This is a genomic window from Pseudoalteromonas sp. APAL1, from assembly GCF_021532475.1.
Lineage (GTDB): Bacteria > Pseudomonadota > Gammaproteobacteria > Enterobacterales > Alteromonadaceae > Pseudoalteromonas > Pseudoalteromonas lipolytica_C.
Map to the genome: position 1 here is coordinate 1 of NZ_JAKGAW010000014.1, position 57,671 is coordinate 57,671.

46 protein-coding genes and 1 pseudogene (1 of these 47 running past the window's edge) are annotated in these 57,671 nt (G+C 42.6%); 22 read left to right on the plus strand and 25 right to left on the minus strand.

Going from position 1 to position 57,671, the window contains the following annotated elements:
* On the plus strand, positions 1 to 728 hold a 728-nt coding region (locus L1264_RS08945; RefSeq protein ID WP_442960442.1), incomplete at its 5' end, for a tetratricopeptide repeat protein.
* 1 nt (position 729) lies between these two features.
* Here the strand turns inward: L1264_RS08945 and L1264_RS08950 are convergent.
* The 5 genes from L1264_RS08950 to L1264_RS08970 all read right to left on the minus strand — a co-directional run bounded on the left by L1264_RS08950 (position 730) and on the right by L1264_RS08970 (position 6,921).
* Positions 730 to 3,552: a TolB family protein gene (locus tag L1264_RS08950; protein WP_199527194.1), complete on the minus strand. Its 2,823-nt coding sequence runs from the start codon at positions 3,550 to 3,552 to the stop codon at positions 730 to 732.
* An 85-nt stretch (positions 3,553 to 3,637) separates the two neighbouring features.
* The gene (locus L1264_RS08955) at positions 3,638 to 3,880 is read right to left on the minus strand and encodes a hypothetical protein (protein WP_135923016.1); all 243 of its coding nucleotides are present in this window, start codon (positions 3,878 to 3,880) and stop codon (positions 3,638 to 3,640) included.
* A 78-nt stretch (positions 3,881 to 3,958) separates the two neighbouring features.
* Positions 3,959 to 5,491, minus strand: coding sequence for a PH domain-containing protein (locus L1264_RS08960; RefSeq protein WP_235403883.1), 1,533 nt, complete (start codon positions 5,489 to 5,491; stop codon positions 3,959 to 3,961).
* Entirely contained in the window at positions 5,484 to 6,017 is a 534-nt protein-coding gene (locus L1264_RS08965; RefSeq protein ID WP_135923018.1) for a PH domain-containing protein, read from the minus strand. The genes L1264_RS08960 and L1264_RS08965 overlap by 8 nt, the downstream gene beginning before the upstream one ends.
* Before the next feature lie 52 nt (positions 6,018 to 6,069).
* Positions 6,070 to 6,921: a D-hexose-6-phosphate mutarotase gene (locus L1264_RS08970; RefSeq protein WP_135923019.1), complete on the minus strand. Its 852-nt coding sequence runs from the start codon at positions 6,919 to 6,921 to the stop codon at positions 6,070 to 6,072.
* Between the two features lie 327 nt (positions 6,922 to 7,248).
* Here L1264_RS08970 and L1264_RS08975 point away from each other — a divergent pair, with 327 nt between their 5' ends.
* The 7 genes and pseudogenes from L1264_RS08975 (at position 7,249) to L1264_RS09005 (ending at position 12,659) form a co-directional block, all read left to right on the plus strand.
* On the plus strand, positions 7,249 to 7,731 hold the full coding sequence (locus L1264_RS08975) for a MarR family winged helix-turn-helix transcriptional regulator (RefSeq protein ID WP_135923020.1): 483 nt from the start codon (positions 7,249 to 7,251) through the stop codon (positions 7,729 to 7,731).
* 108 nt (positions 7,732 to 7,839) lie between these two features.
* Positions 7,840 to 9,159, plus strand: coding sequence for a porin (locus L1264_RS08980; RefSeq protein WP_135923021.1), 1,320 nt, complete (start codon positions 7,840 to 7,842; stop codon positions 9,157 to 9,159).
* A gap of 351 nt (positions 9,160 to 9,510) precedes the next feature.
* Positions 9,511 to 10,089 carry a biliverdin-producing heme oxygenase gene (locus L1264_RS08985; RefSeq protein ID WP_199527193.1) on the plus strand — a complete coding sequence of 193 codons (579 nt, stop codon included), beginning with the start codon at positions 9,511 to 9,513 and terminating at the stop codon, positions 10,087 to 10,089.
* A pseudogene (locus L1264_RS08990) lies at positions 10,089 to 10,478 on the plus strand (YbaN family protein); the annotation flags it as partial. The gene L1264_RS08985 and the pseudogene L1264_RS08990, both read left to right, overlap by 1 nt.
* A 196-nt stretch (positions 10,479 to 10,674) precedes the next feature.
* The gene (locus L1264_RS08995) at positions 10,675 to 11,307 is read left to right on the plus strand and encodes a PepSY-associated TM helix domain-containing protein (protein ID WP_199527192.1); all 633 of its coding nucleotides are present in this window, start codon (positions 10,675 to 10,677) and stop codon (positions 11,305 to 11,307) included.
* Positions 11,307 to 11,807, plus strand: a complete 501-nt coding sequence (locus L1264_RS09000; protein ID WP_199527191.1) for a DUF2271 domain-containing protein — start codon at positions 11,307 to 11,309, stop codon at positions 11,805 to 11,807. Before L1264_RS08995 ends, L1264_RS09000 begins: the two co-directional genes overlap by 1 nt.
* Positions 11,808 to 11,816: 9 nt before the next feature.
* Entirely contained in the window at positions 11,817 to 12,659 is an 843-nt protein-coding gene (locus L1264_RS09005; protein ID WP_199527190.1) for a DUF4198 domain-containing protein, read from the plus strand.
* Between the two features lie 26 nt (positions 12,660 to 12,685).
* Here L1264_RS09005 and L1264_RS09010 read toward each other — a convergent pair whose 3' ends face one another.
* Positions 12,686 to 13,222 (minus strand): hypothetical protein, encoded by a 537-nt coding sequence (locus tag L1264_RS09010; protein WP_199527189.1) that lies wholly within the window; start codon positions 13,220 to 13,222, stop codon positions 12,686 to 12,688.
* 128 nt (positions 13,223 to 13,350) lie between these two features.
* Here L1264_RS09010 and L1264_RS09015 point away from each other — a divergent pair, with 128 nt between their 5' ends.
* The 3 genes from L1264_RS09015 to L1264_RS09025 are packed head-to-tail and all read left to right on the plus strand — an operon-like array spanning position 13,351 to position 15,644.
* Entirely contained in the window at positions 13,351 to 13,776 is a 426-nt protein-coding gene (locus tag L1264_RS09015) for a DoxX family protein (protein WP_199527188.1), read from the plus strand.
* Positions 13,777 to 13,835: 59 nt separating this feature from the next.
* Positions 13,836 to 14,702 (plus strand): pirin family protein, encoded by an 867-nt coding sequence (locus L1264_RS09020; RefSeq protein ID WP_199527187.1) that lies wholly within the window; start codon positions 13,836 to 13,838, stop codon positions 14,700 to 14,702.
* Positions 14,703 to 14,756: 54 nt separating this feature from the next.
* Positions 14,757 to 15,644 (plus strand): LysR family transcriptional regulator, encoded by an 888-nt coding sequence (locus L1264_RS09025; protein WP_135923029.1) that lies wholly within the window; start codon positions 14,757 to 14,759, stop codon positions 15,642 to 15,644.
* Here the strand turns inward: L1264_RS09025 and L1264_RS09030 are convergent.
* From L1264_RS09030 to L1264_RS09045, 4 genes are all read right to left on the minus strand, one after another.
* Positions 15,639 to 16,523 carry an SMP-30/gluconolactonase/LRE family protein gene (locus L1264_RS09030; protein ID WP_235403884.1) on the minus strand — a complete coding sequence of 295 codons (885 nt, stop codon included), beginning with the start codon at positions 16,521 to 16,523 and terminating at the stop codon, positions 15,639 to 15,641. The genes L1264_RS09025 and L1264_RS09030 overlap by 6 nt on opposite strands.
* A gap of 27 nt (positions 16,524 to 16,550) precedes the next feature.
* Entirely contained in the window at positions 16,551 to 17,258 is a 708-nt protein-coding gene (locus L1264_RS09035) for a sulfite exporter TauE/SafE family protein (protein ID WP_135923030.1), read from the minus strand.
* A gap of 124 nt (positions 17,259 to 17,382) precedes the next feature.
* Positions 17,383 to 18,162: an SDR family NAD(P)-dependent oxidoreductase gene (locus L1264_RS09040; protein WP_135923031.1), complete on the minus strand. Its 780-nt coding sequence runs from the start codon at positions 18,160 to 18,162 to the stop codon at positions 17,383 to 17,385.
* Between the two features lie 45 nt (positions 18,163 to 18,207).
* Complete coding sequence (locus L1264_RS09045; RefSeq protein ID WP_199527186.1) at positions 18,208 to 18,930, minus strand: FadR/GntR family transcriptional regulator; 723 nt, start codon at positions 18,928 to 18,930, stop codon at positions 18,208 to 18,210.
* Between the two features lie 262 nt (positions 18,931 to 19,192).
* Between L1264_RS09045 and L1264_RS09050 the strand changes: the two genes are divergently transcribed.
* Complete coding sequence (locus L1264_RS09050) at positions 19,193 to 20,821, plus strand: sodium:solute symporter (RefSeq protein ID WP_199527185.1); 1,629 nt, start codon at positions 19,193 to 19,195, stop codon at positions 20,819 to 20,821.
* Between the two features lie 43 nt (positions 20,822 to 20,864).
* Here the strand turns inward: L1264_RS09050 and L1264_RS09055 are convergent, their stop codons facing one another.
* Positions 20,865 to 21,893: a glycoside hydrolase family 43 protein gene (locus tag L1264_RS09055; protein ID WP_199527184.1), complete on the minus strand. Its 1,029-nt coding sequence runs from the start codon at positions 21,891 to 21,893 to the stop codon at positions 20,865 to 20,867.
* A gap of 133 nt (positions 21,894 to 22,026) precedes the next feature.
* Here L1264_RS09055 and L1264_RS09060 point away from each other — a divergent pair, with 133 nt between their 5' ends.
* Positions 22,027 to 23,001: an arabinan endo-1,5-alpha-L-arabinosidase gene (locus tag L1264_RS09060; protein WP_235403885.1), complete on the plus strand. Its 975-nt coding sequence runs from the start codon at positions 22,027 to 22,029 to the stop codon at positions 22,999 to 23,001.
* Between the two features lie 632 nt (positions 23,002 to 23,633).
* Positions 23,634 to 24,083 carry an REP-associated tyrosine transposase gene (locus tag L1264_RS09065; protein WP_199527182.1) on the plus strand — a complete coding sequence of 150 codons (450 nt, stop codon included), beginning with the start codon at positions 23,634 to 23,636 and terminating at the stop codon, positions 24,081 to 24,083.
* Between the two features lie 8 nt (positions 24,084 to 24,091).
* On the opposite strand, the gene L1264_RS09070 is transcribed toward L1264_RS09065, so the two are convergent.
* From L1264_RS09070 to L1264_RS09085, 4 genes are all read right to left on the minus strand, one after another.
* The gene (locus L1264_RS09070; protein WP_199527181.1) at positions 24,092 to 24,517 is read right to left on the minus strand and encodes an FKBP-type peptidyl-prolyl cis-trans isomerase; all 426 of its coding nucleotides are present in this window, start codon (positions 24,515 to 24,517) and stop codon (positions 24,092 to 24,094) included.
* A gap of 10 nt (positions 24,518 to 24,527) precedes the next feature.
* Positions 24,528 to 26,972, minus strand: a complete 2,445-nt coding sequence (locus L1264_RS09075; protein WP_199527180.1) for a glycoside hydrolase family 127 protein — start codon at positions 26,970 to 26,972, stop codon at positions 24,528 to 24,530.
* An 80-nt stretch (positions 26,973 to 27,052) separates the two neighbouring features.
* Complete coding sequence (locus L1264_RS09080) at positions 27,053 to 28,390, minus strand: MFS transporter (protein WP_054552279.1); 1,338 nt, start codon at positions 28,388 to 28,390, stop codon at positions 27,053 to 27,055.
* Between the two features lie 271 nt (positions 28,391 to 28,661).
* Positions 28,662 to 31,478: a TonB-dependent receptor gene (locus tag L1264_RS09085; RefSeq protein ID WP_199527179.1), complete on the minus strand. Its 2,817-nt coding sequence runs from the start codon at positions 31,476 to 31,478 to the stop codon at positions 28,662 to 28,664.
* Between the two features lie 599 nt (positions 31,479 to 32,077).
* Between L1264_RS09085 and L1264_RS09090 the strand changes: the two genes are divergently transcribed.
* From L1264_RS09090 to L1264_RS09100, 3 genes are all read left to right on the plus strand, one after another.
* Positions 32,078 to 33,040, plus strand: coding sequence for a glycoside hydrolase family 43 protein (locus L1264_RS09090; RefSeq protein ID WP_054562986.1), 963 nt, complete (start codon positions 32,078 to 32,080; stop codon positions 33,038 to 33,040).
* Between the two features lie 354 nt (positions 33,041 to 33,394).
* Entirely contained in the window at positions 33,395 to 36,814 is a 3,420-nt protein-coding gene (locus L1264_RS09095; RefSeq protein ID WP_235403886.1) for a LamG-like jellyroll fold domain-containing protein, read from the plus strand.
* 131 nt (positions 36,815 to 36,945) lie between these two features.
* Positions 36,946 to 37,365, plus strand: a complete 420-nt coding sequence (locus L1264_RS09100) for a hypothetical protein (RefSeq protein WP_199527177.1) — start codon at positions 36,946 to 36,948, stop codon at positions 37,363 to 37,365.
* A 3-nt stretch (positions 37,366 to 37,368) separates the two neighbouring features.
* On the opposite strand, the gene L1264_RS09105 is transcribed toward L1264_RS09100, so the two are convergent.
* Positions 37,369 to 38,319 (minus strand): GGDEF domain-containing response regulator, encoded by a 951-nt coding sequence (locus L1264_RS09105; protein WP_199527176.1) that lies wholly within the window; start codon positions 38,317 to 38,319, stop codon positions 37,369 to 37,371.
* A gap of 494 nt (positions 38,320 to 38,813) precedes the next feature.
* On the opposite strand from L1264_RS09105, the gene L1264_RS09110 reads away from it, so the two are divergent.
* Complete coding sequence (locus L1264_RS09110; RefSeq protein WP_135923044.1) at positions 38,814 to 39,248, plus strand: DUF4019 domain-containing protein; 435 nt, start codon at positions 38,814 to 38,816, stop codon at positions 39,246 to 39,248.
* Between the two features lie 214 nt (positions 39,249 to 39,462).
* On the opposite strand, the gene L1264_RS09115 is transcribed toward L1264_RS09110, so the two are convergent.
* From L1264_RS09115 to L1264_RS09140, 6 genes are all read right to left on the minus strand, one after another.
* A complete protein-coding gene (locus L1264_RS09115) occupies positions 39,463 to 41,409 on the minus strand; it encodes an RICIN domain-containing protein (RefSeq protein ID WP_235403887.1) in 1,947 nt (648 codons plus the stop codon).
* Positions 41,410 to 41,421: 12 nt separating this feature from the next.
* A complete protein-coding gene (locus L1264_RS09120; protein WP_199527175.1) occupies positions 41,422 to 42,633 on the minus strand; it encodes an aldose epimerase family protein in 1,212 nt (403 codons plus the stop codon).
* Between the two features lie 71 nt (positions 42,634 to 42,704).
* Positions 42,705 to 43,289: an HAD family hydrolase gene (locus tag L1264_RS09125; RefSeq protein WP_199527174.1), complete on the minus strand. Its 585-nt coding sequence runs from the start codon at positions 43,287 to 43,289 to the stop codon at positions 42,705 to 42,707.
* A 130-nt stretch (positions 43,290 to 43,419) separates the two neighbouring features.
* Positions 43,420 to 44,919: an L-arabinose isomerase gene (gene araA / locus L1264_RS09130; RefSeq protein ID WP_235403888.1), complete on the minus strand. Its 1,500-nt coding sequence runs from the start codon at positions 44,917 to 44,919 to the stop codon at positions 43,420 to 43,422.
* Positions 44,920 to 44,942: 23 nt separating this feature from the next.
* Positions 44,943 to 45,638 (minus strand): L-ribulose-5-phosphate 4-epimerase, encoded by a 696-nt coding sequence (locus L1264_RS09135; RefSeq protein ID WP_063528078.1) that lies wholly within the window; start codon positions 45,636 to 45,638, stop codon positions 44,943 to 44,945.
* Complete coding sequence (locus L1264_RS09140) at positions 45,635 to 47,287, minus strand: ribulokinase (protein WP_199527172.1); 1,653 nt, start codon at positions 47,285 to 47,287, stop codon at positions 45,635 to 45,637. Before L1264_RS09140 ends, L1264_RS09135 begins: the two co-directional genes overlap by 4 nt.
* A 231-nt stretch (positions 47,288 to 47,518) precedes the next feature.
* Here L1264_RS09140 and tal point away from each other — a divergent pair, with 231 nt between their 5' ends.
* Positions 47,519 to 48,472 carry a transaldolase gene (tal, locus tag L1264_RS09145; protein WP_062566356.1) on the plus strand — a complete coding sequence of 318 codons (954 nt, stop codon included), beginning with the start codon at positions 47,519 to 47,521 and terminating at the stop codon, positions 48,470 to 48,472.
* Positions 48,473 to 48,591: 119 nt separating this feature from the next.
* Here tal and tkt read toward each other — a convergent pair whose 3' ends face one another.
* The 3 genes from tkt to L1264_RS09160 form a co-directional block, all read right to left on the minus strand.
* On the minus strand, positions 48,592 to 50,592 hold the full coding sequence (tkt, locus tag L1264_RS09150; RefSeq protein ID WP_199527171.1) for a transketolase: 2,001 nt from the start codon (positions 50,590 to 50,592) through the stop codon (positions 48,592 to 48,594).
* A gap of 119 nt (positions 50,593 to 50,711) precedes the next feature.
* Positions 50,712 to 51,857 (minus strand): DUF1624 domain-containing protein, encoded by a 1,146-nt coding sequence (locus L1264_RS09155; protein ID WP_199527170.1) that lies wholly within the window; start codon positions 51,855 to 51,857, stop codon positions 50,712 to 50,714.
* A complete protein-coding gene (locus L1264_RS09160; RefSeq protein ID WP_199527169.1) occupies positions 51,847 to 53,931 on the minus strand; it encodes a TonB-dependent siderophore receptor in 2,085 nt (694 codons plus the stop codon). The genes L1264_RS09155 and L1264_RS09160 overlap by 11 nt, the downstream gene beginning before the upstream one ends.
* A gap of 180 nt (positions 53,932 to 54,111) precedes the next feature.
* Between L1264_RS09160 and L1264_RS09165 the strand changes: the two genes are divergently transcribed.
* The 3 genes from L1264_RS09165 to L1264_RS09175 all read left to right on the plus strand — a co-directional run.
* Complete coding sequence (locus L1264_RS09165; RefSeq protein ID WP_199527168.1) at positions 54,112 to 54,576, plus strand: energy transducer TonB family protein; 465 nt, start codon at positions 54,112 to 54,114, stop codon at positions 54,574 to 54,576.
* Positions 54,577 to 54,661: 85 nt separating this feature from the next.
* Positions 54,662 to 54,907, plus strand: coding sequence for a DUF3297 family protein (locus tag L1264_RS09170; RefSeq protein WP_171040424.1), 246 nt, complete (start codon positions 54,662 to 54,664; stop codon positions 54,905 to 54,907).
* Positions 54,908 to 55,075: 168 nt separating this feature from the next.
* Positions 55,076 to 57,671 carry the 5' portion of a S41 family peptidase gene (locus L1264_RS09175; protein ID WP_199527167.1) on the plus strand. Its footprint extends 620 nt past the window's final position, so 2,596 of the gene's 3,216 nt are visible here — the first part of the coding sequence; it begins with the start codon at positions 55,076 to 55,078; its stop codon lies beyond the right edge, outside the window.

The following is a 57,671-nucleotide window of genomic DNA, read 5'->3' on the forward strand; positions in this document are numbered from 1 at the left end:
ACAGTAAACAAAGCAACATAGTGTATATATCGGGCCATTTTCGAACAAAAGTTTACGCACCACTAAATGAGGACGAGCATTACTTAGTAAAACCAGGCACTGTCATCGATTACTTTCCAGCGCGTGGTAGCTTTTACTCAGGCCGTGCCGATTTAAAAGACTTAATTAGCCGTTATTATAGTAACTTAGCAAGCGAGGCCTTGGCTAAAAAGCAATTCAATTTAAGTTACAGCTATATTTTAAAAGCTAACGAATACACACCACATGCCCCCTCACTTTATAATTTAGCCGCAGTTTTACATCGCCAATCGGGTGATTTAGCGGGCGCAAAGCGAATTTACCAAACAGCTATACACTATGACCTTGATGATACTAATTTACTGCACAACTACGCAGTACTTGCCAAGCAACTTAATGATCCTGAACTAGTTGAGCAAATCAACTCACAACTGGCTTTGCTTGAGCAAGATCCGTTTGAATTGCTAGCAACCGCGATTAACGCTCGCAACAATGGTAAATATTACAAAGCAAAGCAACAGATTGAAAATGCTATTGCGTTAGCCCCGTACTTATCTGAACCCTATATTGAATTAGCAATTATTAGTTATCAGCAAGGCAATGAACAACGCAGTAAAGAGTGGCTAGAAAAAGCCATAGAGATAGAAAATAAAGACGAAAAACTGGCGCTTTATCACGCCAAGCTTTTCGCTTTATCTGAAAAACACTAAGTTATAACGAGTAATAAAAACTTAGCCATGCTCGTAAATCATTTTCAAAGTCGTCGCCTTCTACTCGGGCGACGCCAAAGTCAATATTTACATCATTCAAGCCCGCAGGCCCCATACCAAAACTAAAATCTCCCTGCCATTTAAGCCCGTAACTTTGCGCATAGACTCGGTTATCAACCTGATGCTGTTGGTAGTAAAGCCAAGGCAGTGAATCTTTGTAACTTATGCCCCCGCCATAACCTTTATAGCGCTCACCTAGCTGGCTAATAAACGGCAGTTCTGGAGCAACAATAAAGCCACTTTGCGTTTCTTGATTAATTAAATTTGACTCATAACCACCTAAAGCAAGTGCGCTGTCATCGCGATATTGCTGAGCGAAATTAACATAAACGGGAATATCAAAGGCATAACCGCTCAATACGGTGGCAAAGTTATAGCCCTGCCAGTTGTTTGAGTCAGTATCACCGGACAACCACTGGGCACTCACAGACTGAGCAAAACCATAACGCTGCCTATCATGTTGCCATTTTTGCTTAAGACCAACTGTTAACCATTGATCATCTCCTTCACTAAAATCACTGTAGTTATAGCTTAGGCTCGGTGTGATACTAAGTTGTTGAAACTGCATTGGGTAACTCATGGCAAAATGTGCCCCAGTGTTACTTAAGTCCAGCGACATTTGAGAATGGTATTGCCTTGCTGTTTCAAGGTCGTAATCAAATAACAACGCTTTAAATTTTAAATCAAATTTCGAGTACTTAACCGCCGCGAACACCCCTTCCAATGCTTTATCATGTAAATCAGCACTATAGCCTGCTTGTAAATCAAGCTGCTTTAAAAAGTCACTACTTTTGACCCCAAGGGTAAGAAGTGAAGATGAAGCTGAATAATATTGAGATGCCAGCGAAAAAGTCGGCTTTTGCTGCCATACATCATAATTGGCTGGCTCAGTTGGACTTTGCGGGTAAATCTTCGCCTCAGGTAATACTTCGCTCGTTACATCTCCTCGCGGCGGAGCTGCGCTTTTAGCAAACTCAACAACCTCTAATCCGTGTGGTTGCTCAGCAAAATGCTTAATGTTCGGGCCTTCAGCAGTGATCGATAAATACAAAAGTTCACCATTGTTCATTGCCATTGGGTGTGCGACAGCTTCTTGTCCTTGTGTTAATTGGCTTAGTGAATTACTTTGAAGATCATAATGATACAAATCGAGAGCTTTATTTTTACCCGCTACAAAATAAAGTCCTTTGCCATCAGCTTGCCAGTTGGGCTGTGACACATACTGATAGCCTTCAGGCATAGGCACTGCATGTGACTGCTGACCATCCAACTCTTGTATATACAACTGCCAATTAGCATTCAATGTCGCTTTTAAATAAGCAAGCTGAGTTTTATTAGGGCTTAATAATGGATAGTCATAAACCGTTTCTAGGCTTTTCTCAAATAAAGGTGTTGCGACACCCGTATTGAGATCAAAACGCACCAGCTCCGAGAAGCCATGCTTAGCTTGCTCAGCGTAAACCGTTTGTCCGTTATCACTAATTGTAAAACGGCGCAGCCCTGCATGATGCGTCAATGCACTGACCTCTCCGGTCTCAATATCATAACGGTATAAGTCAGAAATACCCTGAATTGCGCCTTTAGCAACGGTTGTTGTGGCGGTGAAGAACAGGGTATTTTCGTCTAACCACTGTGGGTTTTTTATGCCCTGTCTATTAATTTGATGAAGCACATGTTTTTGTTTACGTTTAAAAACACGCGGTGCTTTATCAGCAATATCAGCAGGGTCATCATCGAGTAGCGCTTGCTGTTCTTTCGCAAAGTCATCTGCTGCCTGTTGATTATCATCAGTGCTGTAAATAACTAAACGCGTTTCGTCATCTTTGTTTCGCTCAACAATAGCAAGTTTACTGTTATCTAAACTTAAAACAGGGTTCGAGGCGTATAAATCAAGTTCTAACCAAAGCTTACTTGTAAGTGCTTGCTCACTTACTTCTTTAGCCATAGCTTTGTAGGTATATTCGGCAATAAAACGACGATAGAGTCGCTCTGGTGAGTCGCCAAATACGCCGCTAAAGGCCTCATCAAAATCACGCGATTTAACCGCTTGCATGCGCGTCCAAACTGCATCAAGAGTTTGCGCTGAATAGTTCTCTTCAAGCCATGCAAGAAAGCGAGACCCCATTAAATACGCCATAGAACCAGCTAAAAAGCCCCCTTCGGTGCTGCTTAGCTGACTATACCGAGGCAGCGCACCTTGTTGTGCAAATTCAACCAGTATCGCCTCTGAAAGATTATCGTATAGACGCCCGCGACCAGTCATTTTCGACTCAAGTAAGGTTGCATACCCTTCGGCGGCCCAGCGCGGCATTTCACCATCAACTAAATCGTAAATATCCCAACTATTGCGAATAGCTTGGCGTAAATCGCTTCGTGTAGGCTGAGCAAGGTGCACTAAATGAATATATTCGTGCAAAATCAATAGTTGCTGCCAACCATCAGTATTAGAAATCACGGTGTCAGATTGCGGTGGTGTAGTAAACAAGGCCATTAAAGGCTTGTTTGTCACCGGTAGAGCAAAGCCATTCGAGGCGTTGAATGGGTCGAAAACCAACACATCGACGACTTCATCAAGGGCACGGTTTTGCTGTTTTAATACCTTATCGCGGACAATTTCAAGTTCGGTTGCCGCGGAGCGGGCCCATTGCTGGTTCTGCGTACTAAAATGCACGTTAAAGTGTTCGGTATGAATAGTTTGCCAAGTCTCTTGACTTGAAGCATGGCCAGCGGCAAGTAGCGCCACCGTTAATAGGGCTTTTTTCATCACAATCCTTGATTAGCAAGTTGCTTAGTTCAAGGATTAGTATGCGTACATTTTTTCAGTGATTGTAGTAAAAAAATGTAAGAAATTAATCTATTTTAATTGGCCTAACTAAACCGAGCAGTTGATAGATTATAAAAATAGTCGCAGCAAACATTAAACTACTTCTTAGCGCACCTAAGCCAGCCAGCATCATGGTCATTGTTAACAACAAAGCGATGCCTGTCACAGCAAAACTAACACACAACCCGGTGCACTCTTTTTTAGAATGAACAAAGTACAATAAAGCGACAACACCGAAGATAGCTAGAGTAGGTAAAAAATAAATCATTATGAGCCCAGTTACTTAACACTGCGCTATCATACCTAAAATCAACACAAAAATAAAGTTATTGAGAATTATTTTCATTTAAAACCAATTCCGCTCAACGCCTTCTATTTCATATAGGGCGAAATCAGCAAACTGCTCAGCCAGCTCTGCTTTTAAGTAAGGCATTGATACAGAACCAGAAGCTAGTTGTATATACAAGCTTTTAAGCTCTGATCGGCGCATTAAATAAGTGCTTATTGTGGTGACGCTTTGCGCTTTGTAAATTTCAAAAACACGATATTGAATACCTAACATGCCTGTTTTAAATACAGCAAAGAAACGGCCATCATGTTCATACATCGCCATACCTGTTTTTTGATAACTTAAAAACACACCAACCATCAACAACAGAGCCACTAAAATGCTCCAAAGCATCATAGTAGCATTAAATAAAGCATTGAAAATTAAAGCAGAAACTATAGTTGGCAGTAGCACGTATAAAAGTGTGTTTTTATAAAGTAACGCCCGCTCTGGCTTTATAAAGTGAAGCTCTGTTAAATCAACAAACCAAGGAAATAACCAACGACACACAGTTTGCACTTGCTCTTTAGTTAAGACTGGCATCACAAAAGTTTGTTTATTTTTATGTGCCGCGACCCCAGCGGCTATACCGCCACTACTTACTTGTGGGCAAATCAAGGTAAAGCGATTCAGCAAACGCGCAATAATATTCTGTTTGATTTGCACACTTTGAATTTTCAAAACACTAATCGATAGTTGCTGACGCTCAAATAAACCTGCCACACGCTTAAACTTATCGTCCTGAAAATAAAGCTTAAAATTAAAAAATCGCACTAAAGCCATCACTACAGACAGTAAAATGGCACATAAAACAATCGCAATAACCATGATTAACACTGCTATTGCAGCGGCGCTGCCAACAAAAGCAGCTTGCTCATTAAGCATGGCCTCAAGGCGGTTTATGATATTTTTTTCGAGGTACTCAAGAATCACATTCATAAATGGAGCCAGTGCGGCTAAGGCCAAAATCGCCATGTTCGACATCAAACCAAATTTAGCAATTTCAGCATTGCTAATCGTTAAGGTGTGCGACTTGTCAACGGCTTCGCTTTGCTCAATAGGCGGCTGTTCTTGTTGTTCTAACTGAGCCTTAAACGCCATCACTTGTTCGCGTACATGCTCGGCATAGCTAAGCTTTACTCCCGGGATCACAGCTTCTTGAGCGCTACTTCCGGCAGCATCAAATATACAATTAACTAAATTAACCGGCTGAAAATAAAAAGGTTCGGCAATATTTACGTTTTGTACTCGAGCAAATTTTAGGGTTAGCCGCTCTTTTTTAAATACCCCTTTATTGAGCAGTATTTCGTTACCATCCGTTATGCGATATTTAAAATTACGATAATAAGCAAAGGCATATAACATTAAAAATATTGAAGCGACTGAAGCGGCTACCTGCCCCCAAAACATTTTTTGCTCTACTTGAGTGACAAATAGCACCAAAATTGGCAATAAGTTCAAAAGGCCATCTTTTATAAAGCGCAGTGCAAAATGAACAATAAAGTACAATATTGCCCATGGCGAGACACGTTGCCATTGCTGATCATTCATCGGCAAACTCATTATCTTGAGCTGATGTGATATCACCATAACCCTGCACAAACTGACGGACATCATTGCACTGCTCGTCAGTTAAACCGCTAATATGCAGATCAGCACTCATGCCACCCGCACTGTAAAGCCTGAGTGTTGCTAAGCCTAATTTTCGCTCAATTGGGCCGCGATGAATTTCGGTGTGCTGCACGCGAGAAATAGGCAATAGGGTAACTTGTTGCCAAATTAAGCCTCGTTTAAATGCAATATCATGTTCGCGTACAGCCACGCCTTTGGCGCGCACACTAAAATAGTTATAGCTCAGGGAGATTACGACAAGGACAGGTAAAATAGCTAACCAAGGTGCTGCAACTGCCTCGGTCAAACCTTGATTTAAGTGCCTAACCACAATAATTGTGAGCATCAATGGGATGTAAAATAATAGCCAATTTATTTGTACTTGCCAGATAGCATTTTCTGCAAGTGGCTGAAATTGAATCGTTTGATGCTTTGGAAGGGTTTCTATTTGTTGATTACTAAACACGGTAATTCCTTGTAAAGGCCAGCTGTGCCGGCCTAACGTGCTAACAGGTAAATTATACCCAGCGTAGTTTTGTTGCAAGTGTATGGCTTGCACCGGGTGCAAGCTCTACTGCATCGTCAAGTACATTAGCGGCTTCTAGGCACAACATCACGTGATATTCGTCATCAGCAAAATTTGATAACCGTTTTGATTTCTCGATCCATGGGTTCCAAAGTACACACGATGTTGAATTTTCGCGGCCTACTTCAATAATGCCATCTGGCGTGATGATACGCTGCGTATCTTTCGCTTCGGTGTAAACCATGTCTGTTTCACGTGCAAACGATACGAGTTCATTTTGCTCAAATGGTCCTTCTGCAAATTCGATGTATTTCGCACCTTGCAGACCATCTACTTTTGTTTCTTCGATTGCAGGCGTTGGGAAATATGTGTGCAGTGCTTGAGTAAACTGTACGGTTTGGTTATCTAAGTTAGTGGTTGTTAAACGCAGCTCTAAACTAGAGGTTAAAATAAACTCGGCTAATAGCTTAGTTTTATAAGGCCAATACTTTTCATCAATTTGCGTCATAGGCAATGACAAGCTGATATAAATAGAATCGTCTTGTTCTTTTACTTCTTCAGCACGCCATAAACTTGTGCGAGCAACACCATGCGCAGGCCAGCCTTCATGTTGGCTAACACCAAACCATGGCCAACAAATCGGAATACCACCTCGCACACCTTTACCTTCTTGGTAATCTTCTAATTCAGAGACCCATAATAGTGGCTTTTTATCGGTTGGCGTGAACTCAGTAATTTGTGCACCTTGTAAAAAAATCGTCGCTGTACAAAACTCGCTTGCAACCTTAATAAACTCAAGTCCGCTTTCACTTTGCTCAATCGTAACTGATGGCGATAACTTCATAACTCGTCCCATTTGATGAAAGAAAAACCAACCTTACCCAATGCAACCGTCATTAGTAAATAATATTTAGTTATTTACATAAATTGTTTTACTACAAAAAGGTAAGTCACTTTATAAGTGCATGTTAAGTGCTAAGAACATTTACTAAAGTTAATTGACTAAATTTAAATTTTTATTCTTACTCTAAACAAATAATCCACCTCAAAACCAGCGATATTAAACAGTATTTATAGCTTAGATAGCCATTATTTATTTGAACTCAATTTATTAGACATGTAATATTTCGCGATTGCGGCTGTGAGCGTCGCCAATTTAAGAGACAGAAACATGCAAAAGTATGACGAGCTATTAGTGTCGTTACGTAAGGTGATTAGAGCTATCGACCTACACTCTAAACAACTCAATAAAACATCAGGGTTGACCGGCCCACAACTACTCATTATGAACGAAGTTGCACAAACCGATGGCATTACGGCAAGTCGCATTGCCCAGAATGTGAACTTAAGCCCTGCAACCGTGACAAATATTTTAGACCGCATTGAGAGCCGAGAGCTCATTACGCGCGTGCGCAGTCAACTTGATAAACGTCGTGTCAGTTTGTATTTAACCGAGCGCGGAAAACAGCTGCTTAATCAGGCTCCGCAGCCCTTACAAGAACACTTCATAGAGAAATTCACCGCCCTTGAAGAGTGGGAGCAAAGCTTACTACTTTCATCTATGCAACGAGTCGCTGCTATGATGGATGCTGATCAGCTCGATGCTTCACCACTTCTAGAAGTTGGCGCAATCACAAAGACGTTTGAACCATAAAGAAAATTTAAACTAGTTGATTAATATTAATTTTATGTGGCTAGTCTTGGGTTCATCACAAATATCATCTATGCTTTATAGTACCGATTCCAATACTAGCGATTATTCATGCTTAAACTTTCAAAGTTAGCCCTTGCTATTGCTTTGGGCACTACTTCTAGTCTTAGTCAGGCATCTGAAATCGATGACCTTCAAAAACAGTTACAGCTTCTTCAGCAACAAATGCAACAACTTCAGCAAAAGCTAGATGCAGCAGAAGAAAAGTCAAAACAGCAAGCTGAAAAGCAAGAGCAAATTGATGCACAAGTAGCAAAGCAACAAAAGCAACTTGAGCAGCAAACAGCTGCTGTAGCAACACCTGAGAAAAAATCAGGTATTAAAGTGGGTGGCGCTGTACGTACCAACTTTAGTCATACATCTTACAATGACGGTAATAAAAATCGTGGTGGCGACTTCGACTTTGATATTTTCAGGCTTAATTTTGCAGGTGATGTTGGTGATGTGCAGCTAAACGCTGAGATCCGTTTTTTCGATTACATGACCGCTGTTAAGTATGCCTACGCAGCCTATGACTTTGCCGAAGATTGGCAGGTGCAGGCAGGTATTACCAAAGTCCCTTTTGGTAACTGGCCGTATAATTCACATAACTACTTTTTTGGTACCACTTACTATGTTGGTTTAGAAGATGACCACGACTTAGGTGTACTATTTAAACGTAAACTGGCCGATAACTGGCAAATTGATCTTGGCTTTTTCAAAAATGATGAGTTAGGTGGCGTTGACGGTTATGTAAGCGACAGAAGTGACCGCTACTCTTACGATGTAGTTGGTTTTCGCTCAGCCGAAGAAGGTGTATACGCTGAACCAGGCAATGCTATTGGTGAATACAACACTTTCTCTGGCCGATATGGCTATCACTTTGAACATGACGGTGGCACAACAGAGCTTGGTGTCTCAGCTCTTTCTGGCGGACTACATGATGGTGAAGATAAAGCCGGCGATTACTATGCCTGGGCTGTGCACTTAAACAGCACAATTGGTCCATGGAATTTCCAACTACAGCATGGTGAGTATAACTACGATATTGATAACGTAAACCGCATGGCCGTGGGTGCTTATGCCTTTTACGATAGTATCGCCGCAGAAGCGACCATGACCAATGCCAATATCGCTTATAGCCTTCCAGTAGAATGGGGTCCGGTAACGAACCTGCAGTTTTATAATGACTACGGCATTATTTACGACAAGTCAGACAACAGCGAAGATACATGGATGAACGTAACCGGTGTATCTGTCGCTGCAGGTGGTTTATTCACTTACTTTGATTTTGTACAAGCGAAAAACCAACCATTTGTTGGTGGTTCAATTGCTGGCGACAGCGACGAGACTGAAACCCGCTTCAATATCAATATAGGTTATTATTTCTAACACCAATACGCATAAGCAAGGAGCTAGTCTCCTTGCTTTATCTTTACTCGAAAACACACAACAATTCTACGCTACTTTTAGCGCTCTGTAGTTACTAGCAAACTTCTTACCTCACGACCCAAGTGCTGACAGTTCTATTGATGCAGGTCCGATCTGTACCTCTAGCAAAAACATTTTCTAGCTATACAAATGAAAATCATTATTATATGGCACCATTCTGAGCTAAATTTATTGATAAAAGCTGTATAGTAGCTATATCAAATTAGCTCTTAGAAATTATGGGTATAGACCCTATGACAACATCAACTACCCCGTGCATTTACTTTGAAGACGTTGCAGAGGAACATATTCATGTCAATACTCGAGCTACTTTCTCGAGCTGAAAAGCTAAAACAAGCGATAAACACCATCACGGATGATATTGACCATCATCTATTAGCACTAGCGCCTAGTGCTGATTTAGATAACTATAAAAAGTTTTTAACCTTACAGTATGCCTTTCAATCAGAATTAAAAGGTCTATACGAACATGCTGGTTTACATCAGTATATAGATAACTTGCATGATCGTACGCGATTATCTTTAATCGAGCAGGATTTAAACGATTTAAAACACCCGTTACCAAATCATAAATATCAACCCTGTCGCTTTCAAAATGCCGACTTTGCCTATGTACTTGGTTGGCTGTATGTAGTTGAAGGGTCGCAATTTTCTGCAACTACATTAGGTAAACAAGTTGAAGCTGAGCTAAAGTTAAATAATCAACGTGGTGCGCGCTACCTTGCTAAAGCCAGTAAGTACTCTAAAGGCTGTCAACTAAGTCATCTTATTGATAACCTTGAGCTCAGTGAACAGCAACAGACCACCTTGATAGAAGGTGCAGAGCAAGCACTGCAACGATTTAAGTTTTATCAGGCCCAATTTTATTGATGAATGTGAGAGCGGCGTTTACCGCCTATAAAAATGGCTGCTATCAATTACTCGGGTTATTGATGGTGGGTTTAGGTATCATAGGTATTGCATTACCTGTGATGCCTACAACTATCTTTTTTATACTAGCATTGGCGTGCTTTACCCGCTCATCACCTAAGCTCTCTGCCTGGCTGCTAAACCACCCTAGATACGGCCAGCCTTTAAGGTTTTGGCAAGAATATAAGGTCGTTCCTACTCGCGCTAAGTTCTTAGCAGGTTTGGGCATGGCTATCGGGTATGCTTTTTTACTACAAAGTGCCGCGCCAATTTGGGTTATGTATTTGGTGGCGGTGATTGAATTAAGCGTTTTAGCCTATTTAATTAACCGCCCATCAGCGCCAAATAAACCAACCCTAATTCAAACTAAACTGACCACACACACCCGCTTAATGTTGCTTGCTTGTTTTCTCAGCTCGCAACTTGCGGTAATGGCTTATCTTGCTATTCATTTCTAACGCAAAGAAATGTAAAGAACGTAAACTTGCTTGTTATCACTAATGCAAATCATTATCATATACGTATAACAAACAAATACACCTAATTATGTTTTCTTTAAATAAACGCAGCTTTTATAGTGTAAGCCGCGCCTTACATATATACCTTTCAACTGCCCTATTCTTTTTACTTATTTTATTTTGTGTCAGCGGCATTATTCTGAATCACGTTAGTTGGCTCGAAAATGATAAACATAATGGTCAGAACCAACTACTTGTTTCTGCCGAGTTATTCGAAAAAGCACAAGCTAATCTCGACACGTTACCGAGCCTATACCCTGATATAGAACAGTACATGCAGCAACAATTTTCACTCAGTAATGTAAAAAGTATTGAGTGGGAAAAAGAAGATGCTTTGGTGATGCTCGACTACCCGCTACCAGCAGGCTTTGCTTACGCCGAAATCGATTTTCAAACCGGTGAACTCAATATTGATTATCAAACTGGTGGCTTTATGAGCCTGATTGGCGACCTACACAAAGGCCGCCATACAGGTAAAGCATGGAGCTGGGTCATTGATATCTCGGCTGTTTTGATGATTCTGTTTGCCATCACCGGATTAATTATTCTCTTTCAAAACCGTAAAAAACGGGCCGCAGGCCTTTGGTTAACGCTTGTTGGTGTTGCCACGCCTTTGGTCATTTATCTAGTTTGGGTGCCTCAACTTAAAGGAGTATCTTAATGAAACAAGCCCACTTAATCGCCGCTCTGTTGATCAGCTGTTTATTCAGCCCACTGAGCTTTGCAAAAGACGCCAACCTAACCGTTGAGTTCACCTTACCAGAGCTAGATGTTTCCCCATATCATCGCCCTTACGTGGCGCTATGGCTAGAAACACCTGAACGTAAACACGTTACCACTATTGCACTTTGGGTCGAAAAAGCTGAATGGTTTAAAGACTTACGTCAATGGTGGCGAAAAGCCGGCCGTAGCAACGACAACTTCGATGGTGTGACGGGTGCAACAAAACGCCCTGGTACTTATACCATTGAGTGGCAAGGAAAAGATTTAAAGGGCAACCCAGTTAAACCTGGTAGCTACCTACTTAATGTCGAGGTTGTTCGTGAAGAAGGTGGCCGAGATTACACCCGCGTTGAAATCGACTTAACGAAAGACGGCAAAGTCACAATTAAAGGCGAAAAAGAGTTCGCTACTAGCTTTGTTACCATTACCAGTAATTAAGGACAAACAATGAAATTAAGATTATTAAAAACGGCGCTGATTGGCGCAGTGACCTTCACAGCAATCGCGTCTGGCTATGCACAAGCACATGCCCGTTGGTTAATGCCATCTCACACTTCTTTATCAGGTGAGAAAACTCACTATGTGATGATCGATGCCAGTATTTCAAATGAGTTGTTTAGCCCAGATAAAGCATACCGCCCGAAAGAAAAAGGCGCAGAGTACGACGACAACCTATTAATTGCCCTTGCTCCAGATGGTAAACCGGTTGAAGAAACAATTCGCGCATACTACTTAAAACGCAAAAATTCAGCGGCAGTGAGTTTATCTCAAGACGGTACTTACCATATTGCTATGCAGCAAAAACCAATGCTGATGACTTTCTATAAAGACAAAGACGGTAATCGCGGTCGTGTGTTTGCAGGTAAAAAAGAAGCAGACCTACCGGCAGGTGCAACCGACGTGCGCACTGTAAAATCAATCGCAACGGTTGATACTTTTGTAAGCCGTAATGGTACTTCTAAGCCAACATTGCTTGGTCAGGGCTTAGAAATTTCTGGCCCTACTCACCCGAACGATCTGTTTGCTGGTGAAGAAGCTAAGTTCCAATTATTAATGGATGGCAAACCAGCTGCTGACGTTGAGCTTGCTATTGTTCGTGGTAGTGCTCGCTACCGTAATGAGCGAGACGAAGTGAAAGTAACAACCGATAAAAAAGGTTTCTTTACTGTGACATTCGCTCACGCCGATATGTATTTGATTGAAGCATCTGTTGATCAAAAGCCAACAGAGGCAGATATCGATAACGTACGCTACTCATTATTCACAACGCTTGAAGTGGCGCCTGAATAATACGCTTAATTAGGCCTAAACGCGGCCTAATTCGACTTTCGAGGAAGACTGTAGTCAACAGTGTGATCGCAGCTACCGTCTTTCTCGCAATCATTAATCCCATCACCATCGACATCCCAGCTTGGGTGCATGCCTTTTAGTGCACTTTTTATTACCGTGATATCGGCTGTAAAGTTACTTTGCTCATCACGACGCGCGGCATTGCGCATCAAAAACACCCGAATCACATAATCGCCATTATCAGGAATTTTAACCTCGGCATGATCTCCTTTTGCCGGGCCAACAAACAAAGCGGTTGGATTACCTTTTGGTAAAATATTAAAGTAGTTACTCGAGTTTGAAGGAGCCAAATCAACCATTAAGGTATTGCCTTTATTAAGGTTTATTTGATATTCCAGCATCTCATAACCTTTAATTGTGTCTTTAACTTGCCAGCTTTGCTGCACCGCAATATCTGAAGCTAATAACTCATAATGACGGCTATTTGGTAAATTTTGATTAGCAAACACCAAGCTGCTTACAGCCACCGAAAAACTAAACCCTATTAATAACAACAACTTCATATTCAACCTCCTTTTAAATTCTTTTTTAAAGAATGATAAACGCTAATTTTACAATTTTTAATTCTTTTAAAGTGAACTTATAGTTACTCCATCGCAAACACACTGCTTAACTAAACAGGATACCTACTATGAAACTTTTTACTTTAATAACAGCTCAACCACACTTAAAAAATATTAGCACTTTATTGGCACGTATTGGTTTATCGGCGATCTTTTTACTAACCGGCTTTAGCAAAATAGAATTCTTTGATGCAACAGCACAGTACATGGCATCAGTAGGTTTACCAGAGTTCTTACTGCCGTTTGTGATTGCATTTGAGATTGTGGGCGGGTTATTTATTTTACTGGGCTTTTTAACACAACTAACCGCTGTCGCTTTTGCTGGTTTCAGCATAGTCAGTGCTTTGTTATTCCACTTTCAACTTGATGATCAAATGCAATTTTTAATGTTCTACAAAAACATTGCAATGGCTGGCGGCTTTTTAGCATTAGCGAGTGTTGGGGCAGGCAAAATCAGCCTAGATCAACTAGTTTTAAAGCGTAGTCAGGCATAATATTAATCCCAGCCAATACCCTAGGTTATTGGCTGAGTTTATTTTTAAGAGGCGCGTGCATGGCAAAATTATTAACAGCAACCAGCCACGATATTGGTGGGCTCGATGTAAAACGCATCTTGCCGCATTTTGACAAGAAAATGGTAGGCCCATTTATCTTTTTTGACCACATGGGGCCGAATCACTTTCCGCGCGGTGAAGGCATAAATGTAAAGCCTCACCCTCATATTGGCCTGTCAACGCTCACTTATTTATTTACGGGCAGCATTTACCATCGCGATTCGCTAGGTAATAGCCTGCAAATAGAACCCGGCGATGTTAACTGGATGACAGCAGGTCGCGGTATAGTGCACTCAGAAAGAGAAAGCCTTGAGGTGCGGGCGAGCGAGCACGACATCAATGGCCTGCAATGCTGGGTTGCTTTACCTGAGAGTATGACCGAAATAGCACCGCGCTTTGAACATATCAAAAAACAGCAACTACCTGAAAAAATAGAAAAAGGCGTGTTGATGCGACTCATCGTGGGTGATGCCTATGGCTTAAGCTCGCCGGTGAAAAGCTACTCACCGATGTTTTATGTAGATACGGTAGCCGAGCAAGGTAGTCATATTACTAAACCGCATCCTCATCATGAAACCGCCGTGTATGTTATTTATGGTGAAATTAGTGTGGGTGATACTCGCTATACTCAAGGCGACTTTGTGCTACTTGATGACAGCGAACATGAAATAACGACTCTGCTGCACAGCCGCTTTATTTTACTCGGTGGCAGTAAATTCAATAAAGCCCCTTACTTGCACTGGAACTTTGTTGCTTATAGCAAAGAGCGTATCGAGCAAGCAAAACAAGATTGGCAAGCACAGCGCTTTGCAAGCATTCCCGGTGATGAGCTTGAGTATATTGAGTTGCCCACTGCTAAAAAGTAAACTTTTCCAGCATTTACAGGTACTATTAGGCAGTTAAGTAAGCAAAGGAACATCATGCTAAGAATTACGCTAGAACAGTGGCGCATGTTTCGTGCTGTTGTTGAATTTGGAGGCTTCAACCAAGCCTCACAAGGCATTCATAAAAGCCAATCGAGTATTCATAATGCGGTTGGTAAGATTGAATCTGCACTCAATGTAAAGTTATTCAGTATCCAAGGCCGTAAAACAGTACTCACTGAATCCGGTGAAATGATACTGCGCCGTGCCAATTACTTACTTGATGAAGCTGCAAAAGTTGAGGCCATAGGTCAAACCTTAGGTGAAGGTATCGAAAGTAAATTACGCATTGCTGTTGATGCTATTTTTCCGCAGCAATTGCTTTATAAAGTGCTTAACGATACTTCGTCGCAATACCCGCAACTGCGTATTGAACTGCATGAGTCTGTGCTGATGGGGGGCAATGAGCTGCTCGAAAACGATCAGGTTGATATTGCCATTACCGGCTTTCCGATAGCGGCAAACTTTCACGAAGAATTATGCGATATCGAATTTATCGCTGTAGCTCACCCAGATCACCCTTTACATGCGATAGAGCGTGAAATCACTCTCGAAGATTTAAAGTCACACCGCCAAATTGTTGTTCGCGACTCAGCAAAAAAACACAAACAAGATGGTGGCTGGTTAGGTGCCGATCAGCGCTGGACCGTTACTCATATGCGCACTTCGATTGATATGATCAGTAATGGACTTGGCTTTGCATGGCTACCAAAAATAGCGATCGAAAAACAACTCGCTGCTGGGCAAATGAAAGCGCTCAATTTAACTCATAACAGTAGTCGTAGCGCTAAGTTACATTTGCTCTTTAAAGATGGTGACAAACTAGGTCCAGCAGCACGCGCATTTCTTGGCGAATTGCGTTATCAAGTGATGGAAAACCTATAGTTTTAGAGGCGTTTCAGCAATACCTTTAACGCCCGGCTCAAGAATAAACACGCCCCCACTGTGCGGGTAATCAGCGAGCACCGAATCTTCTAACCCTACTGCCGCAGTCGTCACCGCAAGATGTCTGAGCTCCTCGCCGACAAATGCGACACTCGTAACACGCGGTGCGGGCAAGCGAATAAACTGCACCTGCTCACCACTTGGAGCAAAACGATAAATGCCATAACCATTCCATGCGGCAACCCAAAGATGATCTTCGCTATCGACGGTCATGCCATCAGGAAAGCCCATATTATCAGTAAAGCGAATAAACTCGTGCTTATCAGCAAGCTCGCCATGCTCATTCAGAGTGAAGCGGTAGATTGTTTGTTTATCTGAGTCTGTAGAATATAGAAACTGGCCATTTTTACTTACCGCGGGGCCATTGCTAATCGTGTAGTCATGATCTACCGCTGTCGGAGTCTGACCATGACCAAAACGGTATAACTTGCCACTACTGCTTTGCTCTTGAGAGTCCATTGAGCCAAAAAAGCCAAAGCCTTGGCGAGACGTTTTACCATCGTTTAAGCGGTTTTGTAGCGGTTCGTGATCTATTGCATAAACTAGCTCGCGGCTAAAGTCTTCACTATTTAGCTTATAAACACCTTTAGCAAAGCCTGCCACTAATTCGCCTTGCTCGGTTTCCATCACCCAGCAAATAGGTTCTGGCATAGTAAACTGGCTAACGCGCATCGATTGGCAATCTAAACGAAACAAACGCTGCCCTAAAATATCGACCCAAAATAAACAGTTATGCGCCTTGGCAAAATAGGCACCTTCACCTAATTGGCATTGGCTAGAAATGATTACTTTAATGGTGTCATCGAGCATAGGCTTCATTACACAAACTGCTGAACTATCCTCATTCTATCTGTGTATGAAAATAAGTGCTAGGCCAGATAAACCAGCGACCAGTAAAATGATGCCGCGAATGGCCTTTTCATTGAGGTTATTGTTGATCACAAACGACAAGCCCCAGCCAATTAAAATTGCAGGTAAGCAGAAAAAGAACAACTTCACATCAGCCATATCGGCAGAGCCTGTAAGCATCAGTACAACAATGCCAAACAAGTTTATAAATACGAAAAAGGCGCTTAGATTAGCTTTAATTTTGTCTTTATCTTCAGCTTGATAGAGCAGCCCCATTGGCGCGCCACCAGCAGAAGTCGTGGTGCCTAAAAAGCCCGACGACATCGACGCTAGCAAGCTTGTAATGGTGGAAATTTTCGGTTTCATACCTATGATAGACAATGCCACCACTACCAAAATACTCACCCCAAGCAATAGCTGATACTGCTTCGCATTGACATACAACATCACAATAGCAGCAAAGATAACCCCCACAGCTCCACCAATAATGGATATGCCTGTTTGTTTCATGTCTATCGCGCCACGGTGTTTAATCATTAACACTGACGTTAAAAACAGCGCATTCAAAATCATTGGTCCCGGCACCAGCTCTGGCATTAGCCAGTAAAGCACTGGCACACATAACATACCTAAACCAAAGCCAATAACACTTTGCAGGCAAGCGCCAATAATCAGAATTAAATAAACAAGCACAAAGTCGGTCAAACTTTCTTACCACCTTCCTAACTATGAGATTTCAAATGTTTTAAATAATTATTTATTATTATAGTATCATTTGAATTGTGTAAAATTTTTTCTTTGCTTTAAGTTAATGCAACTGACAATTTAGTTAAGTCCAACCTGCATCCACTATCAGTGATTGTGCTGTCATCATACAGCTATCATCAGCGGCTAAGAATAGCGCGGCATTCACTACATGGTCTGGTTGAATTGTTTCGTTAATACATTGACTTAAACGAACATCTTCAATCATTTCTGGGGTTAGCCAATGAGTAATTTGGCGCTCTGTCATCACCCACCCCGGAACCAGTGAATTCACACGAATATTATCTTTACCATATGAAGCAGCCAATGAACGGGTTAAACCTTCAATCCCCGCTTTCGCTGTTGTGTAGGCTGGCATGCCTGTTTGCTTAATACGCCAGCTTACCGATCCCATATTGATAATGCTACCACCGCCTAAACGCTGCATGTGTTCAACCACAGCTTGCGATGAGAAAAAACACGGGCGCAAGTTAACTGCAAACTTGTCTTCCCAATATTTCACATCCATATTTTCAGCGGCATGGCGGGTGTCATCGGCTGCGTTATTAATTAACACACCAATGTCACCCTGTTGCTGACGAGTTTGCTCAATGGCCGCTTTTAAGGCTTCTACATCACGTATATCGCAATGAATAAATTGCGGGTCAAACTCATATTTACCCGCTAATTTCGCACATAACGCATCGCTTTGCTCGGTTGCAATATCAACAAAGGTGACTTTCGCGCCCTGCTCGCAGAACCGCGTTACCATTACTTCACCAATTCCCGATGCACCGCCAGTAATAAACACACTCTTACCAACAAGGCTTGGGTAAACTGTTTTTAGCTCGTTTGAATTTGGCATGATAACCTTTTGTTTTAAAGTAATTACAACGTCAAAAAGCGATACTTATTGAGCCGCTTCTTTATCAGCGATTTCTTTTTCAATAAACGCCATTGCTTCATCAATCATGTACGTCATCATGTTTTTAGCACGCTCAGGATCGCCGCTCGCAATCGCGTTATACACTTTAAAGTGCTCTTCAGCGATAGCCTTTTTATTGCCCTTAGCAGGTGTAGTATGTTGAATACTTACGTGTAATGCGGTACGAATAAAATCACGTAATTGATAGAAAAAACGGTTACCACTGGCATGTAAAATAGCCGTATGGAAGGCAAGGTCTGGCTCATGCATTACGCCTTCTGGCTCTTCTGCTGCCGCTTGCATTTTATCGAGTGCCATTTTAATTTCTGCAATGGCTGCTTGGTCGCCTTTTCTTGCTGCAAGTGCTGCTGCTTGTGGCTCAATCGCCAAGCGCACTTGTAAGAATTCTTTAAGTACGTAAAGCGATGGGCTGCTTTCTAACAACCATTTTAATACGCTTGTATCGTATAAATTCCAGTTATCCGCCGACTCAACACGAATACCTTGTCGTGGACGAGAAGAAATCAGTCCTTTTGCTGCAAGCATTTTCACTGCTTCACGAACAGCTGTGCGGCTAATACCATACACTTCACATAATTGTGCTTCGGTTGGTAGCCCCGTTTCAGAGTTATAATCTCCAACAATAATTGCCTTACCAAGCTCATTGGTAACTTGTTGTGATAGGTTTAAATTTTCTAAGCGCGCCATGTGTGTTCCTCAAAAGATCTGAGTAATATGATACATCTATAAAGCTATTCCGTCATCCTGGAAATAATTGATTAAAATCAATAACAAACAAAAAATAGCCTAATACAAGTGTCTATAAATTGCGCAATCAAGTCACCATTTCAACTACATAGTGTCACCTTATTTTAACAAATCTCTTTCACTTGGCTTATTTATAATATAATATTTTTATTAGACAACTAAAAAAGCAAAAATTCTCTTTCAAAATTAGGTGGAACACACGATGGTCGAACTAAGTACCTTAGACTGGGCAGTGCTAGCAGGATTTTTTGTCCTGTTACTGGGCGTTGTCGTGATGTCTATGCGACAAAAAGAAGAAGACACCGCTGATTACTTTTTAGCGGGTCGTAATGCAAGTTGGTTAGTGATTGGTGCCTCTATTTTCGCATCAAACATTGGCTCGGAACATTTAGTGGGCCTTTCAGGTTCAGGTGCACAATCGGGTATGGCACTGGCTCACTGGGAGATGCAATCGTGGATCATTCTACTACTCGGTTGGATTTTCGTGCCTTTTTATTGGAGTAGTAAAGTCTACACCATGCCAGAGTTCCTTGAGCGCCGCTTTAACTCTAAATCACGTACCTTCTTATCTGTTATCTCATTGATTAGTTATGTATTAACCAAGGTTGCGGTGACAGTGTATGCCGGTGGTATCGCGTTTAAAACGATCTTAGGTATTGAGAGTATTTGGGGTATCGATTTCTTTTGGATTTCAGCCATTGGCCTTGTAGTGATCACTGGTATTTATACGGTACTTGGCGGTATGAAAGCCATCATGTGGACCTCGGTGTTGCAGACCCCTGTGCTGATTATTGGTTCCTTAGTCATATTAGTTGTTGGTTTAGATAAAGTAGGTGGCTGGGCAGAAGTTGAGCGTATCAACGATGCTAATATGCACCTTATTCGTAGTGCTTCAGATGCTGAATTCCCATGGCCTGGCATTGTGTTTGGTTCATTCATTATTGGCTTTTGGTATTGGTGTACAGACCAATACATCGTACAACGTGTTTTATCTGCAAAAGGCATTAAAGAAGCCCGTCGTGGTACCATGTTTGCCGGTTACTTAAAGCTACTTCCTGTATTTATCTTCTTAGTACCGGGCATGATTGCATACGCATTAAATGTTAAAGGTATTATTAGCTATGAAAGTGCTGACCAAGCCTTCCCAACGTTAGTTGCTGAGCTATTACCTGCTGGTGTTAAGGGAATTGTAATTGGTGGTTTAGTAGCGGCTCTTATGAGCTCTTTAGCATCATTATTTAACTCATCAGCGACCTTGTTCACCATTGATTTCTATAAAAAATTCAAACCAGAATCAACTGAGAAGCACCTTCTTAAAGTTGGCCGCATTGCCACTATCGTGATTGTTGTTTTAGGCCTTCTATGGATACCCGTGATGAGCTTAATTGCCGATGTTCTTTATGAATACTTACAAAGTGTGCAGTCTCTTATTGCACCGGGTATTGCTGCGGTATTCTTACTAGGTTTATGTAGTAAACGCATCACTCCAACAGCGGGTTTTGTGGGCTTAGTATCAGGGTTTGTACTGGGTATGATCCGCTTAGTGTTACTACCGTTTAAGGATGATTTAACAGGTTCATCATTTGCATGGATCACCACGATGAATTGGTTGTATTACTGTATTCTGCTATTTGTCGTGGTCGTTGCGATTATGATTGTGGTGAGTATGTTCACCAAACAAGCAGACGAAGAACAATTGAAAGGTCTTACTTTCTCAAGCCTAGATAAAACAACTATGAAAGAAGTAGCTGCCGGCTTAGATAAGTGGGATTACATTCATACCGCGGGTATTATTGGTATTACTGCCTTTATTTACTACCGCTTCTGGTAATCGTTCGTTCCCAAAGTTGTAGGGCGCCAATTGGCGCCCTTTTTTAATCAGCGAGTTCAGGTGAAAACACTGGAAAACCGTTTTTATCCCACGTAATAATACGTGCTCGCGCATGGCGGTTAGGATCTGTAAGTGGTGTGCCTTTGAGCTCTTTATAATCACGACTGTGATAAATCATTAAATCGGTTACACCATCTTCAGCTTTGACAAAACTGTTGTGGCCGGGACCAAAACGACCTAGCTCAGCATTGCTGGTAAACACCGGCTCAGCCTTCTTATGCCAGCTAGCAGGGTCAAGTAAGTCAGCATTCACATCTGCCCATAGCAAGCCCATTGCATATCGATGATCGGTGGCACTGGCTGAATAAGTGACAAATATTTTATCGCCATGAGTGATAACAGCAGCACCTTCGTTGACCTTATAGCCTTGCACTTCCCACTCTAGGGTTGGCTCAGTAATCGCGATAATGGGTTCTTTAATTGATGTAGGTGAGTCCATTTCAGCTAACCATAAAGCAGAGTTATAAGTTGCAGGCTGGTTCTGCTGCGCCCAAATCATGTAACGCTTACCCTTGTGCGTAAAACTTGTGGCATCAAGCGAAAAACTATCAAGGTGGCTAGTTACTTGCCCCATTTCTTGCCACTCACCTTGCATCGGATTAGCACTGTCGTTTTTAAGTGCATACATGCGAATACTGAACGGCTTTTCGATATCACCTGCAGCGAAGTAGATATACCAACTGCCATCAATCTTATGTAGCTCAGGGGCCCAAATATTGACACTCATTGGGCCTTTATCGCGCTTTTGCCAAATAACCTTCGGCTCAGCTAATTTTAAATCGTTTAAACGACAAGCTTGGCGCAGCTCAATTTCATCAAATTTCGGCGAACTACCTATAAACGTGTAACAGCCACTTTTATCATCGCGAACTAACCAAGGGTCAGCACGTTTGAGTACAATGGGGTTATCAATTGGCGCTAAAGTCTTGCTACTATTAGCATCAGCAAGGGCTGACAATGGCGAGGCACTTAACGCACTAAGAAGCGTTAGCCGAGATAATTTTTTGAGCATAATGTGTCCTGTATTTCGTCTCGATTTTATTGTTAATATTGTATTACATATTATATAGTAGCTGAATGAACACAAGAGTTAAAACAACAAAAGGTATTCAAGCATGAGACCCGTAAGTAAGGTGACACACGCAATGAAGTGGCTTTCAACAGGGCTACTTTTTTCTGCCGCAGCCGTTTCTGCAAAGCAAGTTGAAGTACACGATCCGGTGATGACCAAAGAAGGCGACACGTACTATGTATTTAGCACAGGCCCTGGTATTACCTATTATGAATCGAAAGATTTAACCAACTGGAAACTCACAGGCCGCGTTTTTAAAGACGAGCCAAGTTGGGCAAAGCGTATTTCACCAAGCTTTGATGGCCACTTATGGGCACCTGATGTGTATGAGAAAAATGGTAAGTTTTACCTTTATTACTCAGTCTCTGCATTTGGCAAAAACACTTCGGCAATTGGTGTAACGGTTAACGAAACCCTTGACCCATCGTCACCTAATTACATGTGGATTGACTACGGTATAGTGGTTGAATCAGTGCCTGAACGTGACGATTGGAACGCTATCGACCCTGCAATAATCGAAGATGAGAATGGTACACCGTGGATGAGCTTTGGTTCGTTCTGGGGCGGCCTTAAACTAGTAAAACTTGATGATGACATGGTGCGCTTAGCAAAACCTGAAAAGTGGCATCACATTGCGAGTCGTCCCAACACGGAACATGGTCCGATTGAAGCACCTTATATCTTCAAAAAGAATGGCTATTATTACCTGTTTGTATCATTTGATAAGTGCTGCCAAGGGGTAAAAAGTACGTACAATGTACGCGTAGGTCGCAGCAAAAACGTTGAAGGGCCATATTTAGATCAGCAAGGTCGATCTATGGTTGATGGCGGTGGTAGCTTAGTTATTGAAGGTAATAAAGATTGGGCTGCTCTTGGCCACAATGCTGCATACACCTTTGATGGCAAAGACTATTTAGTATTACACGCCTACGAAACCGCCGACAACGGCGTGCAAAAGCTACGTATTTTACCTATGAGCTGGAAAAACGATTGGCCGGTTGTTAACCCAGCCGACCTAAATAAGCTCAAAACCAAGCTCACAAAGTAATTATTCAAACCTGTAGAAACGGGTCTACCCCGCGTTGACCCGTACTATCAAAAACAAAAAAACAAACGCGATATAAAATCGCTGCTACGACCCCTTGTAGCAGCGGGTTTATCCCGCGTTGAACCCCGCGTCAAACCCAACGCTAAACCTCAACAAAACAAACGCGATATAAAATCGCTGCTACGATCCCTTGTAGCAGCGGGTTTATCCCGCGTTGAACCCCGAGTCGAACTCTACGTTAAACCTCAACAAAAGCAAAAAAAACGCGATATGAAATCACTGCTACGACCCTTGTAGCAGCGGGTTTACCCCGCGTTGACCGGCGCATCGAACCCAACGTTAAACCTCAACAAAAGAAACAAATATACGCGATATAAAATCGCTGCTACGACCCTTGTAGCAGCGGGTTTACCCCGCGTTGACCCGCGCATCGAACCCAACGTTAAACCTCAACAAAAGAAACAAATATACGCGATATAAAATCGCTGCTACGACCCTTGTAGCAGCGGGTTTACCCCGCGTCGAGCCTCGCGTTGAACTCTACGTTAAACCTCAACAAAAGAAACAAATATACGCGATATGAAATCGCTGCTACGCTTTATAAATTGATTTATCAAAGCTAAGGAAAGCCGATGAACAAATCATACTTACTCAGAAAAGGTAGAGTTTCTGTAGCAAATCACTATTATGCGCTAACGTTTGTTTGCCACAACCGAGCAAATCATTTAAATAACTTCTTCGTTAACCGTCAGATTATTCATCAAATGCAGCAACTTGAGAGTGAAGGCCTAATCAATTCAAATACCTTCGTGTTGATGCCAAACCACATGCACTGGTTAATTCAATTATCTGATGTGTATTCATTAAGTGAGTTTGTTCGAAGGTTCAAAGGGCGAACAGCGTCCACTTTTAGGAAGTTCAATCAACAAAGGCTATGGCAAAAGGGGTTTTATGATCATCAAATTAGAGATGAAGATGACTTACTCAGCAATGCACGTTATATAATCGCCAACCCATTAAGAGCTGGTTTAGTCAAAGATATCGCGTGCTATCCTTTTTGGGATAGCACTTTCATGAAGTAAAGTTGCAGTTATACGAAATCAACCAAGGTAATATCAACTAGCATGGGGCTTTGGCAGCCTTGCTGATGCTTTTCTTCAATAAATGCGCTGTACACATCACGCGCCAAATGCGCAGGTATTAGCACCTCAAAGCGGCTGCCTTTATTCATTAGTTGCAACGCTTCTTGCAAGCCCACAATCGCCTCTGCAATTTCGTACTCTACAGCAGCACCTTGCTTTCGAGTATCAAATAACACCCGACCATTTGTAAGGGTAACGCGTTGATGCACAGTCACAGTGGCATCCCAACTAGGTTTATCCCCCTGACCTTGCTCAATCACTCTATAACCGAGCCCTGTCGGCGTTTGGTAAAAGCTGTGTTGCTCAGCGCTGTTATCTAAAAGCGACGGTAAAACATGCTCTTTAGCCGTCGCAAACACATTGTTGCTTAACATAGCCAACTCTTTATTGTGCGTTGATTAAACGAATACCATAGATACCACCGGCAACAGAGTCTTTGTCGGCAGCAAAACGTAAGGTAAGCGTTTTCGACTTTTTCATTGCCTCTGTTAATGGGTAATCAATGGTGTAGAACTCATCAGTCGGCTTGCCTACAGGCAAACTAACCGCAGCTAATTGCTCACCATTTAAATTAATTGAGAAATGACGATCTACATCGCCAATAAAATAGCGAACACGCAAAGCAACCGCTTTTTGTTCTGGGTTGCTAAGCTGATACTCAAACCAACCTGTCGCATCGCGCCAATGATGACCATTATTAACACCCGCACGAGTTCCTTCACCTTTAAAGTCGTGTTCGACTTCAGGTTGTTGCTCACCCGGCGTAATTTGATCAACGGTTAATAAACGAAGCTGTTCTTTCGCTTGCTCAGCCGCTTTTGCATCAGCAACAAATTGTGTGAACTCAGCTTCACTTTGCTGCGGCCAATACACTTGATAGCGACTATCGTGTAAGCGGAAGAACGGAATTAGCTCTGTGCTCTTAGTGTTATCGATACCTTGCTTGGCAATCGCCACATTTTTATCGGCGATAAATGCAAGCTCTTGGCCCGGTTTACGAGTAAGATCGGCAATAAATTTTTCTGGCTCACTCAGCATGATTGGTAGAGCCTCTGGCGGACAAGTCGGCCCAGCGGCGATGTGGCCCATGCGGCTATTATCAGCAACAAAGTTAAGCTGCTCATTTGCAAATGCTTGTACTTTGGTAGCCATTACAACAGGCCCATACATCACAGAGTAATAATGCTGGCCATCAGGTAGCTGCTCAGTATAAAGCTTAGGACTAAGCTCAAAGGCAAGCTTATCACCGCTTTGCCATGCATGGCTGATACTGTAATAACCGTCTTTTTCGGTTGCGCTTACAGCTTGTCCATTTAAAGTAAAGCTCAGCTCACCTTGCTGCCAAGACGGTTTACGAATATGAATTACCGACTCAGCACTTTGCCCCTCAGACAAACGATTCACGGTCAGTGAAACCTTGTTATCATCTGGAAATTGGCTGTCTTGCGTGATCTGCAAACCCTGCTGTTGCCAATTTAACGTGCTTGGAATAAACAAGTTCACCCATAGCTCTTTACCGGTATTGCTATAAATCAGCTCACCATATTTGCTGTGATTCTCAATACCTGAGCCTACGCAACACCACATTGAATCTTGCACTGAAGAATACATACGGTAATGACCAGGACGCATTGAGGTAAAGTAAACAAGACCACCATGCTCTGGGTGTTGTGATGATAAAATATGGTTATATGTGGCGCGCTCATAATAGTCTAAATAGCGCGTATCACCGCTTTTTAAAAACAATAACTTACTTAGTTTCATCATGTTGTAAGTGTTGCAGGTTTCAGGGCCTTCAACATCTTCAACCATTGGCGTGAAGTCACTTTTATCATGAAAATGCTCACGTACTGAGTTACCGCCAATTGATACTGAGCGCTCTTGGCTCACTGTTTTCCAGAAAAAGTTAGCACCTTGCTGCCATGCTTCATCATCGCTGGCATTTGCTACTTTCAACATGCCAATAATTTTTGGAATTTGCGTATTGGCATGCAGGCCCGTTAACTTATCTTCTTTGTGTAATAAAGGTTCGATAATGATGTTATGAGAGAACTGACGGGCTAGCTTTAAGTAGCGCTCATCATCACTAATAAAGTACATGTCAGCAAACACATCATTTAAGCCACCATGCTCTGAATACAGCATTTGTTGAACTTGTTCATCAGTTAGCTTTGCAGTGGTCGCTAAGAACCATTCGCCTAACTTAAATAGTATTTGTTTGGCTTTATCACTACCGGCTACGTCATATGCATCACGCAAGCCATGGAAAATTTTATCGATGTTATAAAGCGGTACCCAGCGGTCATTTAAGCTAAATAAGTCGGCTTTGATTTCACCCTTTTCAATCTGCTGCCACATTTCATCGCCATTTGGGATACCACCTAAGTAACCACCTGTGGCTTGTTGGGCGCGCTCCAGCTCGCTTAGCATATAATCTAAACGCTGCTTTAATTCTTCGTCACCGGTGGCTGCCCACGCAAGACTCAAGGCAGAAAGGTAATGACCACCAATATGGCCATCAAGACCTGTGCTTTCCCAGTTGCCATAGTTAGGCGCTTTAGGTTCAAGGCCGGCTTCACGCAGGTAAGGAGCAAGTAGCTGATCAGGATGAAGTGCTAATAAATAACGCACATTCGTTTGCTGTGCATGTAAAAACGGGCTGGCGCTTAAACTTACTTGGTTTAGGGCAAATAAATGTTGTTCGCTGGTATGTTCAGCATGCTCCACAGCAGCAGTTTGTTTACTGTCTGTTGGCAGCTCACTACAACCGGTCACAGTTAATAATGCAGCACAAATGCTTGCTAAATAGCTAACTTTTAATGTGTTCATACTGTTTGTTGCCTCCCAGCGAATTGTTATTTTAAAGAGCAAAGCGCACACCCCGTTTAGTGTGCGCATTTAAAGAGTGGTTATTTTGGTAGGCGTTTATGAATAACCATATCCGTATAGTACTCATCGGTAATTTTGTATTTTTTCAAGATCAAACCAAGTAAGGCGTGAAATACACCTGGAATGATAGTTAGCATCAGTGCTAAGCCCATTAGGGTGAACTCGGTTTGCTCAACGTTAGGCTTGTACTCAAAGAATGCCAGTAATAAACCACCTGCTAAGCCAGCTAAACCGCCACCAGCTTTTTGGCAGAATGAAATGCCGCCAAACGATAGACCCGATGCACGAACGCCGTCTTTAATTTCACCGTAATCTACAGCTTCAGCAATTGCAGACCAGAATACTGGTGCATGTAAATCAACCACAAATGACAAGATGATATAAAGCACAAACGCCATCATTACATCGCCCGGTTGCACTACAAAATACATTAGCAATGAGATGAATAGCACGGCGATTTGTGATTGACGGAATAGCTTCATTTTACAGTAACGCTGGGTGATCCACGTACTTGCCACCATTGAGACAATAGATGCTGCAATACCTGCACTGGTAAAGGCACCTGCTAAATCTGGTACACCTAAGTAATAGGTTGCGTAATACATAGCAACACTGCCACGAATCGCATAGCCAAGCGTACCAAGCACACATGCTGCACACAGTAGTAACCATTGGTCGTTTTTAATAAGTACTTTTAATTGCGTAAGTACGCCTTCGGTTTGTGGCTCATGGGTAATACGTTCGCGAGTAGTAAAGAAGCAAAACAAAAATAGTGCTACGGCACATGCCGATACCAATGCCATTGCCAATTTATAACCATACGACAAGCTGCCATCCCCCCAATATGAGGCAAGTAGCGGCACTGAAAATACAATCACCACATTGGCAATCTTAGCGAAGAACATACGGTAACCATTAGCTGACAAACGCTCTTTAGGATCGGCAGTTAATACACCAATGTAAGAGATATAAGGAATAGCAACACCGGTAAACATCAAGGTCGCAAACAAGTACGTGGCATAAGCCCAAGCTAACTTCATGTTGTAGTCGAAATCAGGCGTGGTAAATAACAGTACGACCGATAAACCATAAGGCACAGATAAAAATAAGAACCAGTGACGGAATTGACCCCAACGGGTTTTCACTTTGTCGGTGATTACCCCCATTAATGGATCGGTAAAGGCATCAACAAAACGCGCCACTAAGAACAACACACCCATATCAACCGGATCAAGTCCGTAGATATCGGTGTAAAAGAAAGACATAAAATAGAATAACGCTGCAACCATGACATTTACTGCCATGTCGCCGGCACCAAAGCCGACCTTTTCTACAACGGATAACTTTTGAGATTCCATACAACAACACCCTAATTGGTCAATAATGAGCCGCCGCTCACTATTTCAAGCAATGTCAAAAACCCTCAACATTGCGTATCAAATAAATTTATAGCCCTAGATATTACACAGCTTGGCCATTGCGTTCGTTATTTTTGTAAATTTAATGCTAATCTAATTAATAGTATTATCATACTTATTAAATCGCAACTCTTTTCGACCGATGGTTTGGTTTATAGAAACCAATAAAAAACCCCAGCAAAGCCGGGGTTTTTAGGTCTATAAAAGAAATTTAGAAAGAATAACGCGCACCTAGTGCGAATGTACGTGAGTAGATACCGTTACCAAAGTTAAATAGGTTGTCGTTACCTTCACCGTAGTAGCTTTGATATACGTCGTCGAGGATGTTCGTTGCATCAAAGGTTACAACAAAGTCATCATTCACATTGTAGCTAAATTGGAAGTCTAAGCTTTGCTCAGGACGATTCCAAAACTGAATCGGGTTAGCAAAGATTGCCGCTTCGTTACCTGTGTAGAACTCAGAACGCCATACATAAGATAAACGCATATCGAATGAATCACGCTCGTAGATACCTACGATGCTGTACGATTCATCAGAAACACCTGCCATTTGTGAATCAACATAACCAGAGATTTCACCTAGCTCATTGAATTCAGGTGTATCTTGCTCTGAGTCAAGCATCGTATAGCTTGCTTGCACACCAAAACCGTTTAAGTACTCTGGTAAGTTTTCTGGGAAGTAAACTAAACCAACTTCTAAACCAGACAGTTCACCGTTTGAAGCATTCACTGGTGCACTTAATACATATGGGCGTGTTACGCCATCATCGCCTTCGCGCACTACTTGCTTACGACCCGCAACAACTAAGCCTTCGATTTCACGGTAAAAGTAAGCCGCGTAAAGTGAGCTTGTATCTGCGAAGTACCATTCAAGTGATACGTCGTAGTTCTTTGACTCTGTTGGTTTAAGCTCTGGGTTACCACCATTACCTGTACCGTATGTAGCACCTTCTGTTAATGGATCGTACCAGTATTGCAACGCGTTCAAGTCAGCAAAGTTAGGCATACGTAATGTTTCTGTGTACGCAACACGACCCACTACATCATCAGTGATGTTCCAGTTAAGTACTAAGCTTGGTAGTAATGCGCTGCTATCAGCACTTGCTGAGCTTTCTTCAAATACATTTGAGTTCATGCCGCCAGACTCAGCAACAAAGTCCATATCTTGCTCGTAGCTTACATAACGTAAACCAAACTCACCGCTAATATCTTCCGTTAAGAAGAAGTTAGTTGTGGCATATAGCGCGTATGAGTTTTCTTCGATATCAAATGTTTTGTATACATCTTCAGCTTCAAGGCCATATACGCTACGAACAGCATCGCCGTTATCAAGCATGTAGCCACCGTCAGCAGTTACAAAGCTGTCGAATACGTCAGCACGGCCATCGAAATAATCATCAACTTGGAACACAATACCAGAACCATCACCAGATGCCCCAGCTGCAGCTAATTGCTCAATTAAGCTAGCTACAGACGTGTTGGCAATACCAGTATCTTGACCACGTGTGTACTCTTGCGCAGTTCGTTTTTCGTAGCGACCACCGAATTTCACTTTATCAAAATAAGTACCACCAATTAGGTATTCAGCATCAAATGTGAAAGTTAATGCATCACCCGCGTTACCGCCGCCATTGTCATAAATAGTGCCAGCATTCCAGTTTTCGATAGCAGCCATATCAGCTTCGTTTACCGCTGTGTTTGGATCATCCCAAAACGCGATGCCTGGTACGCCGTCTTTATCATTAAAATCAACGTCAAGACCCGTCGCTACACGATCAAAACGCATTGCGAAGAAATCTGTTTCGTACTCACTGTCTTGGTAAACAACTTCAGTGTTGATAGTTAGGTAATCGCTTGCTTGCCACTCTGCACCTAGCGCATATAAGTAGCTATCTGTTTTACCATATGAAAAGTCACCACTTTGGAAACCGCCAGCGCCAATCGCTTGCTTTTCTTTAATTACATTAGTGCCATCAAACACAGTTGGTGTTTCAATAAAGCCGTTACCATTTTCAAACGTATTTGAGAACCACATCGCGTTTTGCGATTCGTTTTCGTAACCTGTGTAGAAACCTTCAGCTGTGATTTCTAGGGTTTCATCTGGTGCCCACTGTAAAGATACAGACGCAGCCGGGCGCTTACGAAGACCAGTGAATGAAGTACCAAAAATAGCATCACGTGCAAGTAGGTATTCTGTTGGCTCGCCATTTACGTCTAAAGTAGAACCAGCCGCAGTAGGTAGACCTAACTCAGTACCTTGAGTCCAGAATTCATTTGGAACACGTGAATACGGTGAGTAGTTGTATTGTGGCTTATCAGTAAAGAATGGGAATGCAGCACCCGCTGTGATGGTGTCATCGCGGTAATGTGTTTCAGCATAAGAAATATTGAAAAGTGCACCAAACTCACCAGCACCGTCGATTTCCCAACGATTAGAAAGTAATGCACTGATATTTGGATCAACTTCATCTGGTTGATCTGAGTAAATCGCACGTGCCGCTAAAACAACTTTTTCACCTTCGAAGTTGAAAGGGCGGTGAGTTTTAATATCAATCGCACCTGCGATACCACGTTCGATTTGATCCGCCGAACGAGTTTTATAAACTGTTACGCCTGAAAGTAAACTTGCAGGAATGTCTTGCAGCGCCACATCACGACCCGCGCCTGTAAAGATAGCGCGGCCATTAACTGTGGTATTAACATCAGTAAGACCACGGATTGAAACCGCACTTACTTCACCAGCACCACGGCCTGTTGTTTGTACACCTGTCACACGTTGTAGTGCTTCAACTACGTTGTTATCAGGGAATTTACCAATATCTTCAGCAACAATTGCATCCACGATTTGAACGCTTGCACGTTTTTCATCTAGCGCTTTGTTTAAACTGCCGCGAATACCTGATACTTGAATAACCTCCATCTCATCGACGTTATTCTCAGGAGTGTTTGGTGCTTCCTCCTGTGCAAAAGCAAATTGACAGGTAAATGCCATAACTACAGCACTGGCTATGTGTGTTCTTTTAAACATAAGCGGTGTTCTCCAAATTATAGTTATATCGGTCCGCTGAACTTTCCCCATTCAGTTACCGAAGAGTGACCACTGCATTGTGCATCGTGTGTTGTCAAAACGGTGCGCGAGTGTGTCTACATTTTATTATGTTAATACATTGCTGCCTGAACTTTAATCATATTGTATGATTATTTAACAGTCAACTCAAAAAGCCAAATTAAAATTAGTGCCATTATGTTTACAAAAAACGTTGTAATTATAACACGTTACAAACTCAAAAAGGGCTGCGTTTTTATTTTGGGAATTTATATAGGCCCGTTATTATCAGTCACTTAGCGTTTATTTGTTTGCTTGTTTAATTTGTCTTTAGTTCATCCAGAGCGACAAAAAAGGGCTAACAAGTTATTTACCCGGCGTATTTTGATGCTACTATGATAAAAATACAATAATACAATATAGAGTTATTTTTTGCTGCACTTTTACTGGTTTGTTTCGATGTAAACAATCAGTTACTCAGTATAATCAGGCATACACTGTGTATTATCTGGTCATTTAGAGCGAGCTCTAAGTAAAAAAGCTGCAGTTCGAACAACAATTATTAGTCACAGAGGACACTCATGAAGAAATTGAAAGCGTTGGCGCTACCATTACTTTTTTCGAGCAGCTTAGCTGTTGCACAAAACCCATTATTTACCGATGTATTTACTGCAGACCCTGCGGCACTTGTTCACAATGACACCGTATACCTTTATACAGGCCATGATGAAGCCCCTAATAATGACGTGTTTTTTGAAATGCACGACTGGTTAGCCTTTTCATCAACAGATATGGTGAACTGGAAAAAACACGGCCCAATCATGAAAGCAACAGACTTTAAATGGGCTAAAGGTGAAGCATGGGCTTCACACATGATTGAGCGTGATGGCACTTTCTATTTCTTTACAACCGTTCGCCACAACGATACAAAACCAGGTTTTGCAATTGGTGTTGCAACTTCTAAGTCACCAACAGGCCCTTTTAAAGATGCGATTGGTCACGCGCTTGTTACTGATGATATGACCAAGCACACGCCAAATGATTGGGACGACATCGACCCGGCTATTTATACAGAAGAAAATGGCGATACTTACATGTTCTTTGGTAACCTAATGCCAAAATACGTAAAGCTGAGCGACGACTTACTGTCTCTTGATGGTGAAATTAAAACGCTTGATTTACCAAACTTTACCGAAGCGCTATGGGTTCATAAGAAAAACGACAATTACTATGTATCGTACGCGTGTGAGTTCCCAGAGAAGATCTGTTATGCCATGAGCAAAAGCATTCATGGACCGTGGGAATATAAAGGTATCTTGAATGAGATCGCAGGTAACAGCGAAACCAACCACCAATCAATCATCGAATACAAAGGTAAAGACTACTTTATTTACCATACTGGTGCTGTACCACCGATTGATGGCAAACCAAGTGGCGGGCGCTTTCGTCGTTCAGTGGCGATTGAGCCACTTTACTACAACGAAGATGGCACACTTAAACGTATTATCATGACCACTGAAGGTCTAAGTAAACAAGACAAGTAATATCAAAAAGGGCTCTTTAAGAGCCCTTTTTAATGCTCAAATGTAATACAAATAAGCAAATTTAACGGAAAATCCCCACTTTCAGATAAGCAAAAAACTTCCCTAATAGCGCAAAAACAGCGAAAAAAACGCCAAAAATGGCAACTTGAAAAAATTAAAATCACGCTGTATATATTGTAAACACTGATACTTCATGTTTACATATCAATTACCTTTGCAAAAGTATTTGCACATTTTAAATCGTACTATAAAATTACAATACTACGTTCTTATTAGTTTGATATAGGCGCGCGGCAATTTTATTGACAACAATCGAATAAAAAAATGAATCCCAGTTTCAAGAGGACACATAAAATGAAATTAAATAAATTAGCCATGGTCATAGCCTGCTCTTTGGCTGTGACAGGTTGTGGCAAAGAAGATGGTACTAAGCTTGACACAGCACCAGCGGTTGCCGACCCGCAAAGTGCAAAACCGACTGTAAGCAGCAGTGTTGAATACACTGAATCAGGTAGTGTAATGGTTACCAATGTAAGCGTGCACGATCCTTCTGTCGTTAAAGTCGACGACACATATTATATTTTTGGGTCACACCTTGCTGCCGCTAAATCGACTGATCTCTTGAACTGGGAAATGATTTCGAGCCTTTCAGCTAACGAAGCCGTTAATGAAAGCCCATTATTTGATTACAACTACACAGGTGAAATTGCCGAAGGCATTGAATGGACAGACGGTTTCACAGGAAACTGGGCTGCTGATGTTATTCAGGCGCCAAATGGCAAGTTCTGGTTCTACTACAACCACTGCGCACAAGATAACCCAGATACACCGGATGTTGTTGATGAAGTGTGCTGGAACCGCTCTTACCTTGGTTTAGCTGAAGCTGACAATATCGAAGGTCCGTATACAAACAAAGGTATTTTCTTACGCAGCGGTTATCGTACAGAAGCAGAGTTTGCAGCTTACCCACTTGATAATGGCCAGACAACATGGAATGGTGCCGTTGATCCTAACGCCATTGACCCTGCAGCTTTCTATGATGCTGATGGCAAACTTTGGATGGTTTACGGCTCATACTCTGGCGGTATTTTCGTGCTAGCAATGGACGAAGAAACAGGTATGCCAGAAGCAGGTCAAGGCTATGGTAAAAAGCTAGTTGGCGGTGACTTCCGTGCGATGGAAGGTGCATTTGTCATGTACAGCCCAGAAAGTGAATACTACTACTTATTCTTCTCAGTTGCTGGGTTTGATCTTAATGGTGGCTACAACATCCGTGTTGCTCGCTCAAAAACACCGGATGGCCCTTATCTAGATAACGCAGGTAATGACATTGCAGCTATCGGCGGTCTGGAGGTCGGCGAAAAACTAATGGGCGGCTTTGAGTACACGCAAGAACTTGGCGAAACAGCACCAGCATGGGGCTACCAATCACCGGGCCATAACTCTGCTTACTACGATGAAGCGACAGGTCGTCATATCTTAGTTACGCATACGCGTTTCCCGCAAACATCGACTGAGTTCCCAACCATTTCAGAAGCGCACCAAGTTCGCGTACATGAAATGTTCATTAACTCATTAGGTTGGCCTATGGCTTCTCCACAACGTTATGTGCCGCTTGAAGGCGACAACATGGTTGTGGCAGATGAGCTTTACGGCTATTACAAATTTATCAACCATGGCAATGATGTAAATACAGATGCTATTCGCTCAATGCATATTGCTTTAAACGAAGATCACTCAGTAACCGGTGATGATCCAGGTATCTGGTACATGATTGATGACTCAAATATTAAACTTGAGTTAGATTCTGGTACTTACTTTGGCGTGGCTAAATGGCAATGGGATGATGCAACTAAAGCAATGGCTGTAACTGTATCAGCTACATCAAGCGAAGGCGCTACCATTTGGGCAAGTAAACGTGATGAAATCACAGATACCGCTAACGTGCTAGGCACTGTTCAAGAAGCACTTGATATCAAAACTGAATTATCAATTGCTGACGAAGGCTACTCATTACCAACGAAAGGTAAAGACGGTGCTGCAATTAACTGGGAAAGCAGTGATGAATACTACATCACCAGTGAAGGCTCTGTATTCATTCCAACGCCAGATCGTGGTGATAAAGCGGTTACTTTAACGGCTAATATCTCTTTAAACGGTGAAAGCACGACTAAAACATTTAATGTAAATCTAGAAGCGCGCCCAGAGTTTAAAAATGCGATTGCACACTATGCATTTGAAGATTCACTCAGTGATGGGTTAGGTAACCTAGATGATGCGGGTGTAACAGATAACAACATGTTAAATGTGGGTGCTGGTACAGCTGCATACGCAGAAGGTCAAACAGGTAAAGCATTTAACTTTGACGGTGCAACGGGCGTACGTTTACCTGATGAGTTAGTAACAGGCGATGAGTACACCATTTCGTATTGGTTTAAACCAACAGTACTAACTAACTTTACGCCTACATTCTTCGCATCAACCTCTGATGCACGTTGGATGAGCTTGATCCCAGGTAGTACACACTTTACGTCAACACCAATGCTATGGAGCCGTTATTTAGCTGATGATGGCACTGATATGTGGAACCAAATCATTTCTGACTCTCCAGCGGTAATGGATTGGAATCATATTGCAATCACTTATGCTAATGGCAATGCAACACTTTATCGTGATGGTGTACGTGCAGGTTCGATGCCTCGCCCTGACTTCTTTAGCGAACAAACAGGTAACTTTGCCCTTGGTGTGAACTACGGCTGGGACTTACCTTTCCAAGGTCAAATTGATGAATTCATCGTTTATGACTACGCGCTAAACGGCCTAGACATTAATGGTGCGGCTATCAATAACCTGACAGATCCGACTAAATTCGAGAGCTTCATTACAGATGCGCTTGATTTAGGTGATGTTTCTGCAGTACGTGATAGCTTTGAATTACCACGAGTCGGTCCATTTGTATCTGGTATTAGCTGGACGTCAAACAACGAAGAGTACTTAAAACCAGTTAACGGCACGGCTGTTGTGACACAACCAAGTGCGTCTGCTGGCGACCAAGTTGTAACATTAACTGCAACCATTAAGTACAAAGACTTTACTGATACTAAGTCATTCGATGTAACCTTAAAATCACTTGCACCTGCTGAATACAGCTTTGAAGGTGACCTAAGTGCATTAAACGGCGCATACGCGGCGGGTAAATCAACGGGTGGTTTCATCAACAACACTGGTGGTAACGTAACTTTTGTTGACGGTATCATGGGTCAAGCAGTATTCCTAGAAGGTTCAGGTGTTCGTTTACCGGATAACTTAATCACGACCAATGATTACTCAGTATCTATGTGGTTAAAACCTGAAACCTTCACTGATTACACTACAGCATTCTTTGCCGGTGCAAGTGCAAACGCATGGTTAAGTTATGTACCATCGATGGCAGGCTCAGCGCTAACGCGTTTATGGGCAAATAACGGCGCCTTCTTCGATAATGCAGAACTAGATAGCCGTATTCCTGCAAAAGAGTGGACACATGTTGCTTTCACTGTTGATGGTACAAACGGTGATGTACTGAAGATGTATGTTAACGGTGAACTACAGCTAGAAAGCGATGGCTTCCCACGTGTATTCACGGTTCCTGGTGAAACAAATGAGTTTGCTCTAGGTGTTAACTACTGGGATACGCCATACCACGGTGCTATCGATGAACTGAAAATTTTCAACGGTGCGATTAGCGCTGAAGAAATAAAAGCACTCTTTGATGCAGCAGCTGCACAAGAGTAACAAAGTGAGGTGAGCTGCCTCACCTCAACTATTTGTTGTCTGGAAAAGCCGGTTAAAAAAGCCGGCTTTTTTCTAAATCTTTAGTACCTTTTGCCGATACATAGCTATCTTTACCTTTTAACTCAATCATTATGGCTATTAACTCATTATCAAGTGCGTTAACTATCTCAAATGCAGATAAAGCAAGCAGTAATACCAACTCCAAAGTCGGCTACAAACTCAGCAGCCAAGAGATGAATAAACTCTCTGGTCGTGAAGTAGAGCCCACACAAAAAGAAGAAGTATCTAGCGAACTCCCTGAGCATATCCGCAAAATGGTTGAACAACTAGAAAAGCTCAAAGAACAGCTTGAACTTGCCAAAGAGCAATTAGCCAAACTGCAAGCACTAAAAAACCAAGAAGATGAAGCGGTTAAAGTGCAAGTTGAAACACAGACCAAAATGGTTATGGAAATCCATACGCAAATAATGTCTCTTAGCCAGTCAATTAGCGACGCGCTAAAAGAAGCAGGTATAAGCGATCCCGGTGTATTGATGAGTGTGTTGGTATAAAGTTCAGACCTCTGGCTTTAAACAGTATTGATTACGACCGCTCTTTTTAGCTTCGTACAGGTTTTCGTCTGCCTTTAAGAAAAGTGTCTTCCAATCTCTTGGAGATTCAGGAACAGTCACCCCGCCAATTGAAATAGTTAAGTAGCCACAGGGTGAATCTTCATGGGGTAAATGCTCTTCATGCAATAGGTCTATTATTCGTTTTGCCACCAACTGACAGCCTTCATAGTTAGTGTGTGGAAGAACAACAGCAAACTCCTCACCACCCCAACGTGAAATAAAATCAGTGTCGCGTGTTAATGCTCTTTTTACAGTGTTAGTAACTGATACAAGCGCTGCATCACCTGCCAAATGGCCATAACGGTCGTTATATTTTTTAAAATAATCAATATCCAGTAATAACACAGAGACTTCGGGTGACTCGTACCTTGCACTCAGTTGATTCATCACCACTTCTAAATAGCGTCGATTAAAAACTTTCGTGAGCGAGTCAATCATTGATGCTTCTTTATGTTGCTCAAGCAAAGCACTGTATTTCAGCTCTTTTTCTACACGTTTTTGAAGTGTTACGGCACTGTAGGGTTTAGCAATAAAATCATTACATCCTGCGTCCCAAAACTTATATTCAAAGTTTGTATAATTTTCGCCCGTCAACATGATTACGGGCGTATGCTCAAACGCAGGAACACTACGAATGGTTTGACATAGGTCGATACCGTCCATACCGGGCAACCGATAATCAAATAAGAAAAGTGATACTTTTAGATCACCTAATTGCTCTAACAATGCTTCAGCTGTTGAGAAGCGGCTAACATTATATTGAGGTGATAACACTTTGTTGATAATAGTAAAATCAAGATCACTGTCTTCAACCAAAACAACATTGCTATCAAGCGTTGCTTTACTCAAGTCTTTTTCAGCTTTTTTTCGTAACGAATTAAGCGAACTATCCATATAGAGTTTACCCTTGCTGGTTCATCGTTGAGGGTAGTTTGCATTATCAGGGTTTTCAAGTGACGGCAAATAGCTAAGGCCCAACATTTGGGTAGTATATTTCTGGCCAAAGCCAACTTTACTCTTGTAACTCTCCCCTCACTAACTCCCTCTTACCTCCCTAAAAAGAGGCAAAACACAGTGAAAATGCGGGCTCTGAATTATCGATCAAGCAAATACGAAACTTCCTTAACCATTAAAAACACAAAATTTTAAGCGCTTACTTTAAAAAATAAGCAGTAAAGAAACATAGTTTTTATATTTAAAAAACAAAAGCATATAATTTAAAGTAAACCTAAACACTTCACTCTCAGTTAAAACGAGCAAAAACAAAAAATAAGAAATAAGTATTAATTAGCTATTTCAACAACCCTCTCATAGCACTTTTTTAGTATAGAATTTAACCAACCCAAACGTAAGATGGCTGCATCCCATGAATTAAGTAAGGTCATTCTATGCGTAACATTTTATTAGTTTCAGTAAATGGATTTACGTTTAAAGCATGTTTATTGATTACATGTTTATGGATGAGCTTTTTTGCTCAAGCAAAAGATTCAACTTCAATTGAAACAGCAAGAGCATGGCTTAAGCTTGTTGATAGCGGCCAATACGTGCAAAGTTGGCAGCAAACAGATCACATATTTCAGACAGCCACACCAGAGCCAAAATGGCGCTTGGCATTAGAGCAACTTCGTATTCCTCTTGGTCGCGTAATGTCTCGTACTTATTTTGATGTACAAGAATATTCATCACTACCCGGAATGCCTAATGGCGAATATTTAGTGGTTCAATTTCAAACAAGCTTCACCAATAAGGAGCATGCCCTAGAAACTCTGAGTCTGAGTAAAAATAGTGGCCAATGGCAGCCTTTAGGTTATTTAATTAATTAAGGGTCATGAAGGTGTGGATGGATTATGTTGGGTTTCGCTTCGCTCTACCCAACCTACCCAAAAATGAACAGAGCAAGTGCTGAGAGGTACGCCACACATAACAACCCCACCGCTCAGCTTGGAACTTTACTCTCGCTAACTTACAGTCTTCAGCCACAAAAAAAGCCACTCATAAATGAAGTGGCTTTGGTTGAGTCGATTTTTTACTTATAACTTAATTTGGTTCACGCAGATGGAACACTTGGCACTTATTACCTAAATCAGGTTGTTGTGCGAAGTTAGTGTTTTCAGCTAAACCACAGTTACTTAAACCAAGTGCTTGCTTTGTGTAGCGGTTGATCAGCATAACACCACCACCTTCTACTGGAGCAATACGCCACTGTGCTGTTTTCGCTGCACACGAAGCCATTTCTACGTTGGCACCTGGTACTAAGGCGTTATCAGCTACCGCAGCACAGAACTCGCTGTCAGCGCTTTGTTTAAGGCTTACATAGCCTGTATCAGTTGGTGCGAAGAACCATTGCTGTGCATCTTTATGCGTGTAAGCTTGTTGCTCAACATTGGTACCTGCTTTAACCGTACCAGCCACGCTAAGTGCTTTACCACTTTGTTGGCTTAATACGACAACACTACCCATTGGGCGTAATTGCCAGTCACCACACGCTGTTGCGTCGCTTTGCTGTAAAACCGCTTGGTTTTGTGCAGCAGAACAACCAGCAATCGCTAATGGTTTGCCTGTGTAACGGTTAGTAATAGATACATTACCATCTGTGCTTGGTGCTACTTTCCATTGCTGGCAGAAGTTATTGCGCCATGCTGCAGATTGCACCTTAGCGTTATCGGCATCATTACAGCTTTCAAGCTCTAAGAACTTGCTGTCTTCACGGTTAGCTAAACGAACAAAACCATCTGTTGTTGCATCAATAACCCATTGACCATTGGTGCTTGCGCACTGACGTTGTACTGCACGTGCATCTTGTGGATCAGCTGCAATGTCTAAACATAAGCCGCTTGTTGCATTCACTAATTGGTAGCGCTGACCTTGCACTCGCGTTACCAGTGGGCCGTATTCACCTGATGGCGGTGCGACTTCAACACCTGGTGTTAATGGTTTACCAAAGCTTGGTGTACCATCGTCGTTCCAAGTAAATTTTTGCGCACGTAATGAACGAGTCGCGCTACAACCGTGCTCTACCGAATCATTACCATGATAAACTAACCAATCTTCTGTGCCGTCTGGCGATGTGAAAAAGCCGTTATGGCCTGGGCCAAACACTTCTTCTGTACGCTCAAATACTGGCTTATCGTATTTCTTCCAGCTGCTCGCTTTAAGTGGGTCATCACCAACAAGCTCAAGCATACCTAGTTTGTAATCAGGGGTATTACAGAAGCTTGCTGAGTACGTCATAAACGTACGGCCATTGTGCTGTAAAATTTCAGCGCCTTCAGTTACTTTACGGCCACTGATTTCCCAATCTAGCTCAGGACGCGTGATCACCGTATGTGGTGAGTTCTTCTTCAGAGTCCATGGGTTTTCCATTTCAGCAATAATGTTTAATTGCTGATCACCCTGCCATTGTGAGTAGATCACATATAGCTTGTCTTTGTATGTTAGATAGTTACCGTCGATGTTCCATACGTTAGGCATTAATGCGCCCTTGTATTCGTATGGACCCATAGGATCGTCACCGGCACTTTCTAATACATTTAAGTGTTGGTTATCTAAAGTGCCATCAGTACCAGCTGTGTACATCATATACCAGCGGTAGCCGTTTGGCCCTTTTAGGCGGTGGAATTCAAACGCCCAGAAGTTACAACAACGCTCAGGGTTTGAATCAGACCAAACATTGATAGGTGTTGCATCAGCAAGGCCAGCTAGCGTTGGTGATTTACGCATCACTAACTCAGATGTCCACGTTGTTGTAGTTAGGTAATAGTTACCATCCCAATACTCAAGCCATGGATCGGCGCCATTTGGGAAAAGAGGATTAGTAAAAATACCATCATCTTGAATTGGCGCTTTTGCTGTGGCTGCTACATCTGCTTTGGCTGCGTTGTCTTCAGCCGTTGTCTGACAGCCCGTCAGAGCGCCAAACGACAAGGCAAATAGGCTAGCTAAGCCAACCTTTTGCATTGCGCTTTTAAGCTTTGTTGTTTTCACGATTGTGTTCCTTTATTTTGTACCAAATTCGTACACGATGCGTGTTGAATACACGTCACCTGGCAGTAATGTTGTGCTTGGGAACGTTGGCTGATTTGGTGCATCAGGGAAATGCTGTGGCTCTAAACAAAAACCACTTCTGAAATTATGCACTAAGCCAGACGCTTGCACAGTACTACCGTCTAAGAAGTTACCTGAATAAAACTGTACCGCAGGCTCTTCTGTGTAAACTGTTAACGTACGACCAGAGTTTGCTTCGTAAACCGTCGCGGCTTCGATAAGCTCATTGCTTGGCGTGTCTTTAAGCACAAAGTTATGATCATAACCTTTACCAAGTTTCAGTTGTTCGTTGCTTGCTTTGATATCTTGACCAATTGCTTTAGCAGTACGGAAGTCAAACGGTGTGCCAGCCACATCCATCAACTCACCAGTTGGGATCAAGCCGCCATCGACAGGGGTAATTGCTTTTGCGTTAATTTGCATTTGGTGATCAAGAATGTCGCCTTTACCCGCTAGGTTGAAGTAGCTGTGTTGCGTCATATTGATAATGGTAGGCTTGCTTGTTGTAGCAATAAACTGCATATCTAGCGTATTGTTATTCGTTAGCATGTAAGTTACTTCAGTCGTTACTTCACCCGGGTAACCTTGGTCACCATCAGGGCTCACTAAACTTAAAGTAACGCCAGCGCTGTTTTGCGTCGTGAACGGTGTCATGTTCCATACTTTCTTATCGAAACCTTGCACACCACCATGTAAATGGTTGTCACCATCGTTAGTCGCTAATTGGTATTCAGTGCCGTTTAAGGTGAATTTACCGTTTGCGATACGGTTGCCGAAACGACCGATGATTGCACCGTAGTAAGTTGTCGCCTTTGTGTATGCTTCTAGGTTATCTAAACCCAGTACAATATTACCCATTTCGCCTTTTGCATCTGGCGTTTCAATACGCGTGATAATGCCGCCGTAGTTGATCACATCAACGCTAATACCATTGCTGTTAGTCAGCGTTACTTGATTAACGGGTGTTTGGTCAGCAAGTACGCCATAGGCCGTCATTGATGCTGAAGGGGAAGTCGTCATATTGTCTCCTTGATGAGCACAAGCTGGTGTAAGGGCAATCCCACATGTCACCAACAATGCATAAAGCCCGCGCGACTTTTTCGTGTTCGAACTGGCTGTTTGATGAGTTGTTTTTAAACCTTGGAAAACACATTGCAATGACATATGAATAACCTTTTTGTAATTGTATTTATAGTTTTATAATACAAATAAGGGTGTCATTGCAAATTTAATCGCTAAAGTTGGATTTTGCCGTCTTTCACCATGATGCAATCCATCCCCGCACTTTTGGCCGCTTGGTAACCAATTTGCGTGTCTTCGAACACTACGCATTTACTTGGTTCAACACCTAAAAGCTCTGCTACTTTTAAGAATGTTTCTGGATTTGGTTTGCCTTTACTTACATCACTTGCAGTCACTAAGGCACCAATTTTATTAATTAAATTAGTATCTGTTAGATGATCAATTGCATGTTCGCGGTCAGCACCCGTGCCCACGCCCATAGGTAATACACCATGGTATTTCTCAAGTACAGCAACGGTTTCGTCAATCACCTGTGGATGGTGCTGTAAATCAACCCAAAACTGGTGTTTATCTTTTGCCACAACCAGAGGATCGTGCTCTAAGCCAAATTTTTCGTTAAGCATTTCAATGGTTTTAACGGTCGGTATGCCACCCAAGCTATACATGTAGTCGTAATCAAATGGATAGCCATAGGCTTCACAGGTTTTTTGCCATGCCTGTAAATGACTGCCCATTGAGTCAATTAAGGTGCCATCCATATCAAAAATAATGCCTTGGTAGGCGCTTAAATCGATCATATCTACTCCTAAAAAGTTTCGCTTCACAATAGCATAAGCCAGCGAGGAGCAAGGCTCATCACTGGCTTAATCGACAACAAAATTTGACAGGGCATGCTAAACACATGCCCAAGTACTTTAAATATTCGTTTTACAGGCCACGTTTTAGCATGTAATAAGCTGCGTTATGACGAAGCTCTGTTTTGAAACCACGGATCGTCGTATCGTTATCGATGATCATCGTTTCAACGCCAGCCATTTCAGCAAAATCGATAATCATATCGGTTGTTACTGCTTGGCTGTATGCAGTGTGGTGTGCACCACCGGCGTGGATCCATGCAGCTGATGCTACAGATAGATTTGGTTTTGGTTCCCAAAGCGCTGAAGCAACCGGTAAGTGAGGTAAATCAGCTGGCGGAGCCACTGTATCTACTTCGTTGATTAGAATACGGAAACGGTTACCCATATCAATTGGTGATACGTTGATTGCAGCACCCGGTTTTGCTGTAAACAATAAACGACCTACATCACATTTCACGCCGATAGTGTGCTGGTGAACTTCAAGACGTGGCTTTTGTGCTGCAATTGAAGGACACACTTCTAACATGTGCGCGCCAAGTACTTGGTCAGTCTCACCCATGTTGTAAGTGTAATCTTCCATGAATGAACAACCACCGTCACGGCCTTCACCCATTACTTTCATGATGCGAACCATAGCAGCTGTTTTCCAGTCACCCTCACCACCGTAACCATAGCCTTTCGACATTAGGCGCTGTGTAGCAAGACCCGGAAGACCAGACAGGCCTGATAAGTCTTCAAAACAGTTTGTGAATGCTTTAAAGCCGCCTTTCTCTAAGAAACGCTCCATACCAAGCTCTAAACGTGCTTCGTTACGTAGCATTTTCACTGCGTAATCGTCTTGTAGAGTTTCGTCAGCAATTACGTAGTCTTGCTTATATAGCTCTAACTGTGCATCGATTTCGTCTTCTGTGATTGTATCAACCACTTTTACAAGCTCAGCGACACCAAACGCGTGTACTTCATAACCAAAGGTAATTTGCGCTGAAACTTTGTTACCTTCAGTAACTGCAACTTGACGCATATTGTCGCCAAAACGCGCAACTTTAAGTGTTTGGCTTTCTGCCCAACCTTTTGTCGCACGACACCAGTCATCTAACTGCTGTTGTACGTCAGCACGTTGCCAGTGACCTGCAACAACTTTACGCTCTTTACGCATTACAGTACCGATGAAACCGAACTCACGGTCACCGTGTGCACTTTGGTGCGTATTCATGTAGTTCATGTTGATGTCAGACCAAGGAAGGGCTGCATTGAACTGAGTATGAAGGTGTAACCAAGGCTTACGTAATTCGCTTAGGCCAGCAATCCACATTTTCGCAGGTGAGAAAGTGTGCATCCATAATACTAAGCCAATACAGTTAGGATCCGTATTTGCCGCTTGGCAAACAGCGTGAATTTCTTCAGGTGACTTAACGGTAGGCTTACATACCAAGTTTACTGGTAGATTAGCTTCGCTGTTTAAGCCCGCTACAATTGCTTCGCTGTCTTTGGCAACCGTTTCTAACACCTTAGGACCATAAAGATGTTGTGAGCCGGTAACAAACCAGACTTCTTTCGTCATCGTCGTCATGTTAATAATCCTCTAAATTCTTGCTATTTGCTCTGGCCGTAATACGCGTTTTTACCGTGCTTACGTAGATAATGTTTATCCATCACTGCTTTTTTAAGTTCAGCTGCGTGTGGATCTAAAGTGCGTGTTAAATACGCCATGCGTGCAATCTCTTCGAGTAGCGCGGCATGGTATACAGACTGAGCGGCATCTTTACCCCACGTGAAAGGCGCATGACCCGCAACAATCACCATAGGTGCAGCTTTCGGATCGCGGTCTTGATACGCATCAGTAATTTGAATACCGGTTTCTAATTCATAATCGCCATTCACTTGCTCATCGGTTAGCTCACGAGTACAGGTGATGTCACCGTGTACATAGTCAGCGTGAGTTGTGCCAAGGCAAGGAATGCTTTGTTTTGCTTGCGCCCATGCAGTTGCATAGGTCGAATGCGTGTGTGTTACACCGCCAATTGAATCAAAGTGGCGATATAAATGAACATGTGTTTTAGTGTCAGAAGACGGACGCATAGACCCTTCAACAATGTTGTTTTCAAGGTCAACGATAACCATGTCGTCGGCTTTCATTTGGTCGTACGAAACACCACTTGGTTTAATCGCAATCACGCCTTTGTCGCGGTCGATTTGCGATACGTTACCAAAGGTATAAATTACTAAGCCACGACGTTGCAGCTCCATGTTCGCTTCATAGACTTCACGTTTTAGTTCAGTAAAACTCATGCTTTGTCTCCGTTTACATAGCTTGCAAGTGCTTGGTAGTTCGCATAAAGCTCGTCATACACAGCAACGCGCTCAGGGTTTGGTAAATACTGATGACATACAGACGACGCCATAACTTTTTGAGCATCTGCCACTGTTGCGTGCTCACCCGCAGCAACCGCAGCCATAATTGCCGCACCCAATGCACAGCTTTGCTCACTTTCTAAAACGTCGATTGGGCAGTTCCAAACATCAGCGCAGGTTTGCATTACGTAGTCTGATTTTTTAGAGATACCGCCGATAACAACCACTGACTCGATTGGTACGCCTTCGCTACGGAAACGCTCAGTGATAGCACGTGCGCCAAACGCAGTTGCTTCAACAAGTGCTTTGAAGAACTTAGGTGCATCAGTGCCCATCTTTAAGCCTGTTAATGCCATGGCAACGCTTTGGTCAGCATCTGGCGTACGACGACCATTTACCCAATCAAGCGCCGTTACATCGTTGCTTGTTACAGGCAGTGCTGCCGCTGCTTTTGATAGATCAACTAAGATTGAATCTTCTAGCTTGTTAACTAACGCTTGTTCAGCGTCAGATAGATTTGTAAGTTGGCGAGTTGGCCAAAGTACTAGGTTCTTGAACCATGCGTATAAGTCACCGAATGCTGACTGACCGGCTTCTAAGCCAATTAACCCAGGGATCACTGAGCCATCAACTTGACCACAAATACCTTTAACGCAAGTATCACCTAGTTGTTCTTTAGACGTTACTGTGATGTCACAGGTTGAAGTACCCATTACTTTAGTTAAAACGCCAGGGCGAACATTGGCAGCGACTGCCCCCATGTGACAGTCAAATGCACCGTAACCAACAACAATGCCTTGTGGTAAACCTAGCTTCTCGGCCCACTCAGCAGTTAAGTTACCAGCAACTTGGTCGCTTGGCTCTGTAGTTGCATTTAACGTATCAACAACACCATCTAATAGTGGATCGATATTGCTGAAGAAACTATTTGGTGGGAAACCGCCCCACTGCTCGTTCCACATTTGTTTGTGGCCCGTTGCACAACGACCTAGCTTTAATGCTTCAGGGTGTGTTGTGCCGCACATTAGCGCGGTCATCCAATCGCAGTGCTCAACCCATGAATATGTGGCTGCTTTAACACTGCTATCAACGCGGAAAATATGTAATGCTTTGGCCCAGTACCACTCAGAAGAGTAGATACCGCCCATGTGTGAAAGGTAGTTCACATCGTTGTTAGTTGCAGCTTCAGTGATTTCATTTGCTTCTTTAATAGACGTATGGTCTTTCCACAAAATGAACATCGCATTTGGGTTTTCTGCAAATTCTTCAGTTAATGCCAGTGGTGTACCTTGGCTATTAATTGCCACAGGTGTTGAGCCTGTCGTATCAAAGCTCATACCCACTACTTTGTCTGCAGTACCCGCTGGAACTTGTGACCAAAGACCATTAACTACTTCTACAAGGCTATCAATATAGTCTTGTGGATGCTGACGAAACTGATCTTTACTTGGGTCACAATATAAACCTTGAGCCCAGCGCGGGTAGTTTACTAAATGGCTGGCAAGTTCTTCACCAGTCGCAACATCAACGAGTAATGCTCTTACCGAGTCCGACCCGTAGTCTAATCCCAACGTATAACGAGACATAATTACCTTTCACTAATTGCTTACTAACATTGTTAGTCATTATCTTTATTTGTATGATAATATCAACAATACCAGATTGTAAAGGTATTATAAAAATATTATTAACAGGATTATTTGCTGCTGGCGGGCGATTTATTGCGCAGTTTCTCTGGTAGATTAGATTGTTTTTTCAGCACAAATAATAGGTTAAAGCCACTACATTAACTTTTGTATGATAAGAATGGGATAACTATGTCTAGTCAATTAGAACAACTTAAAGCAGTGACAACCGTTGTTGCTGACACGGGTGATTTTGAAGCAATCAACGAGTATAAACCGCAAGATGCAACAACAAACCCATCACTAATCTTAAACGCGATTCAAATTGAGAAATATCGCCCACTTGCTGCAGAGGCCGTATCATGGGCAAAAGCACAAAGCAGTGACGCAGCTGAAGTTGTAACAAAAGCAGCTGACAAGCTAGCGGTATTAATTGGCTCTAAATTAATGGAGCAAGTGCCAGGTTTAGTTTCAACAGAAGTAGATGCGCGTTTGTCATTTGATACTCAAGCAACTGTTGATAAAGCACTTGAGCTTGTTGCTTTATATAAAGAGCAAGGTATCGACACATCGCGCGTGTTAATCAAAATTGCTTCAACATGGGAAGGTATTCAAGCAGCTAAGGTACTTGAAGCACAAGGTATCCGTTGTAACCTAACGCTGGTATTTGCATTTGCTCAAGCACGTGCTTGTGCCGAAGTGGGTGCTTACCTAATTTCACCATTCGTTGGTCGTATTCTTGACTGGTACAAAGCACAAGATGCAAGCGCTGATTTCGACGGTGCTAACGATCCGGGCGTTAAGTCAGTCACGCATATCTATAACTACTTCAAAAAGCACGGCTACGAAACGATTGTAATGGGCGCAAGCTTCCGTAACATCGGTGAAATCCAAGAATTAGCAGGTTGTGACCGTTTAACTATCAGCCCTAAGTTACTTGCTGAACTAGCTGCAACTGACGCACCATTAACTCAAAAACTATTACCAGCAACAGAAAAAGCTGAAGCGCCAGCAGCCATGACTGAGCAAGCTTTCCGCTGGGAAATGAATGAAGATGCTATGGCAACTGAAAAGCTAAGCCAAGGTATTCGTCAATTCGCAATTGACCAAGAAAAACTAGAGTCAATCTTAAGCGAATTAGTTTAAACCGATTGTTTAAGCAGCAAAAAGCCCGCAAACCAAAGTTTGCGGGCTTTTTTATTGCCTGCCTTTTAGTAAAAGCAGGCTTATCGTGTTGCGATTACGATAATTTTTTACCAGTCACATTATTCAGCAAGTAATGCGTTTGCTTTTGCAACTAGATTTGCCACTGTGAAACCAAAATGCTCAAGCAATACCGCGCCTGGCGCTGACTCACCAAATGTGTCCATGCCTAGTACATCACCATCTTGGCCAACATACTTGAACCAGAAGTCACGGTGTGCAGCTTCAACAGCAATCTTAGGTATACCCGCTGGTAGCACGCTTTGACGATATGCTTTATCTTGGCTATCAAACTGATTCGTTGATGGCATAGATACCACGCGAACTTGCTTGCCTTGTGCTTTTAGCTCAGCAGCAGCATTCACAGCTAACTCTACCTCAGAACCCGTTGCAATAAGGATAAGCTCTGCAGTTTGTTCGCTATCAACAAGTACATAACCCCCTTTTGCAATGTCAGCAACTTGCTGTGCATCACGTGCCATTGCTTTGGTACCCTGACGGCTGAAGATAAGTGAACTTGGGCCTGTCTCTTTTAATAACGATTGACGCCAAGCTACTGCTGTTTCAGTTTCATCACACGGACGCCATGCAGTCATATTTGGTGTCATGCGAAGGTTAGCGATTTGCTCGATTGGTTGGTGAGTTGGACCATCTTCACCTTGACCGATTGAGTCATGGGTATACACAAAAATGCTCTGCGCTTTCATTAATGCTGCCATACGTACTGCATTACGTGCGTATTCCATAAACATTAAGAAAGTTGCGCCAAATGGAATGAAGCCACCATGTAATGCAATACCATTCATGATTGCGCTCATACCAAACTCACGTACGCCATAGAATACGTAGTTACCATCAGCAGCATCTTGTAAACCTTTTGCTTCTGGCCATAAGGTTAAGTTAGAACCGGCAAGGTCGGCAGAGCCACCCATTAGCTCAGGAAGCTGGTTAGCAAAGAAGGTGATCGCATTTTGTGATGCTTTACGTGTCGCAATGTTTTGCATGTCGGCTTGGCATTTAGCAATGTACTCATCAGCTAATTCAGCGAAGTTAGCTGGTAATGCTTTTTCAAGAACACGACGTGTATATTCTTTTGCAAGTTCAGGGTGTGCTTTGCTATAAGCTGCAAATTTTTGCTGCCATGCACCTTCAAGCTCTTGGCCTCTCGCTTGATTATTCCACTCGTTATAAACCTCTTGTGGAACTTCAAATGCAGGGTGCGGCCAGTTTAGCTGCTCACGTACTGCAACGATTTCGTCGTGACCAAGTGGTGCGCCGTGACAGTCGTGGCTTCCTGATTTATTTGGCGAGCCAAAACCAATCACTGTTTTACAACAAATTAGTGTTGGTTGCGTCGTGTTGCTTTGTGCCGCTTCGATTGCACCCGCAATTGCATTCATATCGTGACCATCAACATTACGAATAACTTGCCAACCGTAAGCTTCAAAACGTGCAGGCGTATCGTCGGTGAACCAACCTTCTACTTCACCATCGATAGAGATGCCATTGTCATCCCAAAATGCGATTAGCTTGCCTAGGCCTAATGTACCTGCCAGCGAACATGCTTCGTGCGAGATACCTTCCATTAAACAGCCGTCACCCATAAAGCAGTAAGTGAAGTGATCAACAATATCAAACTTTGGCTTATTGAATTGCGCTGCTAAGGTTTTTTCAGCGATTGCCATACCCACTGCGTTAGCAATACCAGAACCTAATGGGCCCGTAGTTGTTTCAACACCCGGAGTATAACCATATTCTGGGTGACCCGGTGTTTTAGAGTGAAGCTGACGGAATTGCTTAATATCTTCGATGCTTACGTCGTAACCGCTTAGGTGTAACAATGCATATTGCAGCATTGAACCATGGCCATTTGATAACACAAAGCGGTCACGGTTAGACCAGTCTGGGTTTAATGGGTTATGGCGGTGAAAGTTTTGCCACAATACAGCTGCAATATCAGCCATACCCATAGGCGCACCTGGGTGACCAGAGTTAGCTTGTTGAACGGCATCGACAGCAAGTATGCGAATAGCATTTGCAGATTGAGAACTAGGCAGAGTCATCTTATTAGCTTCCTGTTAATATTATAATATAAATAATATCGCAAAAACTCATCCAAATAGCAACTTAATAAACCGCCAGCCCCCGTATAAACGGGAGCTAGCAACCTATTATTTGTTAATTATAAATACTTTAACCAAGGCTTATTAGCCTTACGCTTGTATTCACTAAACTTCTTGGTTGGCCAATAAAGTCCTATTGCCAGCAATAAAGTAATAAACCAAATACTAGATATATCACTGACTCCTAAGTATTGCCCTTGATTTGCCCCCCAGATCAGCATGCCTATTTGATACAAAAATAGCAGTACATAAAGGTGGAAAATATAAAAGAACATAGGCACAGAGCCATACACTCGCAGCGCATTAGTAAAGCGGTTAAGTGGTCTTTCAAATAACCATAAGCCAACAAACATGCCTGCTAACGTGATCAGCAAAAAGCTCAGTGATGGTGGGTACTTAGTCACGTTAAACACCGACATCATGGTTTCGGTTGTGGTGCTAAACGTTTGCCACGGCAAGGTTTCACCATAAATATTAAAACCACGCAGCAGCGCAAATAACCCCACACATAACAGCGCTAACAGCAGCAATGCTCGTTTACGCGAATCTGCTGCTTGAGTGTGCGCATATAAAGGGCCTGCACAGTAACCCAATAAAATTACGCCAATCCAAGGCAGCACTGGGTAGCTAATTTTGACGTCGATTAAACCGCCTTGTGATAGATAGCCTCGGTCATGCAAAATCGTCCACAGCGAGTAGCCAAACTCATCGGGCGTAAAGCTGATTGGAGTCAGTAAGTTGTGACCAAATACAATAACTAAACCAAGCACCAGCAATAGGTTGCGTGGCAGCTTAATCAATGCTGCTAACACCAGCATACAAAGGCCAATCGCCCACATCACTTGCAGCCATATTGTGTGGTAGTAACCCATCCACGAAAAGCAAATCAGGGTCACTTCGAGGGCGATTAAAAATAGCCCTCGCTTGATTAAAAAGCTTCGAGCCGAACGCGCCACACCACTTGCTGGGTGGCTATAAAGCCACGCCGACAAACCGGTTAAAAAGATAAAGGTTGGCGCACAAAAGTGCGCAGCAAAGCGGCTCCAAAAAAGCCCCGGCGAAGTGGTATCAACCACCATAGGATCGGCCACCTGCATGTGCAAGAAAAACCGCTCTCGCACGTGATCAAGTAACATCAGCAGAATAACGACACCACGCATGATATCGATACTGTGAATACGGCTTTTAACTTGCTCAGAAGTCATAGCTTAAACCTAATTTGAATTGTGTTGGTGCACCCGGGTAGGCCCACAATGCATTGTAAGAGCTGGCGATATACTGCTCATCAAACACGTTATCAACATTCAGTGACACCGTTGTACGTTCAGTCGCTCGCCATTTAGCAAATAAACCAACGGTTTGATAGCTAGGTAATCGGAAGGTTAAATCAGCTGGGTCGCCTAAACGGTCAGACACATATTGATAATGACCGCCAACCTTTATGTCTTGTGCAAATACACTTAGGTCATGGTTTAAGCCAATCGAAAGATTATTCTTCGGTACGTTCACAAGCGGGCTGCCTTTAGGAATTGGCACTAACCAATCAACATTTATGCTGTCTGTGGCAGTTTCGGCATCAACATAAGCATAGGATAGGGTGTACTCAGTGTTATCACCCAATGACCCTGTTAAGTCTAACTCAAAACCTGTGCTATTTGCTTTACCAACAGGTGCTGAATAACCCACATTTACTGGATCTGCCACCAGCATATTGCTCTTACTTGCATCAAAATAAGCAAGCGTACCGCTGATATTGGCGTAACTAAATTTAACGCCTACCTCAAACGAGTCACTTTCTTCAAAACCAAATGGCTTACCTTCGGCATCGGTGCCACTTAGTGGTAAAAAGCCTTCTGAATAGCTTGAGTAAAAGTTAATGTCGTCATTAAGTGCGTAAACCACACCAAAACGTGGACTAATGCGACTTTCTTTGCTGTTTGATGCAACAGCAGACTTAGTCTCAAAGATGTCTTGCTCAATTTCATCAAAGCGCAGACCTAGCATCATTTTTAGGTTATCGGTTAAATCTAGTTGATCTTGCAGGTAAATACCGTACGCATTTTGCTGTTCGTTATTTTCGTACTGCATGCCTACTTCAGGGCCTTCTGTGGTACTGTACTCAGGCTCGTAGATATCAATGGTGTAAGTGCCATAACCGCCACGATAACGATAAAGCCCTGTACGCAGTTCATAATCGTAACCATCAACACCAAACAGTACATGATTGGTGATACCAGCAATATCAAAGTGACCGCTCAATTCAAAACGCAGTGATAAATCATCTGACTCATAATCACGGTATCTGTGTTGGCGAGTTAAGGTTCTGCCATCATCAAATAATGACTGTCGCGATGGTGAAAGCTCAGCATCTGACGAAAAACCCGTTAATGTTGCAGTACGGTAACTGGCACCTAATAACAAACTCCAATCTTGGTTTAGATCGTTGCTGTAATTTAATTGATGACCGCGTGAGTGCACCTTAGTTGGCGCATCATTTGGATTACCTAAAAAGCGCGATTCAGGCACGGTATCAAAATCACCATTTAGCACCACAATACCGCGGTCATACATTTGCTGTTGGTCAACGTATTCAAACTCATAGGTCAGTGATGAGTTATCGTTAATTTGATAATAAAGCGAAGGAGTAATGACGAATTTGTCATGGTGAACATAGTCTCTAAAGCTGTCGCTATCTTGCCATGCACCATTGATTCTAAATGCGAAATCATCGCTTAAACCGTTAGTGTAATCACCTTGAATACGCTTGTGATCATCGCTACCTAACTCGGCTTGAAGTTGCCCTTGCTGATAAAACTGCGGCTTTTTAGTAATAATGTTTACTGTGCCACCCGGCTCCGAACGGCCATAGAGTGCCGAGCCCGGCTCTTTTAATACTTCGATGTATTCAATATTTGATACATCACGCGGGCCTGCAAAACCGCGACCACCACTAAAGCCATTAACTAAATATCCAGACGGCATATTTTCGTTACCCGACAAACCACGTATTGAGTAGCTATCCCACAGCGCCCCGCCATTATTTTTACGGCTGATACTGGCAGAAAAATCCAGTGCGTCACGAAACTTAGTGATACCGTTATCGGTGAGCATGTCTTTACTTAATGTGGTGATCGACTGTGGTAAATCTTTTGTTGGAATATCACCACGGAACGCTTGTTTATGCTCAATGGTGATCGTTTCTATATCGCTGTTATCAGCTGCATATGTATTCGCTGCAAACGCCGCAGCTAATGCTAAACTAAGAGTTGAGTACTTCATAAGGCTTAATTGTAGAAATTGAAAGATATGTTTTGTTATAAAATAACACAAATAAACAGATTGATATAGTATAACAAATCACTTTGTTCCGAATTTTTACCTATCTTTTTTTGTTTACATAATGCAAATTCACCTCTAGTATCAAAAAATGAATAAAAAACAATCAAGTTAGGGAAAACTATGAATAAATCACTTTTCGCATTAACGCTCGTATGCACATCTATAAGTTCATTCGCTAACCCTGATTTATCAGGCCGAAACCCTTTTGTTGATATTCAAGCACAGGTACTCGACACCTCCACAGGTAAGCCAACATGGCAACGTCTTGATCATATACCTTATGTGCAATACCCAACTGGGCTACTTAATCAGCAAGGTAGTGGCTGCGCGATTGTTAACTTTGCAGTTACTCCCGATGGTGTTGTGAAAAACCTTAATATCGAAAACTCAGCACCTAAGCGTTTTAGTAAAGAAGTAAGAAAAGCTGCAAGACAAATAGTGAGAGACTGGCATTGGCCTGAACGCACCGATGAACAGGTGATTGAGTTAACCATGCGTTTTGACTACTGCTTAACACACGACTTCGATAAAAAGAGTGAAGCCGTAGCCATGTGTGTTGAACATTCAGAACAAGCCTGCGAGTAAACAATAAATTTGCCATTTAGATACTTGAGCCAATGCCAGGTATTGCCTACAATGGCGCACAATTTATTCAATGCAGATCGCAACTATGACTGATACACAAAAACCAGAATTACCAAACCAACTTTCTATCAACCCACGTAGTAAATTTTATGTGGAAGAAGTTTTCGAGCATGAAATTGGTGTAAAACTTAACGGCAAAGAGCGTTTTGACGTTGAAGAATATAATATCAGCGAAGGCTGGATCAAAATCGCTTCTCCAAAAGCGCTAGATCGCCGCGGCCAACCTTTACTATTAAAAGTAAAAGGAACTGTAGAAGTATTCTACAAGTAATGATTTGTCGGCTAAAGCCTGCTTTAGCCGACACTCCCCTAAATACATAGCCCCATTCCATCATTTGATTTTTAGACACATTTTGTAACACTGCGTTCATCGCAACTGCATCGCTATTTAAAACTGAATTGTTATGATGTAACAGTTCCCAGAATAGGATGTAATCCCATGAAAAAACTAACAACGTTGGCACTGGCCATGGCTGCGACACTGGCACCTTGGGCATCAGCTTACGAAACAAAAGACACGCGCTTATTGCGTTTTCCTGATATTCATAACCAAAATGTTACCTTTGTTTACGGTGGTGATATTTACATTGCTAATACGCAAACAGGCGAAAGCAAACGCTTAACTGACCATATTGGCTTTGAAACCTTCCCTAAGTTTTCACCTGACGGTAAACGCATTGCGTTTGCAGCCGAGTACAATGGCAGCCGCCAAATTTATGTTATTAACAGCGATGGCTCTGGCTTAAAACAACTCACTTACTACAACGATGTTGGCCCAATGCCACCACGCGGTGGTTTTGATTATCGTGTTCTCGATTGGACACCAGATGGCAAAAATGTGGTATTTCGTGCTAACCGCACACCATGGGGTAAACGTATGGGTCGTCCATACATGGTGCCTGCTGACGGTGGCCTTGAGCAGCCTCTTGCTATCCCTGAAACAGGCGGCGGTATGCTTTCGCCAGATGGTAGCAAATATGTTTACACCCCGATTGACCGTGAATTTCGTACTTGGAAACGCACCCGAGGCGGTCGCGCACAAGATGTTTGGGTTTACGATCTAAAAAACAATACCTCAGAGCAGCTAACTAGTAACCGCGCTACCGATCAGCAACCAACCTGGGTTGGCGACAACATTTACTTTGTGTCTGACCGTGATTACACCCTTAACCTGTATCAATACCAAAAAGGTGCTGAGCCAAAGAAGCTAACCAACCATAAAGACTTTGACGTACTGTGGCCATCAGCTGGCCCAAATGCTGTTGTTTATGAAAATGGTGGTTACCTTTATCGCTTTGACCCAAAAACTCAAAAAAGCACTAAGCTGAGCATTAACATTGCTGGTGTGCGTCAATACGCAATGCCGTACACAAAAAATGTGAGTGACTTTATCGATTCAATGTCGATTTCTCATGATGGTAAACGTGCACTCTTTACTGCCCGCGGTGAGCTATTTAGCGTACCGGTTAAACAAGGCCCAACACGTAATTTATCTTACACAGCAAAAGGCCGCGAGATTGACGCAAGTTGGTCGCCAAATGGTCGTTATATTGCTTATATGAGCGATGAAAGCGGCGAATACGAAATTTACTTAAAAGATCGCAGCGACAACAATGCCACTAAGCAGCTAACCAGCAACGGCACTATTTGGCGTTTTACACCAATTTGGTCACCTGATAGCTCAAAACTGTTATTTGCAGATAAGAACCACACACTCTGGTGGATAGATGCAAAATCAGGTAAACAGCACAAAATTGATACCAGCATCTACGATGAAGAAGGTATTCGCCAGTATACTTGGTCGCCAAATAGCGAAGACATTGTGTATGTAAAAAACAATGAAAACCGCTATGCCTCACTGTGGCACTACAATATTGATAAAAAGAAAGTGACTCGCTTAACGGATGAAATGACCAATGAGCAAAACCCAACTTTCTCTCCTGATGGTCAATACCTGTACTTCAGCTCTGAGCGCGACTTTAACTTAGCCTTTAGCAGCTACGAGTTTGACTACATGTTTAATCGTGCAACGCGTATTTATGCCGCTGCCGTAAATGACAGTATCAAACCACTTATCGCACTACAAAGTGATGAAACAGCGATCGTCAGCGATAAACAAAAAGATGACGATAAGAAAAACAGTAATAACCTGCAAAGCAGTGACTTTATGCAGCGCGTTACCGCTTTAAATGCGCCAGCTGGAGATTATCGCAGTTTAACGGCTGTAAAAGATGGCGTGCTAACACTGGCTAATGGCGGCCTACAATTAATAGGCACAGCTCACGACAGCGAGCTTGAAACTGTGGCTAAAGGGGTAAGCAGCTATACTATTTCGAGTAATGGTGAACACCTGTTAGTGCATGCGGGTAACGATTACAGCTTAATTGAGCCAAAAGCAAAACAAGACCTAGCAGCGAATAAGCTAGATCTTAGTAACATGACCTTAAAAATTGAGCCACAAATCGAATGGCAGCAAATGTATGTTGAAGGCTGGCGTACATTACGTGATTGGTTCTACGATGAAAACCATCACGGCCAAGATTGGGACGCTATTTTAGCTAAATATCAACCTATGGCTGATGCTATCTCACACCGTAGTGACCTAGATTACATTCTCAGTGAAATCGCAGGTGAAATAAACTCGGGCCACATTTATGTGCAGTCGGGTGATATGCCAAAAGCAGAGCGTAAAAAGCACGGCTTATTAGGTGCAAAACTTACCAGCGATCCATCTGGATACGTAAAAATTGAGCAAATCTTCCAAGGTGAAAACTGGCATGAAGACTTCCGCTCACCACTTGGTACAACAGGGGTAAAAGCACATAACGGCGACTACATCATTGCCGTAAATGGCCGCTCAGTAAAAGATGTCGCTAACTTCTACGAATTACTAGAGAACACCCAAGGTGAGCAAGTTGAGCTAGTCCTTAACAGTAAGCCGCGCAGCAAAGGTGCATGGCAAGTTACCGTTAAGCCTGTAGCGAGCGAACAAGGTTTGCGTTATTTAGATTGGGTTAACTCTCGTGCAGCCTACG

What these genes read in the sequence shown, in the direction of transcription:
- L1264_RS09075 (WP_199527180.1), bottom strand. Translation starts at nt 26,972, where the DNA reads ATGAACACATTAAAAGTTAGCTATTTAGCAAGCATTTGTGCTGCATTA.
- L1264_RS08950 (WP_199527194.1), bottom strand. Translation starts at nt 3,552, where the DNA reads ATGAAAAAAGCCCTATTAACGGTGGCGCTACTTGCCGCTGGCCATGCT.
- tkt (WP_199527171.1), bottom strand. Translation starts at nt 50,592, where the DNA reads ATGACTCTGCCTAGTTCTCAATCTGCAAATGCTATTCGCATACTTGCT.
- L1264_RS08975 (WP_135923020.1), top strand. Translation starts at nt 7,249, where the DNA reads ATGCAAAAGTATGACGAGCTATTAGTGTCGTTACGTAAGGTGATTAGA.
- L1264_RS09085 (WP_199527179.1), bottom strand. Translation starts at nt 31,478, where the DNA reads ATGTTTAAAAGAACACACATAGCCAGTGCTGTAGTTATGGCATTTACC.
- L1264_RS09155 (WP_199527170.1), bottom strand. Translation starts at nt 51,857, where the DNA reads ATGACTTCTGAGCAAGTTAAAAGCCGTATTCACAGTATCGATATCATG.
- L1264_RS08970 (WP_135923019.1), bottom strand. Translation starts at nt 6,921, where the DNA reads ATGAAGTTATCGCCATCAGTTACGATTGAGCAAAGTGAAAGCGGACTT.
- L1264_RS09010 (WP_199527189.1), bottom strand. Translation starts at nt 13,222, where the DNA reads ATGAAGTTGTTGTTATTAATAGGGTTTAGTTTTTCGGTGGCTGTAAGC.
- L1264_RS09050 (WP_199527185.1), top strand. Translation starts at nt 19,193, where the DNA reads ATGGTCGAACTAAGTACCTTAGACTGGGCAGTGCTAGCAGGATTTTTT.
- L1264_RS08980 (WP_135923021.1), top strand. Translation starts at nt 7,840, where the DNA reads ATGCTTAAACTTTCAAAGTTAGCCCTTGCTATTGCTTTGGGCACTACT.
- L1264_RS09165 (WP_199527168.1), top strand. Translation starts at nt 54,112, where the DNA reads ATGAATAAATCACTTTTCGCATTAACGCTCGTATGCACATCTATAAGT.
- L1264_RS09120 (WP_199527175.1), bottom strand. Translation starts at nt 42,633, where the DNA reads ATGTCATTGCAATGTGTTTTCCAAGGTTTAAAAACAACTCATCAAACA.
- L1264_RS09140 (WP_199527172.1), bottom strand. Translation starts at nt 47,287, where the DNA reads ATGTCTCGTTATACGTTGGGATTAGACTACGGGTCGGACTCGGTAAGA.
- L1264_RS09110 (WP_135923044.1), top strand. Translation starts at nt 38,814, where the DNA reads ATGCGTAACATTTTATTAGTTTCAGTAAATGGATTTACGTTTAAAGCA.
- L1264_RS09090 (WP_054562986.1), top strand. Translation starts at nt 32,078, where the DNA reads ATGAAGAAATTGAAAGCGTTGGCGCTACCATTACTTTTTTCGAGCAGC.
- L1264_RS09135 (WP_063528078.1), bottom strand. Translation starts at nt 45,638, where the DNA reads ATGAGTTTTACTGAACTAAAACGTGAAGTCTATGAAGCGAACATGGAG.
- L1264_RS09060 (WP_235403885.1), top strand. Translation starts at nt 22,027, where the DNA reads ATGAAGTGGCTTTCAACAGGGCTACTTTTTTCTGCCGCAGCCGTTTCT.
- L1264_RS08995 (WP_199527192.1), top strand. Translation starts at nt 10,675, where the DNA reads ATGTTTTCTTTAAATAAACGCAGCTTTTATAGTGTAAGCCGCGCCTTA.
- L1264_RS09125 (WP_199527174.1), bottom strand. Translation starts at nt 43,289, where the DNA reads ATGATCGATTTAAGCGCCTACCAAGGCATTATTTTTGATATGGATGGC.
- L1264_RS08985 (WP_199527193.1), top strand. Translation starts at nt 9,511, where the DNA reads ATGTCAATACTCGAGCTACTTTCTCGAGCTGAAAAGCTAAAACAAGCG.
- L1264_RS09045 (WP_199527186.1), bottom strand. Translation starts at nt 18,930, where the DNA reads ATGGCGCGCTTAGAAAATTTAAACCTATCACAACAAGTTACCAATGAG.
- L1264_RS08955 (WP_135923016.1), bottom strand. Translation starts at nt 3,880, where the DNA reads ATGATTTATTTTTTACCTACTCTAGCTATCTTCGGTGTTGTCGCTTTA.
- L1264_RS09170 (WP_171040424.1), top strand. Translation starts at nt 54,662, where the DNA reads ATGACTGATACACAAAAACCAGAATTACCAAACCAACTTTCTATCAAC.
- L1264_RS09015 (WP_199527188.1), top strand. Translation starts at nt 13,351, where the DNA reads ATGAAACTTTTTACTTTAATAACAGCTCAACCACACTTAAAAAATATT.
- L1264_RS09100 (WP_199527177.1), top strand. Translation starts at nt 36,946, where the DNA reads ATGGCTATTAACTCATTATCAAGTGCGTTAACTATCTCAAATGCAGAT.
- araA (WP_235403888.1), bottom strand. Translation starts at nt 44,919, where the DNA reads ATGACGACGATGACGAAAGAAGTCTGGTTTGTTACCGGCTCACAACAT.
- L1264_RS09055 (WP_199527184.1), bottom strand. Translation starts at nt 21,893, where the DNA reads ATGCTCAAAAAATTATCTCGGCTAACGCTTCTTAGTGCGTTAAGTGCC.
- L1264_RS08960 (WP_235403883.1), bottom strand. Translation starts at nt 5,491, where the DNA reads ATGAATGATCAGCAATGGCAACGTGTCTCGCCATGGGCAATATTGTAC.
- L1264_RS09025 (WP_135923029.1), top strand. Translation starts at nt 14,757, where the DNA reads ATGCTAAGAATTACGCTAGAACAGTGGCGCATGTTTCGTGCTGTTGTT.
- L1264_RS09005 (WP_199527190.1), top strand. Translation starts at nt 11,817, where the DNA reads ATGAAATTAAGATTATTAAAAACGGCGCTGATTGGCGCAGTGACCTTC.
- L1264_RS09030 (WP_235403884.1), bottom strand. Translation starts at nt 16,523, where the DNA reads ATGAAGCCTATGCTCGATGACACCATTAAAGTAATCATTTCTAGCCAA.
- L1264_RS09160 (WP_199527169.1), bottom strand. Translation starts at nt 53,931, where the DNA reads ATGAAGTACTCAACTCTTAGTTTAGCATTAGCTGCGGCGTTTGCAGCG.
- L1264_RS09020 (WP_199527187.1), top strand. Translation starts at nt 13,836, where the DNA reads ATGGCAAAATTATTAACAGCAACCAGCCACGATATTGGTGGGCTCGAT.
- L1264_RS09105 (WP_199527176.1), bottom strand. Translation starts at nt 38,319, where the DNA reads ATGGATAGTTCGCTTAATTCGTTACGAAAAAAAGCTGAAAAAGACTTG.
- L1264_RS09095 (WP_235403886.1), top strand. Translation starts at nt 33,395, where the DNA reads ATGAAATTAAATAAATTAGCCATGGTCATAGCCTGCTCTTTGGCTGTG.
- L1264_RS09070 (WP_199527181.1), bottom strand. Translation starts at nt 24,517, where the DNA reads ATGTTAAGCAACAATGTGTTTGCGACGGCTAAAGAGCATGTTTTACCG.
- L1264_RS09040 (WP_135923031.1), bottom strand. Translation starts at nt 18,162, where the DNA reads ATGCCAAATTCAAACGAGCTAAAAACAGTTTACCCAAGCCTTGTTGGT.
- L1264_RS09000 (WP_199527191.1), top strand. Translation starts at nt 11,307, where the DNA reads ATGAAACAAGCCCACTTAATCGCCGCTCTGTTGATCAGCTGTTTATTC.
- L1264_RS09080 (WP_054552279.1), bottom strand. Translation starts at nt 28,390, where the DNA reads ATGGAATCTCAAAAGTTATCCGTTGTAGAAAAGGTCGGCTTTGGTGCC.
- tal (WP_062566356.1), top strand. Translation starts at nt 47,519, where the DNA reads ATGTCTAGTCAATTAGAACAACTTAAAGCAGTGACAACCGTTGTTGCT.
- L1264_RS09065 (WP_199527182.1), top strand. Translation starts at nt 23,634, where the DNA reads ATGAACAAATCATACTTACTCAGAAAAGGTAGAGTTTCTGTAGCAAAT.